Source organism: Brachybacterium paraconglomeratum, from assembly GCF_039541415.1.
GTDB classification, from domain to species: Bacteria; Actinomycetota; Actinomycetes; order Actinomycetales; family Dermabacteraceae; genus Brachybacterium; species Brachybacterium paraconglomeratum_A.
Genome location: NZ_BAABGE010000009.1, coordinates 113165 through 169936 on the forward strand (window position 1 = coordinate 113165; position 56772 = coordinate 169936).

The 56772-nt window shown below is 69.7% G+C and carries 51 protein-coding genes (2 of these 51 only partly in view); 29 read left to right on the forward strand and 22 right to left on the reverse strand.

Annotation, left to right across the window (positions count from 1 at the left end; translation table 11 throughout):
• From ABD893_RS14230 to ABD893_RS14255, 6 genes are all read left to right on the forward strand, one after another.
• Window positions 1–364 carry the final stretch of a galactokinase gene (locus ABD893_RS14230; protein WP_345081619.1) on the forward strand. Its footprint begins 887 nt before the window's first position, so 364 of the gene's 1251 nt are visible here — the last part of the coding sequence; its start codon lies beyond the left edge, outside the window; it ends in the stop codon at window positions 362–364.
• A 31-nt stretch (window positions 365–395) separates the two neighbouring features.
• Window positions 396–1190, forward strand: coding sequence for a hypothetical protein (locus ABD893_RS14235; protein WP_345081622.1), 795 nt, complete (start codon window positions 396–398; stop codon window positions 1188–1190).
• Between the two features lie 242 nt (window positions 1191–1432).
• The gene (locus ABD893_RS14240; RefSeq protein WP_345081625.1) at window positions 1433–2725 is read left to right on the forward strand and encodes a hypothetical protein; all 1293 of its coding nucleotides are present in this window, start codon (window positions 1433–1435) and stop codon (window positions 2723–2725) included.
• A gap of 83 nt (window positions 2726–2808) precedes the next feature.
• Complete coding sequence (locus ABD893_RS14245; protein ID WP_345081628.1) at window positions 2809–3291, forward strand: hypothetical protein; 483 nt, start codon at window positions 2809–2811, stop codon at window positions 3289–3291.
• Window positions 3292–3461: 170 nt separating this feature from the next.
• On the forward strand, window positions 3462–4568 hold the full coding sequence (locus ABD893_RS14250) for a hypothetical protein (RefSeq protein ID WP_345081631.1): 1107 nt from the start codon (window positions 3462–3464) through the stop codon (window positions 4566–4568).
• Window positions 4569–4709: 141 nt separating this feature from the next.
• Window positions 4710–5606, forward strand: a complete 897-nt coding sequence (locus ABD893_RS14255) for an aminotransferase class IV (protein ID WP_345081634.1) — start codon at window positions 4710–4712, stop codon at window positions 5604–5606.
• A gap of 316 nt (window positions 5607–5922) precedes the next feature.
• Here the strand turns inward: ABD893_RS14255 and ABD893_RS14260 are convergent, their stop codons facing one another.
• Complete coding sequence (locus ABD893_RS14260; protein ID WP_345081637.1) at window positions 5923–6879, reverse strand: sugar-binding transcriptional regulator; 957 nt, start codon at window positions 6877–6879, stop codon at window positions 5923–5925.
• 124 nt (window positions 6880–7003) lie between these two features.
• Between ABD893_RS14260 and ABD893_RS14265 the strand changes: the two genes are divergently transcribed.
• The 5 genes from ABD893_RS14265 (at window position 7004) to ABD893_RS14285 (ending at window position 10382) form a co-directional block, all read left to right on the forward strand.
• Window positions 7004–7609 (forward strand): PTS sugar transporter subunit IIA, encoded by a 606-nt coding sequence (locus ABD893_RS14265; protein ID WP_345081640.1) that lies wholly within the window; start codon window positions 7004–7006, stop codon window positions 7607–7609.
• On the forward strand, window positions 7606–8079 hold the full coding sequence (locus ABD893_RS14270) for an NUDIX domain-containing protein (RefSeq protein WP_345081643.1): 474 nt from the start codon (window positions 7606–7608) through the stop codon (window positions 8077–8079). The genes ABD893_RS14265 and ABD893_RS14270 overlap by 4 nt, the downstream gene beginning before the upstream one ends.
• Before the next feature lie 63 nt (window positions 8080–8142).
• Window positions 8143–8991: an aldo/keto reductase gene (locus ABD893_RS14275; RefSeq protein WP_345081646.1), complete on the forward strand. Its 849-nt coding sequence runs from the start codon at window positions 8143–8145 to the stop codon at window positions 8989–8991.
• Between the two features lie 11 nt (window positions 8992–9002).
• A complete protein-coding gene (locus ABD893_RS14280) occupies window positions 9003–9497 on the forward strand; it encodes a PTS sugar transporter subunit IIA (protein ID WP_345081649.1) in 495 nt (164 codons plus the stop codon).
• 27 nt (window positions 9498–9524) lie between these two features.
• Window positions 9525–10382 (forward strand): serine hydrolase, encoded by an 858-nt coding sequence (locus ABD893_RS14285; RefSeq protein ID WP_345081652.1) that lies wholly within the window; start codon window positions 9525–9527, stop codon window positions 10380–10382.
• Window positions 10383–10509: 127 nt separating this feature from the next.
• Here the strand turns inward: ABD893_RS14285 and ABD893_RS14290 are convergent, their stop codons facing one another.
• From ABD893_RS14290 to ABD893_RS14320, 7 genes are all read right to left on the reverse strand, one after another.
• Window positions 10510–11640, reverse strand: a complete 1131-nt coding sequence (locus ABD893_RS14290) for a C40 family peptidase (protein ID WP_345081655.1) — start codon at window positions 11638–11640, stop codon at window positions 10510–10512.
• A gap of 90 nt (window positions 11641–11730) precedes the next feature.
• Window positions 11731–12864 carry a dipeptide epimerase gene (locus tag ABD893_RS14295; protein ID WP_345081658.1) on the reverse strand — a complete coding sequence of 378 codons (1134 nt, stop codon included), beginning with the start codon at window positions 12862–12864 and terminating at the stop codon, window positions 11731–11733.
• A 14-nt stretch (window positions 12865–12878) separates the two neighbouring features.
• Complete coding sequence (locus tag ABD893_RS14300; RefSeq protein ID WP_345081660.1) at window positions 12879–14030, reverse strand: DUF819 family protein; 1152 nt, start codon at window positions 14028–14030, stop codon at window positions 12879–12881.
• A 177-nt stretch (window positions 14031–14207) separates the two neighbouring features.
• Window positions 14208–14528, reverse strand: a complete 321-nt coding sequence (locus ABD893_RS14305) for a DUF3870 domain-containing protein (protein ID WP_345081663.1) — start codon at window positions 14526–14528, stop codon at window positions 14208–14210.
• Between the two features lie 80 nt (window positions 14529–14608).
• Window positions 14609–15586, reverse strand: a complete 978-nt coding sequence (locus ABD893_RS14310) for a hypothetical protein (protein WP_345081666.1) — start codon at window positions 15584–15586, stop codon at window positions 14609–14611.
• Window positions 15587–15742: 156 nt separating this feature from the next.
• A complete protein-coding gene (locus tag ABD893_RS14315) occupies window positions 15743–17221 on the reverse strand; it encodes an NAD-dependent succinate-semialdehyde dehydrogenase (RefSeq protein WP_345081668.1) in 1479 nt (492 codons plus the stop codon).
• Between the two features lie 123 nt (window positions 17222–17344).
• The gene (locus ABD893_RS14320; protein WP_425548383.1) at window positions 17345–19306 is read right to left on the reverse strand and encodes a glycoside hydrolase family 15 protein; all 1962 of its coding nucleotides are present in this window, start codon (window positions 19304–19306) and stop codon (window positions 17345–17347) included.
• 51 nt (window positions 19307–19357) lie between these two features.
• On the opposite strand from ABD893_RS14320, the gene ABD893_RS14325 reads away from it, so the two are divergent.
• Entirely contained in the window at window positions 19358–20836 is a 1479-nt protein-coding gene (locus ABD893_RS14325; RefSeq protein ID WP_425548384.1) for a dihydrolipoyl dehydrogenase family protein, read from the forward strand.
• A gap of 16 nt (window positions 20837–20852) precedes the next feature.
• Here ABD893_RS14325 and ABD893_RS14330 read toward each other — a convergent pair whose 3' ends face one another.
• Entirely contained in the window at window positions 20853–22466 is a 1614-nt protein-coding gene (locus ABD893_RS14330) for a glycoside hydrolase family 53 protein (protein ID WP_345081674.1), read from the reverse strand.
• Window positions 22467–22503: 37 nt separating this feature from the next.
• Complete coding sequence (locus ABD893_RS14335; protein ID WP_345081677.1) at window positions 22504–24573, reverse strand: beta-galactosidase; 2070 nt, start codon at window positions 24571–24573, stop codon at window positions 22504–22506.
• 134 nt (window positions 24574–24707) lie between these two features.
• Between ABD893_RS14335 and ABD893_RS14340 the strand changes: the two genes are divergently transcribed.
• From ABD893_RS14340 to ABD893_RS14355, 4 genes are all read left to right on the forward strand, one after another.
• Window positions 24708–26045: an ABC transporter substrate-binding protein gene (locus ABD893_RS14340; RefSeq protein WP_345081680.1), complete on the forward strand. Its 1338-nt coding sequence runs from the start codon at window positions 24708–24710 to the stop codon at window positions 26043–26045.
• Entirely contained in the window at window positions 26042–26968 is a 927-nt protein-coding gene (locus tag ABD893_RS14345) for a carbohydrate ABC transporter permease (protein WP_345081683.1), read from the forward strand. The genes ABD893_RS14340 and ABD893_RS14345 overlap by 4 nt, the downstream gene beginning before the upstream one ends.
• Complete coding sequence (locus ABD893_RS14350) at window positions 26965–27909, forward strand: carbohydrate ABC transporter permease (protein ID WP_345081687.1); 945 nt, start codon at window positions 26965–26967, stop codon at window positions 27907–27909. The genes ABD893_RS14345 and ABD893_RS14350 overlap by 4 nt, the downstream gene beginning before the upstream one ends.
• Before the next feature lie 158 nt (window positions 27910–28067).
• Window positions 28068–29117, forward strand: a complete 1050-nt coding sequence (locus ABD893_RS14355) for a LacI family DNA-binding transcriptional regulator (RefSeq protein WP_345081690.1) — start codon at window positions 28068–28070, stop codon at window positions 29115–29117.
• 66 nt (window positions 29118–29183) lie between these two features.
• On the opposite strand, the gene ABD893_RS14360 is transcribed toward ABD893_RS14355, so the two are convergent.
• The 3 genes from ABD893_RS14360 to ABD893_RS14370 form a co-directional block, all read right to left on the reverse strand.
• Entirely contained in the window at window positions 29184–30719 is a 1536-nt protein-coding gene (locus ABD893_RS14360) for a S10 family peptidase (RefSeq protein ID WP_345081693.1), read from the reverse strand.
• A gap of 228 nt (window positions 30720–30947) precedes the next feature.
• Window positions 30948–31322, reverse strand: a complete 375-nt coding sequence (locus ABD893_RS14365) for a hypothetical protein (RefSeq protein ID WP_345081695.1) — start codon at window positions 31320–31322, stop codon at window positions 30948–30950.
• A 22-nt stretch (window positions 31323–31344) separates the two neighbouring features.
• Window positions 31345–33042: a sodium:solute symporter family protein gene (locus ABD893_RS14370; protein WP_345081698.1), complete on the reverse strand. Its 1698-nt coding sequence runs from the start codon at window positions 33040–33042 to the stop codon at window positions 31345–31347.
• A gap of 359 nt (window positions 33043–33401) precedes the next feature.
• On the opposite strand from ABD893_RS14370, the gene ABD893_RS14375 reads away from it, so the two are divergent.
• The 7 genes from ABD893_RS14375 to ABD893_RS14405 all read left to right on the forward strand — a co-directional run bounded on the left by ABD893_RS14375 (window position 33402) and on the right by ABD893_RS14405 (window position 43116).
• Window positions 33402–34736 (forward strand): ABC transporter substrate-binding protein, encoded by a 1335-nt coding sequence (locus ABD893_RS14375; protein ID WP_345081701.1) that lies wholly within the window; start codon window positions 33402–33404, stop codon window positions 34734–34736.
• A complete protein-coding gene (locus ABD893_RS14380) occupies window positions 34733–35617 on the forward strand; it encodes a carbohydrate ABC transporter permease (RefSeq protein WP_345081704.1) in 885 nt (294 codons plus the stop codon). The genes ABD893_RS14375 and ABD893_RS14380 overlap by 4 nt, the downstream gene beginning before the upstream one ends.
• Window positions 35614–36561 (forward strand): carbohydrate ABC transporter permease, encoded by a 948-nt coding sequence (locus ABD893_RS14385; RefSeq protein ID WP_345081707.1) that lies wholly within the window; start codon window positions 35614–35616, stop codon window positions 36559–36561. Before ABD893_RS14380 ends, ABD893_RS14385 begins: the two co-directional genes overlap by 4 nt.
• Before the next feature lie 503 nt (window positions 36562–37064).
• A complete protein-coding gene (locus ABD893_RS14390) occupies window positions 37065–38417 on the forward strand; it encodes a serpin family protein (protein ID WP_345081711.1) in 1353 nt (450 codons plus the stop codon).
• Window positions 38418–38673: 256 nt separating this feature from the next.
• On the forward strand, window positions 38674–40596 hold the full coding sequence (locus ABD893_RS14395; RefSeq protein ID WP_345081714.1) for a glycoside hydrolase family 35 protein: 1923 nt from the start codon (window positions 38674–38676) through the stop codon (window positions 40594–40596).
• A gap of 176 nt (window positions 40597–40772) precedes the next feature.
• Window positions 40773–41945: a Gfo/Idh/MocA family protein gene (locus tag ABD893_RS14400; protein ID WP_345081717.1), complete on the forward strand. Its 1173-nt coding sequence runs from the start codon at window positions 40773–40775 to the stop codon at window positions 41943–41945.
• 154 nt (window positions 41946–42099) lie between these two features.
• Window positions 42100–43116, forward strand: coding sequence for a GDSL-type esterase/lipase family protein (locus ABD893_RS14405; RefSeq protein WP_345081720.1), 1017 nt, complete (start codon window positions 42100–42102; stop codon window positions 43114–43116).
• Between the two features lie 6 nt (window positions 43117–43122).
• Here the strand turns inward: ABD893_RS14405 and uppS are convergent, their stop codons facing one another.
• From uppS to ABD893_RS14420, 3 genes are all read right to left on the reverse strand, one after another.
• Complete coding sequence (uppS, locus tag ABD893_RS14410) at window positions 43123–43830, reverse strand: polyprenyl diphosphate synthase (protein ID WP_345081722.1); 708 nt, start codon at window positions 43828–43830, stop codon at window positions 43123–43125.
• A 128-nt stretch (window positions 43831–43958) separates the two neighbouring features.
• Entirely contained in the window at window positions 43959–44231 is a 273-nt protein-coding gene (locus ABD893_RS14415; RefSeq protein ID WP_345081725.1) for a type B 50S ribosomal protein L31, read from the reverse strand.
• Between the two features lie 165 nt (window positions 44232–44396).
• Window positions 44397–45989, reverse strand: coding sequence for an FAD-dependent monooxygenase (locus ABD893_RS14420; RefSeq protein WP_345081728.1), 1593 nt, complete (start codon window positions 45987–45989; stop codon window positions 44397–44399).
• Between the two features lie 260 nt (window positions 45990–46249).
• On the opposite strand from ABD893_RS14420, the gene ABD893_RS14425 reads away from it, so the two are divergent.
• Genes ABD893_RS14425 through mmsB form a run of 3 tightly spaced genes read left to right on the forward strand, consistent with a single transcriptional unit; the run spans window position 46250 to window position 50183 of the window.
• Complete coding sequence (locus ABD893_RS14425) at window positions 46250–47365, forward strand: substrate-binding domain-containing protein (protein WP_345081731.1); 1116 nt, start codon at window positions 46250–46252, stop codon at window positions 47363–47365.
• Window positions 47366–47370: 5 nt separating this feature from the next.
• Window positions 47371–48948 carry an ATP-binding cassette domain-containing protein gene (locus ABD893_RS14430; RefSeq protein WP_345081734.1) on the forward strand — a complete coding sequence of 526 codons (1578 nt, stop codon included), beginning with the start codon at window positions 47371–47373 and terminating at the stop codon, window positions 48946–48948.
• Window positions 48945–50183: a multiple monosaccharide ABC transporter permease gene (gene mmsB, locus ABD893_RS14435; protein WP_345081737.1), complete on the forward strand. Its 1239-nt coding sequence runs from the start codon at window positions 48945–48947 to the stop codon at window positions 50181–50183. Before ABD893_RS14430 ends, mmsB begins: the two co-directional genes overlap by 4 nt.
• 194 nt (window positions 50184–50377) lie before the next feature.
• Here the strand turns inward: mmsB and ABD893_RS14440 are convergent, their stop codons facing one another.
• The 6 genes from ABD893_RS14440 to ABD893_RS14465 all read right to left on the reverse strand — a co-directional run bounded on the left by ABD893_RS14440 (window position 50378) and on the right by ABD893_RS14465 (window position 53925).
• Complete coding sequence (locus ABD893_RS14440; RefSeq protein ID WP_345081740.1) at window positions 50378–50623, reverse strand: hypothetical protein; 246 nt, start codon at window positions 50621–50623, stop codon at window positions 50378–50380.
• A gap of 538 nt (window positions 50624–51161) precedes the next feature.
• Window positions 51162–51413, reverse strand: coding sequence for a type B 50S ribosomal protein L31 (locus ABD893_RS14445; protein ID WP_345081744.1), 252 nt, complete (start codon window positions 51411–51413; stop codon window positions 51162–51164).
• A gap of 84 nt (window positions 51414–51497) precedes the next feature.
• The gene (gene rpsN, locus ABD893_RS14450; protein WP_345081747.1) at window positions 51498–51803 is read right to left on the reverse strand and encodes a 30S ribosomal protein S14; all 306 of its coding nucleotides are present in this window, start codon (window positions 51801–51803) and stop codon (window positions 51498–51500) included.
• Complete coding sequence (gene rpmG / locus ABD893_RS14455) at window positions 51803–51970, reverse strand: 50S ribosomal protein L33 (protein WP_345081750.1); 168 nt, start codon at window positions 51968–51970, stop codon at window positions 51803–51805. The genes rpsN and rpmG overlap by 1 nt, the downstream gene beginning before the upstream one ends.
• Before the next feature lie 323 nt (window positions 51971–52293).
• A complete protein-coding gene (locus ABD893_RS14460; RefSeq protein WP_345081753.1) occupies window positions 52294–53214 on the reverse strand; it encodes a PrsW family intramembrane metalloprotease in 921 nt (306 codons plus the stop codon).
• Window positions 53215–53358: 144 nt separating this feature from the next.
• Complete coding sequence (locus ABD893_RS14465; protein WP_345081756.1) at window positions 53359–53925, reverse strand: helix-turn-helix domain-containing protein; 567 nt, start codon at window positions 53923–53925, stop codon at window positions 53359–53361.
• 47 nt (window positions 53926–53972) lie between these two features.
• Here ABD893_RS14465 and ABD893_RS14470 point away from each other — a divergent pair, with 47 nt between their 5' ends.
• From ABD893_RS14470 to ABD893_RS14480, 3 genes are all read left to right on the forward strand, one after another.
• Window positions 53973–54983, forward strand: coding sequence for an NAD(P)/FAD-dependent oxidoreductase (locus ABD893_RS14470; RefSeq protein ID WP_345081758.1), 1011 nt, complete (start codon window positions 53973–53975; stop codon window positions 54981–54983).
• A gap of 27 nt (window positions 54984–55010) precedes the next feature.
• The gene (locus ABD893_RS14475) at window positions 55011–55796 is read left to right on the forward strand and encodes an NAD-dependent epimerase/dehydratase family protein (RefSeq protein ID WP_345081761.1); all 786 of its coding nucleotides are present in this window, start codon (window positions 55011–55013) and stop codon (window positions 55794–55796) included.
• A gap of 125 nt (window positions 55797–55921) precedes the next feature.
• Window positions 55922–56772, forward strand: partial view of a TolB family protein gene (locus ABD893_RS14480; protein WP_345081764.1) — the 5' portion only. 79 nt of this gene lie beyond the right edge of the window; the window shows 851 of its 930 coding nt (coding positions 1–851); the start codon lies at window positions 55922–55924; its stop codon lies beyond the right edge, outside the window.

A 56772-nucleotide genomic window follows, 5' to 3' on the forward strand; every position in this document is an offset into this window, starting at 1 on the left:
CCTGACTCAGTTCCTCACCGAATCCGAGCGGCTCATCCCCGCCGCCGCGATCGCGCTCGAGGAGGGGGACCTCGAGGAGTTCGGTCGCCTGGTCGACGAATCCCAGGCCTGCGCGGAGCAGGGCCTGCGCAACCAGGTGCCCGAGACCATCGCGCTGCAGAGGCTCGCGCGGGAGCTGGGCGCCCATGCCGCGAGCGCTTTCGGGGCGGGCTTCGGAGGCAGCGTCTGGGCGCTGGTCCCGACGGACGGTGCCGAGGAGTTCGGGCAGCGCTGGCTGGACGCCTACCGGGCCGCTCACTCCGAGCGCAGCGGCGCCACCGCCTCGGTCACCCGCCCCGGCGGGGCTGCCCGCAGGATTCGCTGAGCTGCCCGGGGCACCGTGACACACTGAGCGTGTGAGCACGCCTATGATTCCCTCCCTGCCCTGGCCCACCGACGCCGAGGTGCTGCCCCTGGCCTCCGTACGACCGGTCCTGGACCGACTGGCCTCGCTGGTCAACATCTACGAGCAGGATGCCGCCGCGATCCCCGGCCTCGCCGTGACCGAGGAGGAGGTCGCGGCCGATCCGCCGCCCGCCCTCGAACAGATCGCCGACGAGCTGGGTGGGGTGACCGTGCGTGGGCTGACGATGCTCACCCTCCAGATCGAGGACCGCACCGACGTGGGGCCGTACACCCTGCTCGGTGACTCGACCACCTTCTACCCGCTGTACGAGACCCCGGAAGCGGCCGTGGTGCTCGCCCTGGATCCCGACGGCACCCCCGGCGCCGTCTACGGGATCGGGGAGGACCTCGCTCTGCAGCTGGCCGCCCCCGATCTCGGCGCTTATCTGGTGCGCTTCGCCGACGCCCTCGAGGCCACCCTCGTCGCGCTCGCGGAGCGGGGCCCGGCCGCAGAGGACTCCGAGAGCGCCCGCACCGACGCCGCCGAGCAGCTGATGGACCAGCACCTGTTCGCCGAGCTGCTGGGCATGACCGAGCTTGCCGAGACCGTCGAGGTGCCCCTCCAGGACCCCGCCGCGTCAGGCCTCGCGAACCTGCCGGACGGCGCACTCGCCGTCGCGGACCTGCGCGAGGCACCCGTCGGCGCACGCGTGGACCTGATAGAGGTCGAGGTGTCCGGCGACCCTTTGGAGACGCACGTCGCCTGGAGCGAGCACGGCCGCGTGATCGCGGTGATGGGCGGCTGAGCCGCTGATCGAGATCGCTGGCTGTGGCTGTGGCTGTGGCTGTGGCTGTGGCTGTGGCTGGGCACTGGGCGCTGAGCGCGGGCATCTGGCCGTCGGCCGCTCCCTATCCGCCCGGTGACTCGCCGGTGAACACTCGGCGCCGCCGTGCCTGAGGGGTGCCTGATGGGGAGAACTCCCCATTCCCGCCGCCCGCCGCCGCTCCGTAGCGTCAGGTCCACGTGGCCACGAGCGGGGGAGATGACGTGAGCGGTTTCTGGGGGGCTGATACCGAGGCTCTGCGGCAGGTGGCCGGCGCTTTCGGCGGCGGCGGCGAACAGCTCGACGGTCTCGCCCTCCGACTCGGTGTCCTGATCGACTCCCTCGCCTGGAGCGGGCCGGATGCCGAAACCTTCCGTGCGGAGTGGAGCGGTCGGGTGCGACCGGGCCTGCTCGAGCGCGTCGCCCGGCTCCAGGAGCAGGGGAGAGAGCTGGAGCAGCATGCCGGGGAACAGGACGACGCCTCTGTCGCTGGAGCTGGTTCCGCTGGAGCTGGCCCTCCCGGGGCTGGCCCTTCTGAAGCGGACACCCCTGCTTCCTTCAGCGCCTCGGCCTCCGTCGATGTTCCCGCCGTTGATCTCTCTACCATGGGTGTCGTCGACCTCCAGCTGATGGCCGCGAGCACCCCGCTGTTCTCGAGTGCAGCACACGCGGCGCACGCAGTGAGCGCTGCCGGCCTCTCGGAAGCCATCGGGGAGAGCGGGCTCGCATTCCCCGAGTCGGGTATGGAGCTCAGCCCGCCGGAGACCGACTCCGCCCTCATCGTGGACGGGAACCATGAGCTCGCCCCCGGCGCCGACGACCAGCCTTTCGGCCTGGACGCGGACGGTGCGCCCCTCGACCTCGCCCCGGACACCGCATACGACGTGGGAGACCACGGCACCTACTACACCGACGGCGAGGGCCGCATCACCTATGTCGAGGCCACCGGCGGAGGTAAGGAGATGAACCCCAACCTCCGCGAGGTGTTCCCCGATGCGACGTACCACGTCAACGACTCGACCTTCTATCGCACCGATGAGCTGGGCCGGACCGAGCACATGTACGTCCCGGACGTCATCGTCGACCGCGAGATGTCCCGCAGCCAGTCCATCCAGTCGAAGATCGCCGAACGCTGGGACTTGGCGGGGGATGGCACTTCCGAGCCGGTCGAGTTCAACGCCGGTCACGTGCTGGCCCGCCAGCTCGGCGGGATCCGCGAGGAGATCAACTACACCCGGCAGTGGGACGAGGTGAACCAGGCCCGCAGCGGCCAGGACACGATCTACACCTATGAGTCGATGATGGCCGACGGCATCTCCGATGATGGCAGCTCCTACTCCTACGAGACCCTCGTAATCTGGGGAGAGGAGCAGCCCGAAGGAGTGGGTCCAGAACAGGGCAGCGAGCCCTGGGAGTATGTCCCCAGCGGCTATGACGTGAGCATCCACGAGAACGGTGAGCAGATCGTGGATCAGCACCTGCCCAACTATCCTGACGGGGCCCGCTTCCCCGGCTGATCTGCGCACCAGCGCCCAGGTCGCCAACTCCGACCGACCCTGCGAAATGACCCTGCGATCCGCCCCGTGTGGAGGGACCTCCGTTGACCCAGACCCCGCCCCTGCCCAGTGCTCCGATGGAGCGCCAGGGTGCTCTCATCCAGGACCTCGTCGGCGTGCTGCTGAGCTCGCTCGAGCTCACCGAGGACTGGGCCGCAGTGGGAGCAGCGTTCATCCCCCACGGGGAGGAGTGGGCCGGCCGCCTCGTGATCACCGAGCGCGACGGCACCACCGACGGAGGCGATGCCACCTTCGCGACCGACTCACAGATCACGCTGCTGCTGGATGCACTCCAGCAGGCCACCGCCGAGCAGGAGCAAGCCTTCGTCTCCCTCCAGCTGACGGCGAGCCGCAGCCCGCAGGAACCGGACCGCATCCGGCTCGACACGGACCTGAACTACGACCGGGATCCGGGCAGCTTCGACGGGCTCGGAGGGATCGATGCGGCCTACGCGCACCTGCTCGCCGCCCGTGTCGGCGAGGGCCGTCTGCCCACCTGGGTGAGGGAGCTGCTCGGCGGCTCCTGACACCCGTGCCAGCGGAGCCTGTTCACCTTCCGTGCAGCAGGCATCGATGCAGGCTGTGGCATGGGTAGTCCTCCCCATGGCCGTGGGGCCGAGGACTCATTACGGTAGGAACGACAAATGGGGGATCCGGCACGGCCGGTGATGGGGATGAGGAAGGGGACCGGCAGCCGATGAACGCATTCTGGGGCGCGGACACCGAGGCGCTGCGGACAATGGGGACGGTGTACTCGCGCCGAGCGGAAGCGCTCGCCGAGATCGAGACTCTGCTGACCTCGAGCATCGACAACATCGAATGGTTTGGTGAGGACGCCGATCGCTTCCGCGCCGACTGGTCGGGCTCAGTGCGTCCCTCCTTGCAGGACCAGGGGTTCGAGCTGCGCCAGCGGGCGCGCCGACTCGCCCAGCATGCCGACGAGCAGGAGGCGGCCTCCGCGCCGGATGGCCCCCTCGGTGGGATCGGAGGAGGCGGCGGCTCCGGAGGTGGCGGCTGGTCGAGCCCCGGTGAGTTCCTGCGTGATGTGCTCGGGGTGGTGGACGACGTGCTGCGCGGTGCGGGAGGTGGCCAGGACGGCCCCTTCGCGGAGCTGCTGCGCGAGGTGCTCAGCACCCCCGAAGGACGCGAGGCGTTCCTCGGCGCTTTCGTCGGCAATCTGCTCGGAGGCCTGCTCGCCGACATGGTCCGCAGCGCGCTCGGTATGGGCCTCGCACTCGAGAACCTGCTCACGGGGCTCGGCCTCGCCGGTGGCCTCGGCAACCTGATCGGCGAGTCCGGCCAGATCGCCCCGGGGGAGCTGCTGTCTGCTGACACCGCGCCCGTCGAGGGGGAGCAGACAGGCGCAGACTCCAGCGCCGCCGGTGACTCCAGCGGCGGTGACTCTGATGCGGGAGGCGGTGGCGGTGAAGCCGCAGGAGGCGCCGGTGGTGGATCAGACGCCAGCGACTCCGGCTCCGGCGGCGGTTCGGGGTCCGGTGGTGGCTCCGGGGGTGGCGGGGCAGGAGCTGAATCCGGTGGCGCTGCCGGTGCAGGCGCGGAGGGCTCGGCCGAGGGAACTGCCTCGGACACGCCCGCGGGAGGCCAGCCGATGGGCTTCCAGGGCGTGGAGCACGGCCCTGCGCAGAGTGCGGGCTCCGGATCTGCCGAACGCCTCGTGCACGAGGGAGACCAGGGGCCGCGCTCCCTGCTCGAACGGTTGCTGGAGATGCTCGGCGACGCCCTCGACTCCGGCAGCGGCAGCAGCAGCGGCGCAGCGATCGGCGACAGCATCGGGCACGCCTGACCCGGCGGCCGGCCCACCGACCCCCGGCCAGACCCGCCAGTCCCGGCCGTCGGTCCTGACCCGGCTCGACCTCCTGGGCAGGGGTCTACCCTGGACGGATCGCCTCCACCCCCGTGAGGCCCCCCGATCAGGAGCCGTGACATGACCACGACCAGCCCTTCCCCCGCTCCGGTCCTCGTCCTCGTCCCGGGTGCCACCGGCGCCCCGGCGGACGGCGGCGCCCGCTTCCACCTGGCCGACGCGACCGTCCCGCAGCTGTCGGTCACGGACCTCGTCGCCACTCGCGGCGATGGCGTCTTCGAGACCATCGGCGCTTTCGACGGCGTACCGGTCAACGTCGGCCCCCACCTGGCACGGCTCGCCCGCAGCGCCGCCCAGGTCGAGCTGCCCGAGCCCGATCTCGCCACTGTGGCCGAGGCGGTCGACGCCGCGATCGCCGCCCACGATCCGGTGGCCGAGCTCAGCGTGCGCGTGATGTACACCCGCGGCATCGAGGGTGACGGTGTCCCCACCTGCTGGATCCACGCCCGCATCTCCGACGACTGGACCCCGTACCGGTCCGGGATGAAGGTGGCGGCGCTGGATCGCGGCCTGTCCACCGCCTCCGCCGGGACCAGCCCCTGGCTGCTGCCCGGCGCGAAGACCCTCAGCTACGCCGTGAACATGGCGGCCGTGCGCGAGGCGAAGCGGCGCGGCGCGGTCGACGTTCTGTTCGTGGCCAGCGACGGCTATGTGCTCGAGGGGCCCACCTCCACGCTGCTGGTGCGCCGTGACGGGAAGTTCCTCACCACCCCGGTCAGCGCCGGCGTGCTGCCCGGGACCTGCGTGAAGAAGCTCTTCGACTGGCTGGGCGAGCACGAGGGCGCCGCGGTGAGCGAGCAGCTGATGACCGTGGAGGACGTGACCGGCTCCGACGGTGCCTGGCTGCTGTCCTCGACCCGGCTGGCCGCACCGATCACCCACCTCGACGAGGCTGCGCTTCCGGTGGACCACGAGCTCACCGCCCGCTTCCAGCAGGTGCTCAAGGGCCAGGCCTGAGCTGTCCGGGCCCGCGCTGCCGCCGCGGCCAGCTGCGCTGCCCGGGCCCAGCCCGGTTGCCTCCACGGCTAGCTGCGCTGCCCGGGCCCAGCCCGGTTGCCTCCGCGGCTAACTGCGCGGCCCCACCCCGGCCCGCGCTGCCCCGATCCTGCCCGCATTGCCGTGGATCGGGTGATTCTGAGCCAGAAGTGGGCCGATTCTGGCTCGGAATTGCCCAATCCGAGATGAGTGGCCGGTTCTGCGGTGAGCAGCCGGGTCCTGCGGCGAGCGGCGGGCCCTGCGGTGGGCGGACCGGTCCGGGGCGAGCACACCGTGCTCAGGCCAGGGCCAGCACCTCGCGGGCGAGGTCGACGTCGAACACTGCGGTGTCGATCGCCCCGCTGCGCAGCACCCCGAGCACGCCCGCGGCCTTCTCCGCTCCGGCGGCGACCCCCAGCACCTCGGGGATCCGCAGCAGCTCCGAGAAGGTCACCGCGAGCACCCGTTGATCCGTCGGCGCCCCCAGCGGCACCCCGTGCGCGTCGATGAAGCGCCCGCACACATCACCCACCGGCTGCTGGGCCTCGAAGGTCGCCCGCTCCGACTCGCTCAGCCGCATCAGCTCGAGCACATGCGGGGAGGAGTGCACCCCATAGGAGCCGATGCCCACGAGCGCGAGCTCCACCTGAGCGGCCGCCGCCAGCACCCTGCCGATGCTGGACTCGGCGCGCAGCGTCGCCACCGTGGTCGCTGATTCGAGCACCGCCGGGGCGTAGAGGGTCTGCGGCGTCGCCCCCAACCGGGAGGCGAGCACCTTCAGCACGGACTCCCCGGAATCGAACTGGTCCAGCGCGCTGTGCCCGCCCACCAGCGGCAGCACCGCCGGAGTGGGCCGCAGCTGGAGGGTCTCCAGCTGAGCGACCACGTTCTGGACGGTCCGCCCCCAGGACACCCCGATGCTGCGCACACCTGCCGCCCTCTCGGCGAGCATTGCGGCGCCTTCGCGGGCGACCGACTCCATCGCCGTGGCCCGTGGCGCGGAGACCACATGCACCGCACGCAGGGAGAACGCCGCCCGCAGCGCCGCCTCGAGAGTCTCATCGCGACGCGGCGGACCCTCCGGATCGTGGATCGTGATCTCCACGATCCCGCGGTCCCGCGCCTGGGTGAGGATCCGCGAGACGTTCGAGCGGGACAGCCCCAGCTCCTGCGCGACCTCGGTCTGCGAGCGGTTCTGCTCGTAATAGAGCCGCGCCGCCCGCACCACGACGGCGGAGTCACGAGGGGCAGGCATGGGCACTCCTGGGTATGGGGGACGGGCGGCGCGAGCGGGACGCGCCCAGCCGGATCAGCCCAGCGTACGCAGGTGGGCTGCGGGAAGGTGCCAGAATCAGGGGGTCGCCACTGAGGGAGGAACCATGAGCACAGAACCGAGTCCGCCTGCGGCCGAGGGGCCCGCCGCGCCCCTCGCCCTGACCGTGGTCCTGGCCCACCTGGACGTCTCCGACAGCGAGGATGCGCTCCGCTCCCTCGCGGGCCGGCTGCTGGATGCCGGGGCGGTCACCCCGGGCTTCCCCAAGGCGCTGCGCCTCCGGGAGCAGACCTACCCCACCGGCCTGCCCACCCCGATCCCCACCGCGATCCCGCATGCCGATCCGCAGCACGTGCTGGTACCGGGGCTCGCGGTCGCGACGCTCGCCCGCCCGGTCACCTTCGGAGAGATGGGCACCCGGGACAGCACCGTCGACGTGCGCCTGGTGGCGATGCCGCTGCTCACCGATGCTCGTGAGCATCTCGCCGCTCTGCAGCAGCTGATGGGCCTGCTCAGCGACGAGTCCGCTGTGCAGGATCTGCTGGATGCCCCCGACGAAGAGACGCTGCGCCGGCGTTTCGAAGAGCACCTGGCGAGCATTCTCCCGCCCGCAGATGGGCCTGCCGTCGGACCCGCTGTCGACCCCACCGACAGACCCACCGACGCGCCCTCCAGCGGGCCGCAGGCCGGGGCTCAGGGGGCTGGCGCATGAGCCCCAGAACTCCACGAGTGGCGGTGAAGGCGCTCATCGTCCGGGACCGGCAGGTGCTCATGAACCGATACGTCCATCCTGCCGGGCACGAAATGTTCGAGCTGCCCGGCGGTGGTCAGGACCACGGCGAGGACCAGCCCACCGCCCTGATCCGTGAGTGCCGGGAGGAGATCGGTGCGTGCGTCGAGGTGCATCAGGTGGCCTGCCTCTACGAGTTCATGACCGAGCGGAGCGTGCGCGACGGCTCTGCGATCGCCCCCTTCCATCAGGTCAACGTCGCCTACTGGTGCGGGCTGGCCGAGGCGGAGGAGCCCGGAGAGGGCACCGCGCCCGACGGTCGGCAGGCAGGCACTGCCTGGCTCCCGCTGGACCGTCTCGGCGAGTACGACGTGAAACCGCCTGCGCTCGCCCGCTGGCTCGAGTCGGACCCCAGCGACCGGCCGCTCTCACTCGGGGTCAGCAGGGCCTGAGCGGCTAGTCTGGAAGGGATCACCTCTACGGCGTCACGCCGTGCCCCCAGCGCAAGGAGCACCATGACCACCTCGCCCAGCATCGCCTTCCGTGACGGCCGCTCGATCCCGCAGCTCGGCTACGGCGTCTGGAAGGTCGAGAATGCAGTCGCCGCGGATGTTGTGGTCAAGGCCCTCGAGGCCGGCTACCGCCAGGTGGACACCGCCCGCGGCTACAACAACGAGGCCGGCGTGGGCCAGGCGCTGAAGACCGCCGGGCTCGCCCGCGACGAGGTGTTCGTGACCTCCAAGGTGCCCAACCAGGACCAGGGCCGCGAGGCGACCCTCGCCTCCTTCGACGCGACCATGGAGGACCTGGGCCTCGAAGAGCTCGACCTTTACCTGATCCACTGGCCCGCCCCGTCCAAGGGCCTCGCCGTGGAGACCTGGAAGGCACTCGTGGAGCTGCAGGAGCAGGGCCGGATCCGCTCGATCGGCACCTCGAACTTCCGCATCGAGGACCTCACCGTGCTCGAATCCGAGACCGGAGTGCTGCCGGTGCTCAACCAGATCGAGCTGCACCCGTACCTCAACCAGCCCGAGCTGCGCGAGTTCCATGCCAGCAAGGGCATCGTCACCCAGTCCTGGTCCCCGCTCGGACAGGGCGGTGGCGAGCTCGAGGACCCCGTCATCACCCAGATCGCCGACGCCCATGGCGCGACCCCGGCGCAGGTGCTGATCTCCTGGAACCTGGCCCTGGGCAACGTGGTGATCCCGAAGTCCGTCACCCCCGAGCGCATCGCCTCGAACTTCGCCTCGCTCGAGCTGACCCTCACCGAGGACGAGGTCGCGCAGATCAACGCGCTGCACAAGGGCGTCGCGGCCCGTCGCGGCCCGAACCCGGACGAGTTCGCAGGCCACCAGGGCGCCTGACGGAGTCGACCATGAGCGAGGACAGCACTGCTGGAGACGCGCTGAGCGGGGCGAGTGTTCTGCCCGGCGCCGCGATCGTCGGCCTCGAGGCGGAGGACGCCCCCGCTGCGCTGAGGGCGCTCACTGCCCGGCTGCGGGAGATCGGCGCGGTCACCGAGTCCTTCGGCGCGGCGGTGCTGCTGCGCGAGCAGCGACAGCCCACCGGCCTGCCCACCCTGGTGCCCGCGGCGATCCCGCACACCGATCCCGAGCACGTGCTCACCCCGGGCCTCGCCATCGCGATCCCGCGGGACCCGGTGGCGTTCGGTGAGATCGGCTCCTCCGGGGAGCGCACGATCTGGGCGGAGCTGATCGTGATGCTGGTGCTCTCGGACGCGCACAGCCAGCTCACCGCCCTGCAGGACCTGGTGGCGCGGCTGCAGGAGCCCGACGGCGTGCGCGAGCTGCTCGCCGCGACCGATGACGCGGACCTCGAACGCCGCGCCCGGGAGTGGCTCGCGGAGTGAGTCCACGGCGCACCATAGGGTCGAGGCATGACCCTGCCGACCGCCGCCGCCCCTGCACAGATCGCCGTCACCCATACCCTGCTCGATGCGCAGGGCCGGGTGCTCTCCTCCGACGGTCCAGGCCGACCTCACTATGCGGCGAGCACCATCAAGCTCCACGTGCTGCAGGCAGCGCTGCGGGCCGCCGCCGACGGAGCGCTGGACCTTGCTGCCGAGGTGCCTGCTACGCGCACCTTCACCGGGGTGGATGGTGCACGGTTCACGCTCGACGGGGACCACCTGGACCCGACTCATCCGGCAGACGGCACCCCGATCGCAGTACGGGACCTGCTGCTGCGCATGATCGACCGCTCCAGCAACGAGGCCACCAACCAGGTCACCGAGCTGATCGGGCTGCCAGCGGTGGCCGCCACGATCACTGCTCTCGGCCTGGTCTCGACCCGGATGCAGCGGCTGATCGGCGACGGGGCTGCGCTGGCGCAGGGCCTGACCAACGAGACCAGCGCGGCGGACCTCGCCGAGACGATGCGGGTCGTGGTGCGGGGCGGAGACTCGATCGGCCTTGACAGGCAGGACCTCGCCCTTGCCGAGCAAGGCGTCGGCCCTGCCGCGCCAGGCGTCACCAGGCAGGGCCTCGCTCTCGCCCGCGATGCCCTGCGCGCGCAGCAGATCCCCGTGATCGGGACCGTGCTGCGCGTGGGAGTCGAATGGGGGTCGAAGTCCGGCTGGGTCGACGGATTCCGGCATGACGTGGCCTACATCGGGGACCCCGAAGGCGCTGACCTGCGCATTCTGGCAGTGATGACCGCAGGGCTCCCGGCAGAGGTGGCGGACCAGCGGATCACGGCACTGGCACGTGAGCTGCTGGACAGCGCCCGGGGCTGAATGCCGCCACCGGGCACCGCAGGTGCGGGCCTCGTCGGGAACTGGCGACAGAGAGCACGCTCTGGTCATATTTCCGGGGCGTGCTCTCTGTCGCCCGTAGTCGACGGCATCCCCGCCGGGCCCGGCCTCAACCTGCCAAGGGTGCCCGCCGGGCCCCGGCGTACTCACCGATCGGGTCGTACTCGGTCAGCGACATGATCTCCACGCTGCGGGAGAAGTTCGGGGACTGCAGGATCAGGTCGTCCCCGAGATAGACGGCGACGTGGCGGATCGAGTCGCCGCCCGGCTCGGTCGCGAAGAACACCAGGTCGCCGCGCTGCAGGTCCTCACGCTCGACCGGTGCGAGACCGGAGGTGCGCATCTGCGCCTCGGCATCGCGGTGGATCGCGATCCCGTGATGATGCAGCAGCGTGTACGTGAAGCCGGAGCAGTCGAAGCCGTAGGCGCTCACCCCCGCCCACAGATAGCGCAGGCCCAGGAACCGCTCGCCGGTGGCGATGATGTCCTCGGCAGTGGGCCGCGGCGGGGTCTCGCCGGGCTCCCTCACGATGACATCCGCGGCCGGCAGGTAGGCAGGCGGCCCGCCGGGGACAGCGACCTTCACCGCCTTCCCGGTACGGCCGAGCACCGGCAGGATGGTGTCGAAGGAGACGTCGATCCCGGGATGGTTGCCGGCCGGGGTTCCGGTGAGGGTGCTGGTCAGTGCCGTGACCGTGGCGGTCGGGGCGGAAACGGAGGCGCGCAGGAAGCCGTCGTCGGCCACCAGCTGCACCGTCGGCATCCAGCCGGGATAGCCGCGCGGGTCGCGCGGGGTGCCCTGGGCGGTGACCACCACGTGGGCCCAGTCGCCGTCGATCTGGTCGACGATCACCTCGCTGCCGAGGACGGCCTGGGTCTCGAGCCGGCCGAGGAACCACTCGCGGGAGTCGTCGCTCGGCGTGTTCTCGTTCCAGGCATCGAGATCCACGGGGTTCGTCAGCGAGGGGTCGTCGATGCCGGGTCGGTGCGTCGCCGGTTCCACCCACAGGGTGGCTGCGGTGACGGCCACGTGCGCGACACCGCCGGGCTCGAGTCCAGTGCCGGGTTCGAGTCCGGGGCCGACGGCGGGCGCTGCCGCAGGCCTGCCGGCAGGGGCATCCGCCAGGGCGGCGGGGGCGAGGCCTGCCAGACCGGCGACGGCGAGGCTTGCGGTGCCGGTCGCGGCCAGGCGCAGGCCGTCGCGTCGGCTCAGGCGAGAGGTGGAGGGGTGCGTGGTCATGAGATCTCCTTCAAAGGTGACGGGACATTGCTGCGTAGGACCCGCAGGTCGGTGTCGCGCACTGGGCGCTCGAGAGGAGTCGAGAGCTGCTTACCGATCACCCCCGGCGCGGTCCACGTCGGCCGGAAGCGGCTCCAGCCCGAGGCCCGGTCCGCCGGTGAGCCGCAGCCATGCACCGTCTTGGCGATAGCCGCCGGCGGGGACATCCGAGGCGAACCAGGCGGGCGGATCCAGGTCGATCATCGTGATCGCGGGATGGGCGATGGCCAGGTGCGCGGCGGCCGTGATCGAGATCCGCGGCTCCATCATCGCGCCGAGCATGCACTCGACCCCAGCGGCGTGGGCGACCTCCGCGATCTCGAGTGCCCCGCGCAGCCCGCCGGTCTTGGCGAGCTTGATGTTCAGCAGGTCGCAGGCACCGGAGTCGACCAGACGGCGGGCGTCGTCGGCGGTCCACACCGCCTCGTCGGCCATGATCGGCAGCTCCACGGCAGCGGTGACCCGCGCCAGCCCCTCGATGTTCGCCGCCGCGACGGGCTGCTCGACCAGGTCGATCGGCAGGCCGTCGGCCGTGAAGCCGGTGATGATCTCGATCGCCTGCTCGGGAGTCCAGCCCTGGTTCGCATCCAGCCGCAGGCGGGCGTGGGGGGCCGCCTCGACCACGGCGGCGAGCCGCTCGCGGTCCAGGGCGATGTCATGGCCGAGCTTGATCTTCAGGATCTGCTCGCCTGCGCCGATCGCTTCCCGGGCGTGCTGGGCCATCACCTCCGGATCTTCCAGAGAGATGGTCATATCGTTCATCAGCCCGTCGTCCAGTCGGCCGCCGAGCAGCTCGACCAGCGGGCGTCCCGCATCCCTGGCCCAGGCATCGTGCAGCGCGACCTCCATCGCAGCCTTCGCGCTGGTGGCGCCCTCGAGCGCCGCGGCGACGCGGGCGCTGAGCCCGGTCACGGAGTCTGTGACGCCTTCGACGGCGGCGCGGAGCGGACCGTCCAGGGCGCGGGAGATGGTGTCGGCTGATTCGCCGGTGACGGCGACGGTCTCCGCCGCTGAGCCCTGGCCGATCGTGCCGCCGGCCAGCTCCACTTCGGCGACCACATAGTCCACGGACTCGGTGCGGCGGGCGGCGGTGATGAAGGGCCGCAGCAGCGGTGCCCGGTGGCGGTGGGAGCGCACTGCCACCACGGTGAGCGGGTTCGCTCCGGGCGCGAGCTGATCGGTCATGGTGCGCACCCCTCTCACAGGTAGGACATGAGTTGTGCGGCGGCGAGGCCCACGAAGGTGCCCGCGAACGAACCGATCAGCGCGTAGAGCACACCGACTGGGACCAGCTGCTTGTTGAACGCGGCCGCGACCACAGGGGCCGAGGCGATGCCGCCCACGTTCGCGGTCGAGGCGACCGCGAGGGAGAACAGCTCGGTCTTGGTGAGCTTCGCGTAGAGGATCATCACGGCGGCATGGAAGATGAGCACGATCGCGCCCATCAGCAGGTAGATCGGGGCCTGGGTGATCGCGGAGAAGTCCGAGCCGGAGGCGATCTGGCCGATCACCACGAACAGCATCAGGGTCGCGACCTCGCTCGAACCGGCGGTCCTGCCCAGCGGGGTGACCGCGACGACCAGCCCCAGCAGGGAGACGATCAGGATCGACCAGGTGGTGCCGTTGATGACCGCGCCGTACTCGGGCAGCAGGCCACCGATCCAGATCGACAGGATCGACACGAAGATGCCGCCGAACACGACGATGGCGAGCGAAGAGACGGTCACGGGACGCTTCTCGTCCTCGAGCGTGCCCGCATGGGAGCCGAGGTAGGTGGTGTTCGCCTTGGTCCACTTGTTGAACTTCGGGGAGACCGCGACCGAGGCGAACATCAGCATCAGCCACACCGAGTAGCCGATGGTGTCGGTGATCAGGGCGTAGCCGAAGATGTTCTCGGGGGCCTGCAGGATGTCCTGCACCGCGACCATGTTCGCGCTGCCACCGGTCCAGGAGGCGAGCAGGGCGCCGAACACCTTCCACGCCTCGGTGTGCACGGCGTTCTGGAAGATCGCGTAGACGATCACCATGCCCGCCGAGAGCGACGCGGAGGCGACGAAGAAGGTCAGCAGCAGCTTCGGGCCGAGCTTGATGATCTTGCGGATGTCGCAGCCGAACAGGAACAGGAAGATCATCGCCGGCAGGAGCACGTCCTTGACCTGCGCGATGGGGGCACGGGTGGCCTCGTCCTGGCCGAACACGCCCAGGGTGTTGAGGGTCGCGCACAGCAGGTACATGAAGACCATGCCCGGCACGTATTTGAAGACTTTCCAGCCGGTCGTGCGTTCGAGCACGATCAGCGCGCAGGACAGCGCCAGCAGGACGCCGAGCATGAGCAGGCCGTCGGTGATCACAGGGAACTCCAGGGTCGAAGGGGAGGCGGTCGCTGTCCAGGGACAAAAAAATCGGAAGCACCGGGGATCGGCGCCTGGGGGCAGGCGCGATCTCGGTGCTTCCGACGGGATCCGGTTCGGTGAGGTTCCGGGCGGGCGGCAGCGGGTATTGAGTTGTCGAGCTAACAGATCATGCAGTCACCCGACGGGGTCGGCCGACAAGTCGCGGTACTTCGCGGCGGCGCTGCGCACTGCGGCGGCGAGCGCCCTCTGCGAGGACCCGTGGTACCTGTCGGTGATCGATTCCACCAGGGCGTCATCCGCGAGGAGCGAACGTCCCACCAGCAGTTCGCGGACGAACTCGACGGTGAGCCTCAACGTGGCGGTGCAGTCCGCATTCTGGATGACGTGGGTCTCAGTATCGACCACGAGGCCGATGAAGAAAAGTCCCCACTGCGAGGTGATGGGATTGTTGGTCGGCGATTTCGCCTCACCCGTGAGGTAGATCGTGGAGGACATGAGGGGATCCTATGCGGCGCGACCCCAGGCCAGAGCATCGTGATCGAGCTTCGGTCGGGGGCTGCGAGGCACCGGAGGGATCAGAGCAGGTGGGCCGGGCCGGAGAGCTCGGCGGCCTCCTCAGCGGCGCCGCGGCGCTCGGCGCGCTTGCCGTCCAGCTCCTGCTGGTGGTCCTGTGTCGAGGACTGGGCGCTCATGGTGGCAGCGGCCGGGGTCAGCTCGGCGAACTGACCGCCGGCCTCGCCACGGACCCGGTTGTCAGAGCCGGTGGGCGCCGGGGCGTTGCCCGAGCCGGCCAGGTCGCCGCGGATGATGTTGTCGGAGACGTCCACTCCGTCGGTGCTGTCCCAGATGGTGAGGTCGCCGCCGAGGTAGTTGGCGTCCTCGCAGTCGATGAGAGCGCCGCCGGTGCCGATCTGCACGCCGGCGTTGCCGGTGTAGGTCGCGACGCCGTCGACCTCGCTGCCGCACAGCGCGGTGCCTTCGACAGCGCTGGTGACGGTGAGATCGCGGGAGACAGTCGAGTCGATGATGTCCGTGTACCGGGAGTTCTCACTGGTCAGGTGCCCGCCGACGGTCACCGTCTGCAGATGTACGAGCCCCTGGGCCACGGTGACGCGGCCATCGATCGCGGTGTCATAGGAGTAGAGGAAGGGCTCCGCATCCTCGCCCGCCCGGCCCACGTAGCTGCCACCCACGGCGGAGGCATCGAGGTAGACGCCGTACCCGCCCTGGGAGACGACGTTCCCGCCGATCGTGGCGCCGGTGGCGTCGAAGTAGGCGTCGCCCTGGACCACCACGCGCTCGGTGACCGAGGTATCGGTGACCAAGAGATCGCCGCCTGCCTGGACGCGGACTTCGCCCTCGATGGTCACGTCGGTCAGGACGCAGGAGGTGTCCTCGGCGACGACGAGGTCGCCGGGGACGGTCACCCCCGAGGCGTCTCCGTCGCAGTAGGTGGTCAGGGCAGCGCTCGCGCTGCCGGCGCCGAGCGCGAGGCCGGCGGAGGCGAGGGCCAGGGTGGACAGGGCAACTGCGGATCGGGAGATGGTGCGCACGTTGAGCTCTTTGTGCCGCCGCGCCCGGCTCTGGACGTCGGCGAGGGTCGTGGATGGGACCTTCCGGCACGACCGTAGCGACTCACGGGGACGGGGGCAATCGATTGCTGGGATCTCTGCCGTCGACCTTCGACGAGCGGACCGACCTCCCGCCGCTCACAGCGGTAGACGCAGGTACGTGGTCTCGAGGAACTCGGCGAGGCCCTCGTGGGAGCCCTCACGGCCCAGCCCGGATTCCTTGACCCCGCCGAAGGGTGCCGACGGATCCGAGGCGACCCCGAGGTTCACCGCGACCATCCCCGATTCGAGCCGGCCGGCCACCGCGGTGATCTCGCGCAGATCCTCCCCGATGACGTAGGCCATCAGCCCGAACTCGGTGTCATTCGCTGCGGCGATCATCTCTTCGACATCATCGAGCACGGTCAGCGGGGCCAGCGGGCCGAAGATCTCCTCGCGATGGACCCGCGCCTCGCGCGGGACGTCCGCGAGCACGGTCGCCGGATAGAAGAAGCCCGGCCCCTCACCCCGGGTGCCCCCGGTGAGCACCCGCGCCCCGCGGTCGACCGCGTCGGCGGTGAGCTCCTCGATCTTCGCGATCCCGGCCTCGTCGATCAGTGGGCCCAGGGTGGTGCCCGGCGCCGCCCCCGGGCCGAGGACCAGCTGCTCCGTGCGCTCGACCAGCTTCTCGGTGAACTCCTCGGCCACCGAGGAGTGGACGTAGAAGCGGTTCGCGGCGGTGCAGGCCTCACCGTTGTTGCGGAACTTCGCGAGCATCGCCGCCTCCACCGCGGTGTCGACATCTGCCGAGGGCAGCACCAGAAACGGGGCGTTGCCGCCGAGCTCCATGGAGGTCTTCAGCACGTGCTCGGCGGACTGCGCGATCAGGGTGCGGCCCACCCCGGTGGAGCCCGTGAAGGACACCTTCCGCAGCCGAGGGTCAGCCATCAGCGCGGAGGACAGGCCCTTCGAATCGCTGGTCACCACGCAGTTCACGACCCCCGAGGGCACGCCCGCCTCAGCGAGGATTGCCATCAGCGCGAGCGAGGTCAGCGGCGTCTTCTGTGCAGGCTTGAGCACCACGGTGCAGCCTGCCGCGAGCGCCGGAGCGATCTTCCGGGTGCCCATCGACAGCGGGAAGTTCCACGGGGTGATCAGCAGCGTGGGGCCCACGGGCCGGGCGACCGTCACGATCGCGTGGTCCGCGGCGGGGGCGTGACGGAAGCGGCCGGGCAGGCGCACCGCCTCCTCGCTGAACCAGCGCAGGAACTCCGCGCCGTAGGTGACCTCGCCATAGGCCTCCGCGAGCGGCTTGCCCATCTCGAGGGTCATCAGCGCCGCCAGATCGTCTGCCCGCTCATGGCACAGCTCGTAGGCGCGGCGCAGGATCTCCGAGCGTTCCCGCGGGGTGGTCGCGGCCCAGTCCTCCTGGGCGGCGTGCGCGGCATCGAGCGCCTGCATTCCGATCGTCGCGGAATCCGCATCGACGACCTGCGTGAGGGCCCGTCCGGTCGCCGGGTCGATCACCTCGAGGGAGGGGGTGCCGCCGAGGAAGCCACCGCCCACGAACGAGCTGCGCGGTGTGCGCTCGAGCAGCTCGGTGATGCGGGCGGGGGTGAGAGCGGGCTGTTCGGTCATGGGGTGCTCCTCCTGTGGTCGACGAGGTTCGCTCCCAGTCTGCACCCGTTCACGAGGAACGGGCAGGCACCGGTCAGCGGCCAGCAGCTCGTCCCGGCGCGGTGCGCGGGGGCGGCTCGGGCGTCAGCCGCGAGCAGCACCCAGGGCATCCACGGCGCGGATCAGGCCCAGATGGCTGAAGGCCTGGGGGAAGTTCCCCGCCATGCGCCGAGCCCCGGTGTCGTACTCCTCGGCCAGCAGGTGCAGGTCGTTCCCGCAGGCGAGCAGCGTCTCGAGCAGGGCCTCGGCGTCGGCCGTGCGGCCGGAGGCGGCGTACTGCTCGACCAGCCAGAAGCAGCACACCAGGAACGGGTGCTCATCGCCGGGCAGGCCGTCCTGGCCCTGGGTGCGGTAGCGCAGGATCAGCCCGTTCTCGACGTGGAGGTCCTGCTCGATCCGCGCGACGGTGGCGAGCATGCGGGGATCATCCGCCGGCAGGAATCCGGTGTGCGGGATCTGCAGCAGGGAGGCGTCGACCTCGGTGGAGCCGTAGGTCTGGGTGAACGCGCCGTCGGGGCCGACGCCGCGGGTCAGCACCTCCTCGCGCACCTGCTCCCGCAGCCGCTCCCAGAGCGCCAGCTCCTCGGCGCTCGCCGGCAGCCCATGGCTGCGCACGGCATCGATCGCCCGGTCGAACACCGCCCAGACCATCACCCGACCGTGGGTGAAGAAGGCCGGCTCTCCGCGCATCTCCCAGATGCCCTGATCGGGCTCCTCCAACCGGTCGATGGTGAAGCGCACCAGTGCCTTCTGCAGCGGCCAGGACCACTGCGTCTCCTCGACGCCGGCATCCCGCATCATCGCCAGGGCGATCATCACCTCGCCCACCACATCGGCCTGGAACTGACCGGCCGCGCCGTTGCCGATCCGCACCGGCACGGAGTCCTCGTAGCCGGGCAGGTGCGTCAGCTCCTGCTCGAGCAGGTTCCGATCCCCGGTGATCGAGTACATGATCTGCAGCCGCTCGGGATCTCCGGCGATCGCCCGCAGCAGCCATTCCCGCCACCCGGCGGCGGCGTCCACGTGCCCATGGGTCAGCAGCGCCTCGAGCGAGAGCGCTGCATCGCGCAACCAGCAGAAGCGGTAGTCCCAGTTGCGCACCCCACCGAAGTCCTCCGGCAGGCTGGTGGTGGCCGCGGCGACGATCCCGCCGGTGCGGCGATGAGTCAGAGCCTTCAGCACCAGCAGAGAACGGGCCACCGGCTGCGCATGCTCCTCATCGACCCGCACCTGTCCCAGCCAGCCTGTCCACTCCGCGATGGTGCGCTCGAGCTCTCTGCGGGTGCCCCGCACCGGGGGCACCTCGAGCCAGGAAGGGAACCAGGTGAGGACCCATGCGGTCTCCTCCCCGGCGGCCAGACGGTGGCGTCCCTGATGCGAGCGGTTCTCTCCGGCGGTCAGCGCAGGACCGTGCAGCGCGATCCCGTCACCGCCCGCGATCGCGATCAGCACCTTCTCACCGGCAGTGTCCACGCCCCGGCGCACCCAGGGCGTGGCCAGCCCGTATTCGAAGCGGATCTTCAGCTCCTGGACCACCTCGACCTCGCCGCCGGTGCAGCGCACCATGCGGACCAGATCGGCGTGGTTTTCGGTATCACCGCTCAGGGACCCCGCGGAGCCGGAGGCCTCGCCCGCGTCATCAAGTTCGTCGTCGCGCTCCGGGTCTCCCTGGTCGCCGCTCTGGCCGCTGTCCTGGTCGGCCTCTCCACTGCCCGGCATCCCAGCGGCGGGGCTCGCGGCCTCGGGGGTGGAGGCGTCGCCACCGGCGATCGGCATGAACTCGGTGACGGTCGCGGTCCCGGTGGGGGAGCGCCACTGGGTCTCCAGCACCATCGTGCCGGGGAGGTAGCGACGGGAGAGGACCTCGCCGTCGGCGATCCGCAGCGACCAGTGCCCGTGCTCCTCCGTTCCCAGCAGCGAGCAGAAGACAGCATCGGAATCGAAACGTGGCAGGCACAGCCAGTCGATGTCCCCCTCGCGCGTCACGAGCGCGGTGGCGCGCTGGTCCGAGAGCAGGGCGTGGTCTTCGATGAGGGGTGCAGCCATGGCGCCAGTCCACCACGGGACAGGCGGTGCGGGGAGGTCTACGGTGGATTCATGACTTCTGCGCCGCGCTCCGACAGTCCACTCTCCTTCGACGTCCTGGTGGTCGGCTGGGGCAAGGGTGGCAAGACCCTCGCCGCCGCGCTCGGGGCCGCGGGCCGACGGGTCGCGATGATCGAGCAGTTCGAGGACATGCACGGCGGCACCTGCATCAACATCGGCTGCGTGCCCACCAAGACCCTGATCCACGATGCCGAGCAGCGCCGGGAGGACGAGGACCCGCAGCAGTTCTGGGGCCGCGCCGTCTCCCGCCGCGACACCGTGGTGGGAAAGATGCGCGAGGTCAACCATGCGATGCTCGCCGATCTCGATGCCCTCACCCTGATCGACGGCCGGGCCCGCTTCACCGGTGAGCGCACGCTCGAGGTCACCGGCGGGGAGGACACGCTCACGGTGACCGCGCCGGTCATCATCGTGAACACCGGTGCCACCCCGGTGCGCCCGGACCTGCCCGGTCTCGACTCTGCACGCGTGCATGACTCGACCTCGCTGCAGCACGTGGAGCCTTTCCCCGCCCGCCTCGTGATCATCGGCGCCGGACCGATCGGACTCGAGTTCGCCTCGATGTTCGCGGGCTACGGGGCCGAGGTGACAGTGCTGAACCGTCGCGAGCGGCTGCTGCCCGGAGAGGACGCGGACGTCGCCGGCGAGGTCGCCGCCGTGCTCGAGGGAGACGGGATCACCGTGCTGAACTCCGCCTCGGCGCAGGCGATCGAGGATGGCCCGTCCGGCGCCACCGTGGTGGCCGACGGCGGGGGACACGAGCAGCGGTTCGAGGCCGACGCGGTGCTGCTCGCGACCGGCCGACGCCCCGCCACCGATGGGCTGGGGCTCGAGGCCGCGGGGATAGAGACCGACCAGCGCGGCGCGATCAACGTCGACGAGCACCTGCGCACCAGCGCCGAGGGCGTGTTCGCGATCGGGGACGTGCACGGCGGTGAGCAGCAGACCTACCTGTCCCTCGACGACTTCCGCGTGGTGCTCTCCCAGCTGACCGGCGAGGGGAACCGCAGCACCTCCTGGAACAGCACTTCCGGGAGCAGTGCGCCCTGGAACAGCACCTCCGGGAGCAGCGCGTCCGGCCGCACCACCACCGACCGCATCGCGGTGCCGACCACCACTTTTCTCACCCCGCCGCTCGCGGCCGTCGGCCTCACCGAGACCGAGGCTCTCGCCGAGGGGCGGAAGATCCTGGTGGCGAGCCAGCAGGTCGCGACCATCAAGGCGATGCCGCGCCCGAAGGCGGTGGCCGATCCACGAGGCCTGGTCAAGATCGTGGTCGACGCGGAGACCGATCAGATCCTCGGCGCGCGACTGTTCCACGTCGACGCCCAGGAGGTCATCAACCTTCTCGCGCTCGCGATGCGCACCGGCACCACCGCGACCCAGCTCAAGAACGGGATCTGGACCCACCCATCCTCGACCGAGGCGCTCAACGAGACGCTCGGGAAGCTGGCACCGCTGCTGGGCTGAGCGCAGCCAGGACTGCTCAGACCAGCTCGGAGAGCACCTCCGGCAGCATTCGGCCCTCGTAGTCGAACATCGCCTGATTCTCCCAGGCGTTACCCGAGGCCGGGTCGTGAAGATCCCAGCCAGCACCGTCAACGGCTGTCCATGCCGGTTCCCAGTAGACGGCGCCACGCCCGCGTCCCCCTGCGGCGGAGATGGTCACATCCTGCACCGCGCGGAAGAAGGCTGCCTGCCCCGTCGGGGTCGCCGGATACCCCGCAGGAAGGTCGGTCTCTGCGGTGACGATGTTCGGATACGGCACGCGCGAGTCATCCTCGAGGGTGAAGGGATAGGCGACTTCCACGACGACCACGTCCCGCGCGTAACGCTCGGAGAGCGTGGCCACGGCTTCCTGCAGGTCCCCGAGAGTGCCGTGCCAGTAGGGGTAATAGGACAGCCCGATGAGGTCGAAGGGCACCCCGCGGGACGCGGCCTCATCGAACCACCAGGTCAGGCCGTCGATGCCATCGTGGATGTTGGTCAGATGGAGCATTACCTCGGCGTGGGGGAACACCTCGGTCACCGCGCGGCTGCCCGCAGTGAGGAAGTGTGCGAGGTTCTCCCACTGGGTGCCTGCTACGCCATCGGACTCGTCCACGTCCCAGGTCTGGCCGAGCGGCCAGAGCATCCCCGGATTGATCTCGTTGCCGACCTGCACCATGGCGACCTCGACTCCTGCTTCCCGCAGCATTGTGAGCGTCGTGCGGGTGTGCTCGGAGACGGCTGCCGCGAGGCCATCGGCGTCGAGGCCAGACCAGGCCGCGGGCACGTGCTGTGCGCCGGGGTCGGTCCATTCATCCGAATAGTGGAAGTCGACGAGCACCGCCATTCCGGCATCGCGGATCCGGCACGCCATCGCCACCGTGTGTTCGGGCGTGCAGTAGCCGTCGGCCGGGTCGACCCATACGCGCAGGCGCCCCAGGGTTGCGCCGTGCTCGGCGAACACCTCGACGGGGTCCACCGAAGCGGAGCCATCAGCCGTGAAGTACATGGCCCCGTGCTCTTCGTTCTTCGGTATGCCCGAGAGGTCGACACCGCGCACGGTGCGTGCGGCGGTGCCGAGTTCGAGCTCGAGATCGTCGAACTGTGCCCAGGCACCGTTGCGGCCCGTGACGGACAGGGTCACTTCGAGCACTCCCCGCGCGTCCGCGTCGGAGAGGGCGAGGTCGAGCCAGGCACCGCCGGCCCCTGTGACGGGGACACGCACCGTGTGCGCACGCCCACGGGAGCGAAGCTGGACAGTGGCAGCGGTACCATCGCCACCGGCACGGACCCGAGCCCGCAGCATGCGCTCGCCGCCGCGGCCGACGACGACCTTCTGGGTGACCGCGACAGAATCGCCCGCGGCGGGCTCGAGGTGGAGTACATCCGGACGGCCGCCCACGGCCACGACGCGAGCGGCCGCAGGGTCACCCTGGACGGGCCAGCGCGCGAGCCCGTCCCCGAAGCCGGGGTTGACGAGCTCTCCGCGGGCCGGCGCCGCCTGCGCGGGTGCACCGAGGGCGAGGCCGCCCGTCGCACCGACGGCGAGGCCGGTCAAGCCTCGGCGTGAGATCAGCGGGCGGGCCGGAGGGGTCTCATGGGTGGACATCATCGTGCTCCCTGTCGTCGGAACTGCGGTGGGACCGCCGTCAGTCGGCGGCGGCCGTGGAGGCCGAGGGGATGCGCGCGGTGGCGACGCCTCCGGCCGGGATCGTGAGTCGGTGGCCCCCTGCGGGGACGGTCACGACCTGTGCCATGTGGTTGACGGCGATCAGGTGGCGGGTGCCGTCCTCGCCCGTGCGCTCGAGCAGCTCGACGTCCTCGGGGAGATCCCGTGGAGCGAGGCCGGCGGCGGCGTACGGCTCGCTGAACAGGGCAGAGAGGTCCTCCACGTCCAGATCGGAGGCCACGTACCAGGCGGTGCCGGCGCCGTAGGAGTGCCGGGTCGCGGCGATGCCGTTGGGGAGTGGACCATCTGCGTAGCTGCCGATCTCCTCGGCGCCGCGCAGCTGCAGGTCCTCGCACCACAGACGCGAGCGCAGGGGACGGCCGCCGAGCACCAGACGCGCCTCCTGGCCCTCGCGCAGGGGACAGAACTCGTGCACCTCGACGCCGAGCACCGGGGCGAGCGCAGCGTTCAACCCGCCCTCTCGCACCCCGTCCTCCGCGTCGACGATGCCGGAGAACGGTCCGACCACGAGGTTCCCGCCGTCGCGCACATAGGCGTCGAGGTTCGCTGCCGCGGCATCGGTGAGCAGGTACGACGCTGGGGCGAGCACCAGGCGGTACCCGCTCAGGTCATCCTCCGGGTGGGCGAAGTCGGCTGTGAGATGGTCGCGCCAGAGCCGCTCGTACCAGGCCTGGATCTGAGCGCGATGGCTCAGATCGTCCGCCGGCCGCCACGGGAGGTCCTGCGCCCAGTGGGACTCCCAGTCCCAGAGGATCGCGACGTCGGCCTCCACGCGTGCCCCGCGCAGGTCGGCGAGTCCGTCCAGCGTGGCGCCGAGGTCGCTGACCTCGCCCCAGATCCGCGAACCCGTGCCGGCATGCGGGACCATCGCCGAGTGGAACTTCTCGGCGCCCTTGCGGGAGGCGCGCCACTGGAAGAACATCACCGCATCCGCCCCTCGACCCACATGGACGAGCGAGTTGCGGGCCATCTCCCCGGGCTGCTTGGCGATATTGCGGCCCTGCCAGTTCACTCCCGAGGTCGAGTGCTCCATGAGCATCCAGGGGCGCCCCCGGGCGATCGAGCGGGTGAGGTCCGCGTCGAGGGCGAGCTCGACGAAGTTCCGCTCATCGGCGGCGATCAGGTAGTGGTCGTTGGACACCACATCGACCTCGTCGGCCCACTCCCACAGATCGATGTTCGGGCAGGTGTGTGCCATGAAGTTCGTGGTCACCGGAATATGGGGCGTGAGCTCGCGCAGCACGTCGCGCTCGGCGCGGAAGCAGTCCAGGATCTGCGCGGAGCTGAAGCGCCGCCAGTCCAGCTCGAGCGAGGGATTCTGCACCGAGGGGGTGGGCAGCGGGGCGTGGATCTCCTCGGGGACGCCGAACACCTGACCCCAGAAGGCGGTCCCCCACGCGGCGTTGACAGCCTCGAGCGAGCCATGGCGCTGCAGCACCCAGTGCCGGAACGCCTCCTGCGCGAAGCTCGAGAAGCTCTCCCCGACGGGAGCGCCGTACTCGTTGTGCACGTGCCAGAGCGCGAGGGCGGGATGGTCGCCGTAGCGCTCGGCCAGAGCACGGGTGATCCCGGTGGCCGCCACTCGATAGGCCGGCGCTGACGGGCAGGCCATGCCCCGTGAGCCGGGGCCCAGAGCCCGACCTTCGCGATCGACCACCCGTGCCTCGGGATGGGTCCGGAAGAACCAGGCCGGAGGGGCAGCGGTGGGTGTGCCGAGGTCGATCCGGATCCCGGCTTCGTGCAGCAGCGCGAAGATCTCGTCGAGCAATTCCCAGTGGAACTCTCCCTGGCGCGGCTCGATGCTCGCCCACGAGAACATCCCGATGCTCACCAGGTTCACCCCGGCCTCCTGCATCAGGCGCACATCCTCGACCCAGGTCTCCCGGGTCCACTGCTCGGGGTTGTAATCACCGCCGTAGGCGAGACCGTCCAGGCCCAGCGGCCACGAAGGGCGGGCCTGCGGGTGTGCGCCGACGGGGGAGCCTGAGACGCCCTCAGAGCTTGCGGACTGGAATCGATGACGGGTCATGGTGCAGGACTTTTGCACGTAACTGCCCGGCGTTGCAACTCCCCGGCTAGCTATTGACTGTAAACGATCACAGTTCTACGATGCCGACCAGCGACGCTCACTCCGAGCGGCCCGCTCATCGCAAGGAGGCGAGCATGACCCGTGCCGATCACCCCTGGCCGTCCCGGCATCCCTCGCGCCGACGGCTCCTGAAGACTGTCGGCGCTCTCGGCGCGGCCGGGCTGGGAGCAGCAGGCCTCGCCGGCTGCGGCCCCGACGCGGATTCCTGCCCCGTGGAACTGACCTTCTGGAGCTGGGCACCGGGCATCGAGGACGTGGTCGCACTCTGGAACCAGCAGAACCCCGACGTACAGGTCCTCGTCAGCAGGCAGGATGCGGGAGATGCAGCGGTGACCAAGCTGCTCACCGCGGTGCGTGCCGGCAACGGCGCCCCCGACCTGGTGCAGGCCGAGTATCAGACCATCACCTCGCTGGTCGCCGCCGATGCGATCGCGGACATCTCCGCAGAGCTGGACCCGCAGACCCCCGATCACTTCTCCGAAGGGATCTGGTCCGCCATCGGGGTCGGCGACGGAGCGGTCTATGCCATACCTCAGGACACCGGCCCGCTGCAGCTGTACTACCGCGAAGACATCTTCGACGAGCTCGGGCTGGCCGCTCCGACCACCTGGGAGGAGTACGCCGAAGCGGCGAGAGCGGTGCACGAGGCCGACCCCTCGATGTATCTGGGCACCTTCTCCTCCACCGATCCTGGCCTGTTCGTGGGGCTGGCCCAGCAGGCCGGGGCGTCCTGGTGGGGCATCGAGGGAGAGAGCTGGAAGGTTCAGATCGACGCAGAACCCACCCGCCGGGTCGCCGAGTACTGGGGCGGGCTGGTCGAGGAGGGCGTCATCTCCGCAGAGCCGATGTACACGCCGCAGTGGAATGCCGCGCTGAACGCCGGCACCCAGATCGGCTGGGTCTCCGCGGCCTGGGCGCCCGGGGTGCTCGAGGGCAATGCGGGCTCCACCGCCGGGAAGTGGCGGATGGCCACGATCCCCCAGTGGAACGCGGGAGAGAACGACACGGGGAACTGGGGCGGCTCGACCACTGCGGTCGTCGTCGGCGGTGAGCACCAGACCGCAGCGGTCCGCTTCGCAGAATGGATGAATACCTCGCCCGAGGGCGTGCTCGCCCTGGCTCAGCTCAGCGGGATCTTCCCGGCAGATCTGCCGAACGCGGAGGCATCGCTCGCCGAACCGCCTGCCTTCTTCCCCGAACAGCCCGACTTCTACGAGCTCTCGACCCAGAACGCCGAAGGTGTGCAGCCCTTCGTCTTCGGCCCCAACGTCAACGTCGCCTATTCGATCTTCAACGATGCCTTCGCCAAGGCCACCCAGGCTGGAACTGTCGCGGCCTTCGGCGAAGCGGTCGCCGCCGTGCATACGGGAACGGTCGCCGACCTCGAGAACCAGGGGTACCACCTCGCATGAGCACCACCGTCTCGTCCCTGCGCCGACGCACCGACCGCTTCGGCTATCTCTTCGTCGCGCCCGCTGCGCTCTGCTTCATCGCGTTCCTCGCCATCCCGATCCTGTACGCGCTCTACGTCAGCTTCCGCCGGGAGCAGGTCGTCGGCCTCGGGCTCGGTGAGGGCGGCCGCACCGAGGTGTGGGCCGGCCTGCGCAACTATGCCGATGTTCTCGCGGACAGCGAGTTCCTGGCCAGTGCCGGCCGGGTGCTCGTCTATGGCCTTGTGCTGGTGCCGGTCATGCTCGGTCTTGCCCTGCTCTTCGCGCTGCTGCTGGACTCGAAGTCGGCCCGGATGCGCCGCATCGCGCGGATAGCGATCTTCCTGCCGTATGCCGTGCCGGCGGTGATCTCCTCCCTGCTGTGGGGCTTCCTCTATCTGCCCGGCACCAGCCCGTTCCACTACCTGGCCGAGGCCGTCGGCGGGAGCCTGCCTGACGTCCTCTCCCCGGAGCTCGTGCTGCTAGCGATCGCGAACATCGGAATCTGGGGCGGCACCGGATTCAACATGGTCGTCCTCTACACCTCGCTGCGGTCCGTCCCCGGCGAGCTGTACGAAGCGGCAACGCTGGACGGCTGCTCCGAGCTGCAGACCGCGCTACGGGTCAAGGTCCCGATGATCCTGCCCTCGCTGATCATGACCTGTGTCTTCTCGATCATCGCGACCCTGCAGGTGTTCGCTGAGCCGATGCTGCTGCGGCCGCTGACGAACTCGATCTCCACGACCTGGTCGCCCCTGATGCGGATCTACCGCGACGCCTTCGTCGAGAACGACATCTACACCGCGTCGGCCGGCTCCGTGCTGGTGGCGCTCGCGACCTTCGTCATCTCCTTCGGCTTCCTGCGCCTGGTGCGCGGTCAGGCCTTTGCCCAGGAAGCACGGTGAGCACCGTCATGACCACCTCCACCACGACCTCAGCCCCTCCCACCCGCCCGGCAACCCAGCCCTCGGAGGGCTCCAGCAGCGGCTCCCGCTCCTCCCGCAGAGGCGCCGGAGCGGAGAGCCCATCCATCCTCGCCACCGGCGTTCTGGTGCTCGGTGCCCTCTACTGCCTGATCCCCATCGTCTGGGTGCTGTTCGCGGCGTCCAAGAGCGCGGACGAGCTGTTCTCCACCTTCACCTTCGCCCCCTCCACGCATCTGTTTCAGAACCTGCAGGATCTGTTCGCCTATCGCGACGGGCTGTTCCTGCGCTGGGCCGGGAACACCGCGCTGTACGCGATCGGCGGCGCGCTGGTCTCGACGCTGGTCTCCGCAGCGGCCGGGTACGGGCTGGCAATGTTCGACTTCCGCGGCAAGAAGCTCTTCTTCAACCTCATCCTCGCCGGGGTGCTGGTACCCGCCGTGATCCTCGCGGTCCCCCAGTACCTGCTGTTCGCCCAGGCGGGGCTCGCGAACACCTACTGGGCGGTGTTCCTGCCCAGCATCCTGAACCCGTACGGGATCTACCTCGCCCGCATCTATGCCGGTGCCTCGATCCCACGGGAGATGATCGAGGCCGCCCGCACCGACGGAGCAGGCGAGCTGCGGATCTTCACCCGCTTCGCGGTGCCGATGATGATGCCGGGCCTGGTCACGGTGTTCCTATTCCAGTTCGTCGGGATCTGGAACAACTACATGCTTCCCTACATCATGCTCGGCGACGATTCGCTGTTCCCCATCACCGTGGGTCTGTCGACCCTCATGAATCAGGGAGCCTCGCAGCCTGCGATGTACACCACCGTGATCACCGGCGCGCTGGTCTCGATCCTGCCGCTGATCGCCCTGTTCCTGCTGCTGCAGCGCTACTGGCAGTCCGATCTCACCGGCGGTGCCGTCAAGGGATGAGCCGGACCGGCCCCGCGGTGCACGGAGCCGGCCCGATGCGCTCGCGGTTCTCGCGGTTCTCGTAGTTCCTGCGGCGCGCGGGCCCGCACCAGTCGGCGATACTGGCCTGCAGATCCCCGCGCCGCTGGCGGAGACGCTGTGGAGAAGGAGGACGTGACGTGACCGGTGCACGTTCGGAGAACCCGACGCGACGACCCACGATCTCGGACGTCGCGCGTCGCGCCGGGGTCTCGACGGGAACGGTCTCGAGGTATCTCAACGGCGGCCACTGGGTTTCCGCGGAGTCCTCCAGGGCAGTCACCCGGGCGATTCGAGAGACGGGATACGTCGCCAACTCGACCGCCCGCCAGCTGCGCACCGGGCGCAGTGGCACCGTGGCGTTCATCGTCGATGAACCGCCCGCCCGCTTCTTCGAGGATCCGAACTTCGAAGCCCTGGTGAGAGAGGTGGGCCAGGCACTGGCTGCTCGGGACCAGACCATGGTGCTGCTGCTGGCCGGAGATGAGGACAGTGCGCAGCGGGCGGAGACCTTCCTGCGCACCAGCGGTGTGGACGGCGCGGTCACGGCCTCCGCGCAGCCCGAGCACCATCTGTTCGAGCGGATCCAGGCGGCGAACATCCCGCTGGTGAACGTGGGCAGCCCGGCCGGGCTCGAGGACCGCATCGCGTTCGTGGCCGCCGACGACCGCGAGGGCGCCCGCCTCATGGCCGAGCATCTCCTCTCCCGGGGCGCACGGGAGATCGCCGTGATCGCCGGCCCCGAGCACACCCCGGGCGGAACCCTTCGCCCCGGGGCTTTCGTCGAAGCCGTCGAGTCCGCGGCGGTGCCGGGCGCGGACGCCCGCGTGGTCGCTATGGAGCACGGTGACTATTCCTCCGCCAGCGGGCAGGAGGCGACCGCAGCAGTCCTCGCCGCGCATCCCGGTATCGATGCGCTCTTCGCCGCCAACGACCGCATGGCCCGGGGCGCGATCGAGGCGCTCCGGACGGCAGGCCGCTCGGTCCCCGGAGACGTCCTGGTCGGAGGTTTCGACGACTCCGCCGGCTCCGCGACCGATGAGCCCCGCTTGACCACAGTGCGCCAGGACTTCCGGCGGATCGCGGAAGAGCTCGTCGACGCGCTCGGCAAGCAGATCGACGGCGGAGTGCGCACGAACGTCATCGTGCCCGTCCAGCTCATCGTGCGGGACTCCACCACCCGCGGCTGACGAAGGCCCGCCGCGGCTGGCGAAGTCCCGGGACCCGGTCGTCGGCCCCACGAGCTCGCCGCGAGCTCACTCTGCTGCGTCGGTCTCCACGTCAGTGCCTGCGGGCTCCGCGCCGGTGACGAACTCGCTGAGGTGCTGCGAGAGGGCGAGCCTGCTGGGCTCGTGGCAGTACATCATGTGCCCCGCCTCGTAGTACTCGATGCGGATCCGCTCGCTGTAGTCCTCGCGCGGGATCGCGAGCTGGGCGAGCACGGTCTCGCTGGCGTGGAACGGGGTCGCGGCGTCGTGATAGCCGTGGGAGACCAGCACCTTGGTGTGCGGGGACTTCCGCAGCAGCCGGGAGAGGTCCGAGGCGACCTCGACCGAGCGGTTCTCGAAATCCTTGTAGCTCCACGGATGGACACGGCCGGACATGATCTCGTAGATCACGTCGGAGGAGAACTCGAGCTCGCTGCGAAGATACTGGTTGATCGCCGCGGTGTACGACGGGGCGAGCTGATCGATCGACGGATCGGTCTCCATCCTCGCGGAGTTCCCGTTCCCGGCCGGGGCGGTGAAGCGACCGTCGATGCGACCCGTGACCAGGCCCTGATCGCGCAGCAGCTCGGCGAGGAAGGCCAGATGCTCCACGCGCAGGTCCGCGCGCTCCACCCAGTCCGGGTCCACCCCGATCAGTGCGCCGATGCGGGCCGCGGCTTCCTGCGTCTGCTCAGGTGCCAGGCGCAGACCGGCCGCGAGCAGCGCCGGGTACTCCTGCTCGGCGAAGGCCTCCGCCTCGTCGACCACGTCCTGCAGCAGCCGGCCCTCATGCTTGCCGTGCGCATGGGCGATCGCGGCATAGGTGGGCAGGTAATGGATGTACGGGCTGTCGTTGCCCTCGGAGAACACGATCGTGCCGAAGTCGAGCACCGGGGAGATCAGCGCGATCCCGGCGACCGCCACGTAGTAGCGGTCCATCAGGTGCGCGGCGACCGCGGAGGCGCGGGTGGTGCCGTAGGACTCCCCGGCCAGGTGGATCGGGGAGGTCCAGCGCTGATTGCGGCTCAGCCAGTCGATGATGAACGCGGCGATGAGATCGCGGTCGGCGGTGAGCCCGTGATGGCGATCCGGCTTCTGCCCGGGTGCGGGACGGGAGTAGCCGGTGGTCATCGCATCGACCACCACGAGATCGGCGTCGCGCAGGATCGTCTCGTGGTTGTCCAGCAGTCGGTGCGGGGGAGCGGTCGGGGAGCCGGCATCCCCGGAATCCACGCGGCGCGGCCCCAGCAGGCCCAGATGCAGCCAGACCGTCGAGGCGCCCGGACCGCCGTTGAACGCGAACATCACCGGACGCGGCCCCGCACCCTCGACGCCCTGGGCGACATACGAGACGGAGAACAGCTCCGCGTAGGCGGCGCCGCGCCCGTACTCCTCGCCCTCGGGCTCCTCCATGAGCACCACCGTTCCGGCGGTGGCCGTGTAGTCGAGCGCACGGTCCGGGAGGCTCAGCGAGTGCAGCGTGGTGACCAGGTGGTCCTCGCGCGTTTCGGGCGCGGAACCGGCTGAGGCGCCGGCGCCCCCGTTCTGCTCGGTCACGGCGGGGGTGGTGGACTCGGCGTTCACGCAGGCTCCTTCGGATCGGTGGCGTCGCCGTCGATGCTACGCGGGGCAGTGCGGCGTGAGGGTCAGGCTCACCCCGCCCGCCCGCCCGCGCCATCAGCGGGTACCTCATCGCAGCGAGCAAGGCGTCTTCCCGCGGCGAGCGGGGCAAACAGGGCGGAATAGCACCGGCTATCGCCCAACTTTGCCCCGCTGGCTGGAGGGCTCTGCCCCGCTGGCCGGCTGGGTGCGTCAGTCGAGCGCTGCGATGTCGCGGGGCTCTTCGGCGCCGTCCTCGTTCTCGCGCACGATCATTCGGATCGGGTCCAGCTTCGTCCAGACGATGAAGAGGATCCCGACGATGACCATCGAGAGCCCCGCCCAGAGGTTGGCGTTGACCCCGCCGGTCTTCGCGGCCTCGACCGGGGTGAAGGCGAACAGGCCCATCGCCAGCAGCACCAGGCCGAACAGGCCCAGCAGGGTGCCGATGAAGTTGCGGATGTCGAAGGCGCCGGCGGTGCGTACCGCCGCGCCCTCGGGGACATCGGGGGCGTCGGGAGCATCTGGGGAGCCGGGGGCACCGGATCCGTTGTGCGCGGCCGAGCTCTGATCCTTGTGAGTGTTCATGGGTTCTCTCCTCTGCCCGCGCTCAGGCGAAGACGATGTTCAGGATGATGACCAGGACCAGGGCGATGCCGGCCATGGGGGCGGGACGGCGCCAGAAGGGCATGTCCTTCTCGTCGGGGTCCACGAGGTCAGCCTTCGGGGTCTCCGAGTAGACCAGGCCCTTCAGCTCGTGCGCGGGCTTCGGGGCGGTGAACTGGGTGACGATCACGGAGACCACGATGTCGACGACAAAAGCCGTCGCGGCGCTCACGAAGGCGAGGCCCTGACCGGGCAGCTCGAAGACGCCGAAGAAGGTCGAGGCGCTCCACAGGGCGACGGCGGCGAGGGTGCCGGAGACCAGACCGGCCCAGCCTGCCGTGGGGGTCATCCGCTTCCAGAACATGCCCAGGATGAACGTCGCGAACAGGGGGGCGTTGAAGAACCCGAAGAGGGTCTGCAGGTAGTCCATGAGGTTCGAGAACTGTCCCGCGATCAGCGCGGTGAAGATTGCGATGACGCAGGCTGCGGCGGTCGCGATGCGACCCACCTTCATGTAGTGGCCGTCGGGCGCATCCTTCTTCACGTACTGCTGGTAGAGGTCGTAGCTGACCACGGTGTTGAAGGCGGAGATGTTCGCGGCCATTCCGGCCATGAACGCGGCCAGCAGGCCGGCGATCGCGACGCCGAGCAGGCCGTTGGGCAGCACCTCCCGCATCAGCAGCAGCAGGGCGTCGTTGTAGGTGACGCCGGTGGCAGCCGCGCCTGCGGCGTCGCCGGCGACGTCCAGCTGCTTGAACTCGGTGAGCTCGCCGACCAGGACCGCGGCGAGCATGCCGGGGATGATCACGATGAAGGGGATGAACATCTTGGGGAAGGCGCCGATGATCGGGGTCATCCGGGCGGCGGTGATCGACTTCGACGCCATCGCCCGCTGCACCTCCACGAAGTTCGTGGTCCAGTAGCCGAAGGAGAGCACGAAGCCGAGGCCGAACACGATGCCCACGACGGACAGCACGGGGCTCTCGAAGCCGGAGAGGGCCTGGCCGGGCCAGGAATGCAGCTGCTCCTCGCCGAGCATGCCGTCACCGGCGATGCGCTCCTTCATCCCGTTCCAGCCGCCCACGCGGTGCAGGCCGATCAGGGTCAGCGGGAGCAGCGCCGCGACGATCACGAAGAACTGCAGCACCTCGTTGTAGATCGCGGCGGAGAGCCCGCCCACGGTGATGTAGAACAGCACGAACGCGGCGGCGAGCACGAGGCCCACCCACATCGGCCAGCCCAGCAGGCGGTTCACGACGGTGGCCAGCAGGGAGAGGTTCACGCCGGCGATCAGCAGCTGCGCGACCGCGAAGCTGATCGAGTTCACCAGGTGTGCCCCGGTGCCGAAGCGCATGCGCATGAACTCGGGGACCGAGCGCACCTTGGAGCCGTAGTAGAAGGGCATCATCACCACGCCCAGGAACAGCATCGCGGGCACCGCACCGACCCAGAAGTAGTGCATGGTCGGCATGCCGTACTGGGCGCCGGTGGCGGACATCCCCATGATCTCGACAGCGCCGAGGTTGGCGGAGATGAAGGCCAGGCCGGTGACCCAGGCCGGCAGCGAGCGGCCGGAGAGGAAGAACTCGATGGAGGTGGAGACGCCGCGTTTGGCGTACCAGCCCACTCCGAGCACGAAGGCGAAGTACAACGCGATGATCGCGTAGTCGATCCATTGGGCGTCGAGGCGGAGGTCGACCATGAGGCAGTTCCTTGGGGACGGGCGGGGCGGTGCACAGACGGCGTGCACAGGGGACTCGCGAGAAGGCGAGGCGGCATTCTTCGAGATGCCGCGCCGAGACGTTACCACCGGGTCACCGATATCGTGATGCCAGATGCCGCGAACGCCTGACAGGGACGCTTTCGGGTGGTATATGCCGCATCGCGCACCTCGGGGGAGCGGTGCTCAGCGGACGGGACGCCTTCGGCAAGGGCTTCCGTAGTGGGCCCGACGCTGGTACGGTCCCGTTTAGTGAACGTTCACGGTCGATCCTCGGTGGTCTGCCGGAATGACGAGCACGCTCTGATGCCATTCAATGAAGAACAGAGACAGGGAGAGCAATGAAGCCACGTCTTTCACGTCGAGCAGCGCTGGCGGGAGGTGGGGCTGCACTGGCCACGGGTCTGGCCGCCTGCGCACCGCCGAACCCCGGCAATGTCAACGCCGAAGCCGCGATCCCACCCGCCGACGGTCCGGTGACCATCAGCTACTGGGCCTGGCTCAAGGACCTGCAGAAGGTAGCCGACATCTTCAACGAGTCCCAGGACCGGATCCGGGTCGACACCACCTGGATCCCCGGCGGCAACTCGGGCGGCTACGCCAAGATCCTCTCCGCGGTCGCCGCTGGCGGCGGTCCCGACATCGCCCAGGTCGAGCTGCGGCAGGTGCCCGAGTTCGCCCTCGCCGGCGCGCTCGTGGACCTCAACCGCTACGGGTTCGCCGATCAGGCGGACACCTTCGACCCCGGCGCGATCGCCCAGGTCAAGGTCGGCGACTCCTACTGGGCCGTCCCGCAGGACACCGGCCCCGTGGCCACCTTCTACAACCGCGAGGTCCTCGAAGGAGAGCTCGGGCTGAGGGCCCCGGCCACCTGGGACGAGTTCCGCGAGACGGCGGCCGCCGTCTCCGAGGCCGGCAAGCAGCTCATCAGCCTCGACCCCTCCGACGGGTCCCACCCGATCGCCTGGGCCATGCAGTCCGGCGCCGTCTGGTTCCGCCCCGAAGGCGACGGCTGGATCATCGACATGCTGGGAGAGGACTCGTTGCGGGTCGCAGACTTCTGGGACGAGATCCTCGCTGCGAAGACCATCGGCACCGGATACGGCTCCTACACGACCCCCTGGTACGCAGCCGCCGGCGAGGGCAAGGTGCTCGCCTCCATCAGCGGCTCCTGGTCCGACGCACTGAACGAGACCGTCCCCGGCGGGGCGGGCAAGTGGGCCGTCGCCCCCATGCCGCGCTGGGAGGAGGGCTACGCCTCCGGCGGCCATGGCGGCTCGTCGGCCGCGGTGCTGTCCACCAGTAAGCATCCCGTCGAGGCGCTCGAGTTCCTGAACTGGATGTGCACCGACCCGGCAGGGATCGATGCCATGATCGAGTTCTCCGGCATCGGCTGGTCGCCCGCCAAGGACTACATCGGCAAGATCCGCCAGCAGCCCTCGGAGTTCTTCTCCGGACAGAACTACAACGAGGAGGTCATCGTCCCGATGGCCGAGGGGCAGAACCTCGACTGGACCTGGGCGCCGATGATGCAGCGTGCGCAGGCCATCATCGGTGACGGCTTCACGCAGGCCGTTTCCGGCGAGCAGACCCTCGTGGACATGCTCGAGAACTCGCAGAAGGAGATCGTGAAGATCATGCGGGACATGGGACTGGACGCGGAGGTGGCGCGATGAGAAGCAGATCGGCCCCCTGGGTGCTGCTGGCACCCTTCCTGATCGTCTTCATCGGCACGATGATCGTGCCGATCATCATGGCGATCGGCTACAGCTTCACCACCGTCACCCGTTCCGGCCTGCTCGGCGAGGACGGGCTGACGAACTCCTTCGCCTGGTTCGACAACTACGTCGCCGCCCTGACGAACGCGAACTTCGTGGCGTCGATCGGTCGCATGATCCTGTTCGGCATCGTGCAGGTCACCGTCATGATCATCGCCGCCACGCTGCTCGCGCTGCTGCTCGAGAGCGCCTCGGCGAAGTGGCCCGGCTTCTTCCGCGCCACCTACTTCCTGCCCTACGGCATCCCCGGCGTCATCGCCACGATCCTGTGGTCCTTCCTCTATATCCCGGGCCTGTCCCCGATCGTGGACGTCCTCGGGGCAGTGGGCATCAACGTCGACTTCCTCGGCCCGGACATGGTGCTGTGGTCCATCGCGAACATCGTGACCTGGACCTACACGGGCTACAACATGCTCATCATCATCGCTCAGCTGAAGTCGATCCCCGGCGAGCTGTACGAAGCCGCGAAGATCGACGGCGCGAACTCGTTCCGTGTCGCGACCTCGATCCAGCTGCCGCTGATCCGCCCGGCCCTGATGCTGACGATCATCTTCTCGATCATCGGCACGCTGCAGCTGTTCGCCGAACCGCGGCTGCTGCAGACGATGAGCGCGGGCATCACCTCGGAGTACACCCCGAACATGTCCGCTTACGCCTTCGCATTCCAGTACAACGACATCGGCATGGCGGCGGCGCAGTCCGTGATCATCGCACTTGCCGCCTTCCTGCTCTCGGCCATCGCCCTGGGAGTCTCGAACTGGACGGAGAAGCGCTCATGAGCACCACCGACGCCACCGAGACGACCACTGCTCGACGTAAGCCTCTCGGCAATGCTGCGAAAGCAGCTCTGGGAGACGGCCGCGCCGGTTCCCGGGACGCCGGTCGCAAGCCGACCACCACGATCATCGTCACCGCGATCCTCGCTATCGTCGCGCTGTACTTCCTGGTCCCGGTGTACTGGGTCGTCATCAACGCCACGAAGTCCACCGAGGACCTCTTCGCCACCAGCGGCTTCTGGTTCGGCGAGAACTTCCAGCTGTGGGAGAACATCAGGGCCGTGTTCGATGCCAACGGCGGGATCTTCCCGCGCTGGGGCCTGAACTCGCTGCTGTACTCCGGGGTCGGCTCCGTGCTGGCCACCTACTTCTCGGTCGCCGCCGGGTATGCCCTGGCCAAGTACCGTTTCCGGGGCCGGAAGCTCGTGTACGGAATGGTCCTGGGCGGTGTGCTGGTTCCCGGCACCGCCGTGGCTCTGCCGCTGTTCTTCCTGTTCTCCTCGATCGGCATCACCAACACCGTCTGGGCAGTGCTGATCCCGTCGCTGGTGAGCCCGTTCGGCCTGTTCCTGGCCTCGATCTACGCCAACGCCGCAGTGCCCGACGAGCTGCTCGAGGCGGGCCGGATCGACGGCGTGGGGGAGCTGGGGCTGTTCCACCGCATCGCGCTGCCGCAGCTCACCCCCGCCATCGTGACCGTCCTGCTGTTCCAGTTCGTCGCGATCTGGAACAACTACATGCTCCCGCTGGTCATGCTGGCCGACGAGAAGCTCTACCCGATCACTCTGGGCCTGGACAACTGGCGGGCGCAGACGGATCGCCTGCCGGAGTTCTACCAGCTCACCACCACCGGCGCCCTGCTGTCGGTGATCCCGCTGGCGATCCTCATCCTGGTCCTGCAGCGCTTCTGGCGCGGCGGCCTCACGGAGGGGTCGGTCAAGGGCTGACATCCGGCACTGCGCGGCGGCGCTGCGCCGGGACCGGGCTCGCGCCATCTCATGCCGCGGCGCCCGGTCCCGCGCGCTGCTCGTCCCGCCCCGCGCTGCTGGACCCAACCCGCGCGGCTCGTTCGGCCCCGCGCTGCTGGACCCAACCCGCGCGGCTCGTTCGGCCCCGCGTTGCTCGACCCGCCGCGTACTGCTCGTTCGGCCGCGCGTTGCTCGACCCAACCCGTGCTGCTCGTTCGGCCGCGCGTTACTCGACCCAACCCGTGCTGCTCGTCGAGTACGGGCTACAGAGAGCACGCTCTGGCTATATAGCCAGAGCGTGCTCTCACGCACCAGTACTCGACGACTGCCGCCGGCGACTGCGCCCGGCGACTGCGTCCGGCGACTGCCTCCGGCGACAGCGCCCGGCGGCTGGATCCAGCGACTGCGCCCGGCGCCCGTCGGGCCGCAGTGCACCGGACCGATGCCTTGCGCTGGGCCTCGTCACCTCGTTCCATAGGGACATGGCCACTATCCCTCCCTCCCCACGCACCGAGCTGAAGCATTCCCTCGTACGCCGTCGCACGGTGCTGGCGGGCGCATCCGCGCTGCCGCTGGCAGCTGTCAACCTTGCCGCCTGCACCCCGAAGGACGCCTTCCGTGCGGAGCCGAATCTCAGCGCAGAGCTGCCACGTGCCGAGCCGGGCCCCGCCGAAGGCGCCGGGTCGAGGGCAGCTCCCTTCACCGCGAGGATGCTCGGCGCGATCGACCGCGCGGAGGTCAATGCTGTCTGCTCGCCGCTGTCCGCGCAGGTCGCGCTCATCATGGCCGGGATGGGCGCAGCCGGGAGCACCCGTGCCCAGATGGAAGAGGTCCTCGGCGGGAGCATGGAGGAGCTCGCCGAGGACGCGAACACGCTCTCGCAGCTGCTGGCGACTGTCGGCGATGCGGAGCGCAAGCTCGACGATGACGAAGCGCCCGAGCCGGCCCGCGCCTCGCTCGTGAACGGCACCTGGCTCCAGGAAGGGTTCGAGGTCCAGCAGGCCTACCTCGAGGACCTCGCGACCTGGTTCGGCAGCGGGCTCTTCGAAGCGGACTTCACCGATGACGCCACGCGCGAGGGAGCACGGGAAGGGATCAACGACTGGGTTGCGGAGTCCACGAACGACTTGATCGAGGAGCTCCTCCCCGAGGGCATCCTGACCGCTGACACCCGATTGGTCCTGGTCAACGCACTGCATCTGAAGGCCGCCTGGCCGGAGGAGCTCACGAAGGGCGGCGGCACCTTCACCACCGCAGGCGGTGAGGAGCGCAGCACCGAGATGCTCCACGGCAGCACCTCCACCTGGTACGAGGACGAGACCTGCCGCGCCACGACCCTCGGCACCTACGGAGAGGACCTCGCCCTGGCTCTCGTGCAGCCCGTCGGAGAGCTGGCGGAAGTGCTCGATGTGTGGGCGGAGGCTGCCCCTGAGCCGGGCTCCGGTCTCGCCGCCCTGCTCAGCGGCCTCGAAGCCTCCCAGGCCGCCACCCAGCTCACCGTTCCCGCCTTTGACATCGCCTGGGAGTCCTCGCTCAAGGGCACGCTCGAGAGCCTGGGCATGACCGACGCCTTCGGCAGCGGCGCCGACTTCTCGGGCATCACCGGCGCGCCGGACCTGGTGATCGACGAGGTGGTGCAGAAGGCCGTGATCACGATCGACGAGCAGGGGATGGAGGCCGCCGCAGCCACCGCGGTGATCATGACCGAGACCTCGGCCCAGATGCCCGACCAGGAGCTCGTGCTGGACTCTCCGTTCCTGTTCATCGCCTACGAGCGCACGTCCCTCGCCCCGCTGGTGGTCGGCTGGATCGGGGATCCCACCCAGACCCGTTGACGGACGACCCCGCCCGGCGCCCCAGGCCAGCGTGACAATCCGGGGGAATAGCTCGATCTATCGCCCCACTTTGCCCCGCTGGCGGGAGGTGCCCCCGTGCCCCCGTGCCCCCGTGCCCCCGTGCCCGCGTGCCCGCGTGCCGACGTGCTCACGCGGCGGGGTGCGTTCCCGGGGGCGGGGCGCGTGGCGAGGTGTCCCGGCGCGGCGTCGCCTGACACACTGGTGCAATACGTTTCACACGAGAGGACTCTCATCGATGACCGCCCTGCTCCAGTCCACACCCGACGGCTTCCTCCGCGCCGGGGCACCGCACCTGGTGATCTCCGGTGCGCTCCACTACTTTCGCGTCCGCCCCGAGCAGTGGCGTGACCGGCTGCGCCGCCTGGTCGCGATGGGCTGCAACACGGTGGAGACCTATGTGGCCTGGAATGTGCACCAGCCGGCCCGCGACGCCACCACCTTCGAGGGCTTCGCAGATCTGGGCCGCTTCCTCGACATCGCCGCGGAGGAGGGTCTGGACGCGATCGTGCGCCCCGGCCCCTATATCTGCGCCGAATGGGAGAACGGCGGCTTCCCCGGCTGGATCCTTGCCGACCGCAACCTGCGCCTGCGCAACCGCAACGCCCCGTACCTGAAGCTGGTCGACGCCTGGTTCGATCAGCTGATCCCGGTGATCGCCCAGCGGCAGGCCGCCCGCGGCGGCAACGTGGTGATGGTGCAGGTGGAGAACGAGTACGGCAGCTTCGGCGATGACAAGGTGTACCTCGCGCACCTCCGCGACGGCTTGATCGCCCGCGGCATCGAGGAGCTGCTCGTGACCTCCGACGGGCCGGAGCGGAGGTGGCTGACCGGCGGCACGATCGATGGTGCGCTGGCGACCGTGAACTTCGGCTCCCGCGCCCTCGAGGTGCTCGCGATGGCGGAGGAGGAACTGCCCGCCCAGCCGCAGATGTGCATGGAGTTCTGGAACGGCTGGTTCGACCACTGGGGCGAGGAGCACCACGAACGCACCGGCGGGGACGCCGCAGGGGAGCTCGCCGACATGCTCGAGCACGGCATGAGCGTGAACTTCTACATGGCCCATGGCGGCACCAACTTCGGCATGCAGGCCGGCGCCAACCACTCCGGCTACCTCCAGCCCACCACCACCAGCTATGACTACGACGCCCCGATCGCCGAGAACGGTGCACTCACCGACAAGTTCCGCGCCTTCCGCAAGGTCATCGCGACGCATCGCGAGCTGCCCCCGCTCGAGGAGCACCTCGCACAGCTCGAGCTCGTCGCACAGCCCGCGACCCTGCCCGCCGGCGAGGTGAGGATCGAGAAGGTCGCCTCGTTGCGCGACACCGAGCGCTTCACCCGCACGGCCCCGGTGCACCCCGCCCCGCCCGCCTTCGAGGACATCGGGCTCGAGCGGGGCCTGATGCGTCTCTCCCGCGAGATCGAGATCGCGGCAGTCGAGGGGGAGGGCCGCACCGAGATTTCCCCGCTGGAGCTCTACGACCTGCACGATCGTGCCTGGGTCTATGTGGACGGGATCTACATCGGGGCGACCGGCGTGGTCGGCAACGAGGAGAGTCAGATCGATCCGGCCACGATCGAGCTGACCCCCTTCCTCGAGCGGCTGCTGCCCGAGGGTGGGCACCGCACTGTGCACGTCGAGATCCTGGTGGAGAACCTGGGCCGCGTGAACTTCGGCCCGAAGCTCGGCGAACGCAAGGGCATCCTCGGCGGCGTATGGCAGAGCATCCGCTTCCTCAACGGCTGGGAGGCCGACGCCTGGCCGCTCGAGGAGATGGGGGAGGAGCTCGCCGCGCTGCTCGAGTCCGCTCCCGCGCTCGCCGAGACCATCCCCGCATCCGCATCCGCATCCGCATCCGCACCAGCCGCCGCTGCGGCAGCCAGTACCGACGCCCTGCCGGTCCTCGTCGGTGCTTCCTTCGAGGCCGACGCCCCCACGGATGCCTTTCTCGACGTCTCCGGCGCTGGCCACGGGGTGGCCTACGTGAACGGCTTCTGCGTGGGCCGCTACTGGAACATCGGCCCGCAGCTCACCCTCTACGTCCCCGCTCCGCTGGTGCGCGCGGGCCGCAATGAGGTGCTGCTGCTGGATCTCGAGAAGCGGCCGAAGCAGCTCGCGCTCGCCGCGGAGCACGTGTTCGGGCGCACCGATGGCTGATCTGCGCTCGCTCGCACACGCAGCAGCAGACCCGGCCAGGTGGCCTGGTGAAGCACGTCGTGAGTGATCTCGTGCCTCGTATTTGTCAGCTCCCCAAAGATGGGCACTGCGCTCCGTCCACGAAGGTGTGACGATGGAGCGGTGCTGTCCCAGCTCCTCTTGAAAGCGGTCCCCTCATGAACGACCTCCGGATCGGCGTGATCGGCTTCGGTTCCCGCCACTACCTGGCCGTGCACGCCCATAAGCCGGGGGAGGGCTCGGCGATCACCGTCGTGGCCGATCCGAGCGAGCGCGGCACGGCGAACGCCCGCGAGGCTCTCGGCGAAGACATCGCGACCGTGGACACCGTGGATCAGCTGCTGGCCGAGCACGAGGTCGATGCGGTCATGATCCTGACCCCCGACTTCGCGCACGCCTCGGTCGCGCTGACCACCCTCGAGGCCGGGGTCCCCACCTTCTGCGAGAAGCCGATGGCGATCAGCGTCGAGGACACCGACGCGATGCTCGCGATGGCCAAGGAGAAGCGGGCCCGGCTGTATATCGGCCACAACATGCGCCACATGCCGGTGGTGCGGCAGATGAAGGACATCGTCGATTCCGGCCGCATCGGCCGGGTGCGCGCGATCTGGTGCCGTCACTTCGTGGGCGCCGGCGGTGACTTCTACTTCAAGGACTGGCATGCCGAGCGCGCGAAGTCGATGAGCCTGCTGCTGCAGAAGGGCGCCCACGACATCGATGTGATCCACTGGTTGGCTGGCGGCTACACGCGCCGGGTCTCCGGCATCGGCGACCTCGCCGTCTACGGGGACATCACCGATCGGCGCGACAACTCCGACCGGCTGATGCGCGACTGGTACGACGCCGACATCTGGCCACCCACCGCCCAGAAGGAGCTGAACCCCGTCATCGACGTCGAGGACATCTCGATGCTCCACATGACGCTGGACAACGGCGTGCTCGCCTCCTACCAGCAGTGCCACTTCACCCCCGACTACTTCCGCAACTACACGGTGATCGGGGACGCGGGCCGGATCGAGAACATGGGTGATGGCAGCGGGGATCAGATCCACATCTGGGAATCGCGACGCTCGGGTCCCGGTCGGCCCGACGCCGTCGAGGTGATCGCTCGGGCCGACGGCGGGCACGGCGGCGCCGATCCCAGCCTCGTCGCCGAGTTCCTGCGCTTCGCCCGCTCCGGCGGCGCCACCGAGGTCTCGGCCATCGCCGCGCGCGAGGCCGTGGCCACCGGGGTGTACGGGGCGACGTCGATACGCAGCGGCGGGATGCCGCTGGACGTCCCGCCGGTGTCACAGGAGCTGCGCGACTACTTCGACGGCGGGCAGGTCTGAGCGGCACGTCCCTGCCTTCGCCGCTGCCCAGGCCCCTGCCGACGCCACCCGCGCAGCCCATCGCGTCGGCAGTGGTGTGGGCGCGGCGGCTTGTAGCATCGCTGACTGATCCCACCCCGCCGCCCGCGGTATCGATGCCGTGCAAGGAGCCCCGATGACCAGCGCCGTCCCCACCGCTCGCCGCGTGATGCCGACGGACCTGCCCGAGGCCTGGCACGGCGCCGCCACCTGGTCCACGACGCCGGACGGGCAACAGCCCTGGCGGGTGACCCCAGCGCATCTCGAGCGGATCATGAACGCCGACGTCGACGAGCTGGCACGGATCCCGAACGGGGTGCGCCTGGAGATCGACACCGACGCGAGCGCCCTCGAGGTCGAGCTGACCACCACGGAGGCGCATGCCGGTTCGGCACGTCGCCTGGACGTCGTGGTGGACGGTGAGCTGGTGGCAACCCGGGAGGCCGGCGGGAGCGTGAGCACCTGGATCGACCTGCCGAGCAGGCCGGCCCGAGTCGAGCTGTGGCTGCCGCATGCGGCGCCGACTGTTCTCCACGAGGTGATGCTGCACGGGGCGACGCAGCTCGCGCCCGCCGGTCCGCGCGGCCCCCGCTGGGCCGTCCACGGCAGCTCCATCACCCAGTGCAACCAGGCCGATACTCCTACCGGTACCTGGCCCGCACTGGTCGCCGCGCAGAACTCCTTCGAGCTGACGGCGCTGGGCGTGGCGGGGCAGTGCCACCTGGACCCGCCGCTGGCCGAGACGATCGGCCGCTCCCGTCCCGACCTGGTCACCCTGTGCCTCGGCGCGAACATCTACGGCGGAGACACCTTCTCCGAGCGCAGCCTGCCGCCGGCCGTGATCGGATTCGTCGACCATGTGCGCCGCCTGACCGACGCGCCGATCGTGGTGATGAGCTCGATTGCCGCCGGACCGCACCGCGAGGATCAGCCCAACGCCGTGGGCCTCACCCAGAGACAGATCCGCGAGCTGGTCCACCGCAGCGTCGAGGTGCTGCAGCGCCACGATCCGCTGATCACCCTGATCGACGGCACTGAGATCCTCGGCTTCGACGAGATGGAGCTGCTCGGCGACCTGCTGCACCCGACGCCCGAGGGCTACCGGGTGATGGCCGGGCGACTCGCGCCACTGCTGGCGGGCGTGCTCGGCTGACCAGCGCTATCGCGGCTGTCGCGCTCGCGAATAGTGAGCCAGTGCTGCCTCGAGGTCCGCTTCCGCGAGATCGGGCCATGCGCACTGCGCCACGTGGAGCTCGGCACCGGTGCTCTGCCAGGGAAAGAAACCGGAGATCCGGGCATCCCCGCCAGTTCTGATGACCAGGTCGATCACCTTGTTCGGACCGCCGGCGAGATGCTGCGAGATGGACTCCACCGAGAACTGCGCGGCGCTGACGTCCGGGGCATCGGTCACCGCCTGGCGCAGCGCGCCGAGTATGTCGGCGTGAGCGTCGTACCCGATCGCCAGGGTCAGGTGTCCCGGACGGCCGCGGGTCTCGTCGATCGTCCTCTCCAACGAAGCGCGCGTCGAGGCAGGCAGCAGCTCGAGGTCTCCGCTGACGTGCAGCTGCCATCGCTCGGCATCGTGGATGCGATCGGCGATCACGGTCTCGATCAGGTGGAACAGGAATCCCACCTCGAGCGTGCTCCGCTTGCGGATGTTGTCCGCGGAGAGCACGTAGACGCTGGCATGGTCGATGCCCCGGACGCTCAGCCATTGCAGCACCGTCGTGAGGTGTTCGGCGCCGACCTGGTGACCGGTGCTGACGTCGGCGTATCCGCGGGCCCTGGCCCAGCGGCGGTTGCCGTCCATGATGAGGCCGACATGGCGCGGCAGCTCTGCCGCCACGCTCTGCTCGCTCATCGTCATGGAGGCAGAGTACGGCCCCTCACGTGGGACGAGGCGGGATCCGGAAGGCCCCGTGGGGTGGGGCCAGTTGCGCACCGTGCCGGGCCGAGGTCACTCTGCGGTCCTCGGCCCGGCGCTGGCGGGCATGCTCAGGCCGTAGCGCCCTGGGCGGTGACGACCTTGCCCGCGTAGCGGCGGCGGAAGCGCTCGATGCGGCCGGCGGTGTCGACCACGCCGCCGCGACCGGTCCAGAACGGGTGCGAGGCCGCGGAGACCTCGACGTCGATGACCGGGTACTCGCGGCCGTCCTCCCAGGTCACGGTGTGCTCGGAGGTGCGAGTCGAGTTTGTGAGGAAGGTGGTCCCGGCGCTCCGGTCACGGAAGATGACGGGGCGGTAGTCGGGGTGGATGTTCTTCTGCATGAGGATCTCCTCCGTTGATGACTGAAAGTTCAACGGTGAGGCGGGGTGGAGTATTCCCACTCCGGTGAGTTTTTCTCGGGCCCGCGCACACGGCGATGACTCTCGTGCACGGCATCGACTCTCGCGCACGACGTCGACTCTCGCGCACGGCGACGAAGAGCATCGTCAGCGGATCATGCGGTACGCCGCGAGCGTCGCGTCGACGTCAGCCGTGGCCACTGCGCCGGCGTGCACGGGCCAGGAGGCGGCGACATAGCCGTCTGGCCGGACCAGGTACAGGTGGTCGACGCGCAGCCGCGTGCGCGAGTCCGGAGGGAAGGCGAGCGGTCCCTCGATCCAGCCCGGCACGGAGGCGGGGCGGGCAGCCTCGACCCCGTAGGTGTGCAGCTGCCAGGCCATCGCGCGTAGGGCCGAAGCATTCGCCGCCGTCGGCGGCAGTCGGAGACCCACGGCCCGGTCGCGCGCCCAGCGCGGCGGCACCTGCCCTTTCTGCACCACGCGATACCGGATCCGAAACTGCCCGAGCAACCCCGCGGCGTACGGGCCGAACCGGGTGCGCAGCAGCCGCGGCGCGAGGACGGCGAGCACATCCCGGCCCCGTCGGCGCAGGAAGGCGGTGCGCCGGCCCGTCCGACCGATCGCCCCGAAGGCGCGATCCGTCGCCCGGATCAGGGTGAGCGCGACCGGTCGTCGTTCCTGCTCGTAGCGGTCCAGCGCCCCCTCGTCGAGGTGCCCGTCGGCGACATCCGCCAGAAGGTTGGCCAGGTGATGGGCGTCCTGCAGGCCGGTGTTCATGCCCTGGCCGCCCACGGGGGAGTGCACGTGGGCGGCGTCGCCGGCGAGGAGCACCGGTCCGGCGCGGAATGCGGTGGCGACCCGGTGATGGACCCGGTAGGCGGAGAACCACTCGACCTTCTCGTAACGGATGCCGAGGTCCTCCCGGGCTCCGGCCAGGGCCTGCTCCTGCTCGGGATGGGTGTCGCCGTGCAGCCAGATCAGTCGGGCGTGGCCGTCCGGTCCCAGGGGGAAGAGGAGTGCGAAGCGCTCCTGGCCGAGGTGCACCGACAGTGCATCGGACGGGGCGCCGGCGACGCCGCGCAGGTCAGCGACGCAGAAGGTGGCATCGTCGGTCACGCCCTCGAAGCCGAGGCCCAGCTGGTGGCGCACCGGGGAGCTCGCCCCATCAGCCCCGATCATCCACCGGGCGCGGATCCGCAGCGGGCCGGCCGGGCCCTCGACCAGCGTCTCGATGAGTCCTTCCGCCGGTATCTCGGCCAGCCCTTCGCGCAGCCGCTCAGCGTCGGGGGCGTCCTCCGTGGCCGACACCTCGAAGGAGATCAGCCGGTGCTCGAACAGCACCGGCCGTCCCTCTGCGATGAGCGTCTCGCTCAGCAGCGTCTCGGTGCGGCTCTGCTCGAAGATCTGGGCGCCGGGGAACGGCGTCCACCCCTGCTGCTGGTCGGCGAAGTCGATGCCGGCCGGGGAGCGTCCGCCGCGGAGACGGAGTCCGAGAGCGCTCTGGCCGCCGTCCAGCACAGACTGGGCAAGTCCCAGCTGGTCGAGGATCTCCATGCTGCGGGCCTGGACCACGATCGCCCGTGATTCCCGTGTGGGGCCCTGCTTCTGGTCGATGACCAGCGCAGAGACGCCGCGCCGGGCAAGGACCAGTCCCGCCATCAGGCCGGTGGGCCCGGCTCCGACGACGAGTACGTCGGTCTCTCGCAACGGTGGTGGCGGCGGTCGTTCCGGTGTGCTCATCACGGTGGCACCTCGTCTCGCGGCGGCCCGGAGGCGGGCCATGATCCCACGATAGACCCGGCGTGTGGGGTGCGCAGGCGACGTGATGTGGAACGCCCTCGTGGGATTTGATCCTGCCGCGACCGTCGCTCTAAGTTAATCAGGCTCACTAACAAAGTGCCGGCACCTGTCCCGCCGTCGTGCGGGCGTCGTGCGCGGCCCCTCCCGCACTGACCGCGCGTCGTCGCGCGTGCCCGTGTTCGACGATGAGGAGACGACAGATGAAGAGACGAGACGTCCTGAGGACTGGTGCAGCCGCCGCCCTGTCCACGGTGCTGCTCGGCGCCTGTGTGGCAGAGCGCCCGACCCAGTCACGAAGCATCGACCCAGGTAGCGCCGTCATCGGCATCTCGATGCCCACCAAAGCGCTCGAGCGCTGGAACCGCGACGGCGCACACCTGGTCGAGGCTCTCCAGGCCCTCGGCTACGAGACCACGCTGCAGTACGCGGACAACAAGACCGATCAGCAGATCAGCCAGATCCAGAACATGGTCACCTCCGCGGTGGACATCCTGGTGATCGCACCGATCGACGGCACCGTGCTGGCGCCGGTGGTGCAGAGCGCGAAAGAGCGCGGCATTCCCGTCATCGCCTATGACCGTCTGATCGAGGGCGCCGAGGGAGTGGACTACTACGTCTCCTTCGACAACTTCCGGGTGGGGGAGCTGCAGGGCCAGTTCCTGGTCGAGCAGCTCGGCCTCGAGTCCGAGGCAGGTCCCTTCGCGATCGAGCTGTTCGGAGGTTCGCCGGATGATCCCAATGCCGCCGGGTTCTTCGGTGGCGCCTGGAGCGTGCTGTCCCCCTACTTCGAGGACGGCACGCTGGTCTCTCCGTCCGGCAAGGTGCCGGCCGACGCGAGCGGCTGGCAGCAGATCGGGATCCTCGGCTGGGAGTCCGCGAAGGCCCAGTCGGAGATGCAGACCCGCCTGAACTCCTTCTACTCCGACGGCACCACCCTGAATGCGGTGCTGTCCCCGAACGACTCCCTGGCACTGGGCATCGAGCAGGCGCTGGATGCGCGCGGCTTCGAGCCCGGCAAGAACTGGCCGCTGGTGACCGGGCAGGACGCCGACAAGGCGAACGTCATCAACATGCTTGCCGAGAAGCAGTCGATGACGGTCTGGAAGGACACCCGCGACCTCGGAGACCGGGCCGCCACGATGGTGGACCAGATCGCGAAGGGACAGGACGTCGAGATCACCGAGGGCGCCGAGTTCGACAACGGCGTCACCGCGGTCCCCACCTTCATGCTCGATCCGCTGGTCGTCACCGCCGACGCGGTCCCCGAGCTGCTGGTCGACTCCGGCTTCTACACCGCCGCGGACCTGGGGCTCTGAGCGCCATGACCCAGAGCGACACCACCACCGCGGCAGAGCGGCCCACGCCGATCCTGTCGATGCGCGGCATCGGCAAGCGCTTCGGCCCGGTCACCGCGCTGCGGCGCGTCGACCTCGAGGTCCTCCCCGGCGAGGTCCACGCGATCTGCGGCGAGAACGGCGCTGGGAAGTCCACGCTCATGAAGGTGCTGTCCGGGGTGTACCCGCACGGCTCCTACGAGGGCGAGATCGTCTTCCAGGGCCAGACCAGCCAGTTCCGCAGCATCCGCGACTCCGAGGAAGCCGGCATCGGGATCATCCATCAGGAGCTCGCGCTGTGCGGGAACCTGTCGATCCTCGAGAACCTCTACCTCGGCCGTCAGCCCACCGAGCACGGCATCATCCAGTGGCGCGCCATGCGCGGCGAGGCCCTTCGCCTGCTGGCGAAGGTCGGACTCCAGGAGAACCCCGACACCCTCATCGGCGAGCTGGGAGTGGGCAAGCAGCAGCTGGTCGAGATCGCCAAGGCACTCTCCAAGCGCGTCAAGCTCCTCATCCTCGACGAGCCCACCGCGGCCCTGAACGATGACGACTCCGCGCAGCTGCTCGAACTGATCCGCCAGCTGCGCGCCGAGGGTGTGAGCTGCGTGATCATCTCCCACAAGCTCAACGAGATCACCGACATCGCGGACACCACCACGATCATCCGTGACGGCGAGACCATCGACACCCTCGACATGCACGGCGAGGAGCCGGTGGGCGAGAACCAGATCATCCGCGCCATGGTGGGCCGCGATCTCGACGAGCGGTATCCCGAGCGGGTGCCGCAGATCGGCGAGGAGCTGCTGCGGTTCGAGGGCTGGACCGTCGCGCATCCCACCATCCCGGACCGCCTCAGCTCCGACCACGTGGACCTCACCCTGAATGCCGGGGAGATCGTGGGCATCGCCGGGCTGATGGGCGCCGGTCGCACCGAGCTCGCGATGAGCGTCTTCGGCCATCAGTACGGCAAGCACCTCTCGGGCCGCGTGCTCAAGGAGGGTCGCGAGATCGACACCTCCACGGTGCGCCGGGCGATCGATGCCGGGCTCGCCTATGTCACCGAGGACCGCAAGGATGCCGGGCTGAACCTGATCCAGACCATCCGGGAGAACATCTCCGCGGCGGCGCTGGGCAAGCTCACCCGCTTCGGGGTCGTCAACAAGGGTGAGGAGGTCCTGGTCGCCCAGAAGTTCCAGCGCGACATCCGGATCAAGTCCCCGAGCGTCGAGTCGATCGTCGGCAACCTCTCCGGCGGCAACCAGCAGAAGGTGTCGCTGGCGAAGTGGATCTACACCGACCCTGACGTGCTGATCCTGGACGAGCCCACCCGCGGCATCGACGTCGGCGCGAAGTACGAGATCTACCAGAACATCCATGAGCTCGCAGCGGCCGGCAAGGGGGTCATCGTCATCTCCTCGGAGATGCCGGAGCTCATCGGCCTCTGCGACCGCATCTATGCCATCAATGAAGGACGTGTCACCGGCGAGCTGCCGCGTGACCAGGTCGATCAGGAGTCGCTGATGCGCCTGATGACCCTTGAGAAGGAAGAGGTGGGCGCATGAGCGCCGTGCAGACCGTGCCGGAGACCGCGAGCGGACCCTCCTCGAACGAACCGCGCAAGAAGAAGCGTCGACTGGACCTGCGACAGTCCGGCCTGATCCTGGCGCTGATCGCGATCATCGCCCTGTTCCAGGTGCTCACCGGGGGCCGCCTGCTGGTGCCCGACAACCTCGCCTCCCTGGTGCAGCAGAACGCGTACGTGATGATCCTGGCGATCGGCATGATGCTGGTGATCATCGCCGGGCACATCGACCTCTCCGTGGGCTCGACGGTCGCGATGGTCGGTGGCGTGCTGGGCATCGCAATGGCGAGCTGGGGCCTGCCCTGGCCGCTCGCGATCGCCCTCGCGCTGCTGGTCGGCCTGCTGGTCGGCGCCTGGCAGGGCTTCTGGGTCGCCTATGTCGGCATCCCCGCCTTCATCGTCACGCTGGCCGGCATGCTGATCTTCCGCGGCATCGCGCAGGTGCTGGTCGGCGAGACCATCTCCGGCTTCGCCGGACCGTTCATCGAGATCGGCAACGGGGCGATCCCGAACGTCCTGGGCTTCACCAACACCCCGGCCATCGGCTACCTCGACGGGATCACCCTGCTGATCGCCGCGCTCGGCGCCGCCGGCCTGATCCTCTCCGGGCTGCGCCGTCGCGGGGAGATGCGCAAGCACGGCCTCGCGGTCGAGCCGGCCAAGGTCTACTGGGCCAAGGCCGCTGCGGGCATCGTGGTGCTGGGCTTCTTCGCCTACCTGATGGCGAAGTCCACCGGCGGCTTCCCGATCGTGCTCGCGATCGTCGGTGTCCTGATGCTGGCCTTCACCTTCGTGCTCCAGAACACCCGCTTCGGGCGCGACATCTACGCGATCGGCGGCAACTATCGCGCGGCGGAGCTCTCCGGCGTCAACGCCAAGGGCACCACCTTCGGGATCTTCGTGCTGGCGGGGCTCCTGGCCGCCGTCGCAGGCATCGTGGTCACCGCCCGTGCCGGCGCCGCCGTGGCGAGTGCCGGTCAGTCCTATGAGCTCGACGCGATCGCCGCCTGCTTCATCGGTGGCGCCGCAGTCACCGGTGGCGTCGGCAAGATCTCGGGCGCCATGATCGGTGCGCTGATCATGGGCGTGCTGAACATCGGCCTCTCGATCCTCGCCGTGGATCCCTCCTGGCAGATGACCATCAAGGGCCTGGTGCTGCTGGCGGCCGTCGCCTTCGACCTGGTGTCCAAGAAGCGCGGCGCCGCGGCGGCCTGAACCGGTCCGCCGGGTCCGGGCGTCCTGCCCCACCACGAACGAGCCGTAGGTCCTCGCCCTCCTCTCTGCAGAGGGGGAGCGGACCTACGGCTCGTCTCTTGGAGCGGAGCTTCTCTGTGCTGAGCTCCTCAGCGCGGAGCTCACGCCCGCACTCAGCCCGCGCGCCTCAGGTCGTGCGGCTCAGCCCGCGCGCCTCAGGCGGCGGCGCCGGCCAGCTCTCGCTGGGGGTGACGCTCCTGCTGGCGTGCCAGATGGGCGGCGGAGGACAGGTCCACCTCCACGACGGGGTAGACGTTGCCGTCCTCCCAGGTGGTGGTGTGCTCCGAGGTGCGGGTGGAGCGGGTGAGATAGCGCAGGCCCGCGCTCTGGTCGCGGAAGACGACGAGATGCGACTGGGGGGACTGCACGTGATGCTCGTGATTCTTGGTCTGATACTGCATGGGAACTGCTCCTTCGGTGTCGGCCCTGGGCCGACGGGATGTCTGGGTCCGGCAGAGTGCCGGGATGCGCATGCTGCGCGGGGCGCGAGGTCTCCGCTGGGGCGGATGGTCGCTGGCCGAGCTCCGCTGGGGCGGGGCCGTGGCCGGTGGCGCGCACCGGTCGCGATGCTCCACGGGAGGCCGCCGAGTCGGCGGGATGGAGGCGGCGCGAGGGCGCAGGCCCTGCGAGGTGGGCTCGGGATGCGCTGCCGTCATGGCAGTGCGCGAGCCGCGGGGTTCGCAGTGGTCGAGCGGGCGGATTTCACGCCCTGGTGGCGGGTTCTCCGCCGGGTGACGAGTCATCGTCGGTCCGATTCACAGGCTCGACCACCCATGAACTCGTCGGACGCTATCAGGGATCAACCGAGAAGCCCAGTGTTTTATTCCCAGGGCCGACGGGATCACCTGTGGTGACGGGAGTCGGGTCCCTCGACCAGCAGCACAGTCCGGGCGGGCGGCGTCGCCGCCGCTCACCCGGACCGCAGCGTGGAGCCGAGGGTCAGGCGCCAGCCTGCCCGTAGCGGCGGCGGAACTTCTCCACCCGACCGGCGGTGTCCAGCACTGTGGCCTTGCCGGTATAGAAGGGGTGCGAGGCCGAGGAGACCTCGACGTCGATCACCGGGTACTCCATGCCGTCCTCCCAGGTCACCGACTTGTCGGAGCTGCGGGTGGAGCGGGTCAGGAAGGAGAAGTCGGCGCTCGCGTCACGGAAGACGACGGGCTGGTAGGTGGGATGGATGGAGGACTTCATAGTCGATTCCTTTCCGGTCTGCTCCTGGCGATGTCTCGCCGGAGCAGCGGGGAGGGGTGAGCCTGGCGCGGTGAGGCGCCGCGGTCACCAGCTGGATTTTGTGATGCCGGGCAGCTCGCCGCGGTGCGCCATCTCGCGGAAGCGCACCCGGGAGAGCCCGAAGGAGCGCAGGTGCCCGCGGGGTCGCCCATCGATCGCATCGCGATTGCGCAGCCGCGTCGGGCTCGCATCCCGGGGGAGGCGCTGCAGCGATCGCTGGGCGATCACTTTCTCGCTCGCGGGAGTCGAGGGGTCTTTGAGCGCGGCCTTCAGGGCGCGGCGCTGCTCGGCGTGGCGGGCCACCACCTCGCGGCGGCGACGGTCGGCGGCGATCTTCGAGGTCTTGGCCATCAGCGCTCCTCCCGGAACGGGACGACGGCTCCCGCTCGCGGGTCGAACTTGCGGGCGGTGAGCCGATCCGGGGTGTTCCGGCGGTTCTTGGTGGTCATGTAGGTGAAGCCGGTCCCTGCGGTGGAGCGCAGCTTCACGGTGGTGCGGGCTTCGTTCTTGCTGGCCATGGGAAAGGTTCCTTTCAGATCTTCTCGCCGCGGGCGCGGATCTCGCCGACGACCGACTCGATCCCGCGGTGAGGGGAGTGGGGTAGGTGCCCGCCGACGTGGCCGACATCCCCAGGTCTATCCACTTTCAACTAATTGGGAGGGGCGGATATTCCCTGCCCGTCGCAGTGCTCTCCGCGATCGACCCGATCCTGCGGGGCTCGCTCCTGGGAGGCCTTCGGGCGCTGCCTGCTCACCGCGCAGGAGTGGGAGGCCGGGCTCGAGCCTTGGCTCGGGGTCGAGGGCCGCCTTGCACTGTGGCTGGGAAGTCGCAGCGCGGCAACCTAAGGGCGGGCGCTGACCGGTTCCGGGCTGCCTGCGTCGAGGGCCGATGCGCTGCGCCGCACGAACGCGCGATGCGCGAGGATCGTCAACGTCACCAGCGCGGCCACGCTGACCAGCCCGATCAGCAGATGGAGGATCCCACTGGTGGTCGCGTCCCAGGCGGTGTGGAGGACGATCGCGCCGGCGTAGGAGACGACCAGGGCGAGCACCCCGCGCCCCTTATGCGTGGTCTCCACCAGATACCAGAGCGCCGCGCAGATCGCGCCGGTCCAGGCCACGTGACCGGCCGGCACCAGGATCCCGCGCAGCACCAGCGTTGCATCCAGAGCGCCCAGCCCGCCGTTCTTGGACAGCAGGGCGTTGAAGCCGTAGCCCATGGTCTCGAGCACCGCGAAGCCGGTGGCGGAGGCGATCCCGATGACGATCCCACCGCCGCGGGTCACACGGTGAGCGAGCGCCAGCACGATCAGCGGCACCACCAGCTTCGCGCTCTCCTCGATGATGCCGACCAGCAGTACCGACGCCTTGCCGAGCGCGATCCCGGCGATGGCCTCCTCAAGACCGGCGGCGCAGATCCCGAACAGTCCGCCGAGGACGGCAGTGACCAGCACGATGCGGGTAGGGACCAGCGAGCCCACCTTGCTGGACTGCGCGAACAGCAGCACCGTGAGCGGGATCGTCGCCGCACCCACCAGCAGCACGGTCGGCACCATGGTGGGGTTCCGGGTCAGCAGCATGATCACGAAGGTCACGATGTACGCGATGATCCCCCCGCCCAGCGCGAGCAGCCACGAGAACCGCAGGTACCAGGGGTACGCGTTCAGGGCCGACGGGGCGGTGCGGAGAGACGGGGCCAGCGGGGCTGCCGGGCGCGGTGCGGCAACAGTGGGCCGGGGTGCGGAAGCGGGTTGTGTGGACATCGCCAGATCCTTCGTCCAGGAACGGGCGGCTCACGCTCACCCGCGGTGAGGCGTCGTCATCTCGGCGGCGTCGAGGTCAGTATGCGCCTGGAATCCTGTCCTGTATGCCCGATGCTGTGTGAAGCGGGGAACATATCGAAAGGCTCAGGGGGCCTCGTCGCCTCGGTGTCCCTTCCGCGCCTCGGGGTCCACGATCATCAGCACGTCTACCGGCCCGCCCTCGGCGCCGAAGGCGTGGGGCAGCATCGTGTCGAACTCCGCGGACTGGTTCGTGCCCACCCGGTAGCGGCGCTCGCCGAGCAGCAGGGTGAGCGTCCCGGAGAGCACCACCAGCCACTCGTGGCCAGGGTGGGCGCGCATCCGGTTCTGCGCGGGCGGCGGGCCGGTCACACGCTGGCGCAGGATCACGGAATCGGGGGAGTGGCGGATCCGCCAGCGCAGGACATCCTGCCCGTGATCAGTGCTCGGATGCGAGACCACCTCCTCGCTCTGCACCTCGACCAGCTCATCCAGCCCCGTGTCGAGCGCCCGGGCGAGGGTGACCAGCTGATCGAGCGCGAGGCGACGCTGACCGTTCTCGATCCGGGAGAGGGTGGAGGGGCTGAGGTGGGCGCGGGTGGCCAGATCGCCGAGCGAGAGCCCCTGGGCGAGACGCAGAGCACGCAGTCTTTGTCGCACCAGGCCATCCACACCCTCTGAAGTTTGCGTCATGCGCAAGATGCTATGCAGGAGTGGCAAGGCGTGTCTAGCTTTACGGCATGAACACCCCTGAAGCACTCCAGTCCTCCTTTCTGCCCGCCGACCTCCCCGCTGATCTCGTCGATGCCATCGTGATCGGTGGCGGCGCCGCCGGCCTGAGCGGTGCGCTGATGCTCGCCCGCTCCCGCCGCAGTGTCGTCGTGATCGACTCCGGCACGCCCCGCAACGCTCCCGCCGAGGGGATCCACGGCCTGCTCGGCAACGAAGGCACCCCGCCTGCGGAGTACCTCGCGCGGGGTCGCGCCGAAGTGCAGCAGTACGGCGGCATCATCGTCGCGGGCGAGGTGACCGCGTCGCGCAGCGCCGAGCCGTCGGCCGACGGGGACCTGCGCTTCACCGTCACCCTCACCGACGGCCAGGAGCTGACCGCGCGCTGCCTGCTGGTCGCCACCGGGCTCCGCGACGAGCTGCCCGAGATCCCCGGCCTTGCCGCGCACTGGGGCCGCGGCCTCGTGCACTGCCCCTTCTGTCACGGCTGGGAGGTGCGCGACGAGCCGATCGGCATCATCGCCACCCGCCCCGCCTCGATCCACCAGGCCCTCATGTTCCGCCAGCTCAGCGACGACATCACCGTCTTCACCCACGGCTTCGAGCCCGATCAGGACGCCAGGGAGCTCTGCGCCGCACGGGGCATCCGCCTGGTCGAGACCGGCATCCAGGAGATCGTCGCCGCAGCCGACGGCGGGATCGCCGGGGTGCGCCTCATCGACGGCGAGCTGGTCTCGCGCACAGTGCTGGTTGCGGCGACCGTGATGCACCCTCGCCTGGACGGGCTGGAGGAACTGGGCCTCACCGTCGAGGAGGTCCCCGGAGGAATGGGGGAGAAGGTCTCGACCGGTTTCGCCGGCACCACTGAGGTGCCGGGGGTCTGGGTGGCGGGCAATGCCGCAGATCCCAGCGCCCAGGTGGGCGCCTCCGCGGCGGGCGGGGCACTCTCCGGCGGGCATCTGAACGGGATGCTGGTGATGGCGGACGCCGCGGAGGCCCGGGCTGCGCGAATCTCTGCGTGAGCGGAGGGTCTCTGCGAGGATGCCGTCATGCGCATCACACTGATCGGCGGCAAGGGCGGCGTGGGCAGCTCCTTGGTGACCGCCTGGCGTGACGAGCGTGAGCTGACCGTGTTCGACCGCAGCGCCGCCCCGGTCCACGGGGTGCGGGAGGTGATCGGCGAGGCCGACGACGCGGAGCTGCTGGCGGAGGCTGTCGAGGGGGCTGACGCGGTGGTGCATCTGGCCGCCCTGCTCCCATGCGGCAGCGAGGCCGAGCAGCTGCCCGGGACCGCGCAGGCGGTCACGGTCAACGTCGGCTCCGTGCTGTTGGCGCTGCGCCTCGCTCGCCGGGCCGGGGCACGCTCCTTCGTGCACATCAGCAGCCTGTCCGTCTTCGACCGCTACAGCCTCGAGCCGATCCCGGCCGGCACCGCGCCCGACGCGATCGAGCTGTACGGCGTGACGAAACGACTGGCCGAGCAGGCGCTGCGGATGGCCGTCGAGGGCGCACCGCCCACCCCCGAGGAGGGCCCGATCACGGTCACCTCTCTGCGGCTCGCCTTCCCGACCACCGCGGAGAAGTGGCCGCGCTGGCACAACCCGGTGCTGCCGGAGGAACCGGCCGAGCTCAAGCGTCTTGGCGACGGGTCTGTGCATTCCGCGCTGCACCCGGAGGATCTCGCGGCGGCGGTGATGGCGGCGCTGCGCCGGGAGCGCGGCGGGCCGTACGAGGCGATCGCGGTCACCTCGGCGCCTCATGCCATCGCCGACGACTCCGCGCAACGACTGCTGGACTGGCATCCGCAGTGGACCCTCGAGGCCGACGGCAGCTGAGCGGTTCTGCACGTCGCACGAGGTGCCGTGCCTCGGTCACGCTGTGCCGATGCCGGGTGCCGGAGCTGGACCAGGGAAGATGGAAGCCCCCGCACTCGCGAGGGACGTCAACGACTAGGACTCCCATGCCACGCACCCTCGCCCCCGGACAGCGCTCACGGATCCACGTGCTCGACGTCGAGACCGGGGAGGACCAGATCCTTCACGAGTCCGAGGCGGTGCTGTACGAGGCGCCGAACTGGACGCTGGACGGCGCCGCGCTGATCCTCAACGGCGACGGCCACCTGTTCCGCCTGGACCTGGACGACGGTGGGGCCCTGGACGACGGTGGGGACCTGGACCTCCCGGGCCGGGCCGGCGGTGCGCCGCAGCGGATCCCGCTCGACGGCATGGCCCCGCTGAACAACGACCACGTGCTCGATCCGGACGGAGAGCACGTGTTCGTCTCCGCCGACGACAGCCACATCCACCGAGCCCTGCTCACCGGCGGCCCCGCCGAGCAGATCACCCTCGAGGACGGGCTCCTGCACTACCTGCATGGCGTCAGCCCTGACGGTGCCACGCTCGCCTACACCGGCGTCCAGCGACGCTCCGACGGGTCCTGGGTGCCGCCGAACCTTTTCACGATCCGCGCTGAGGGCGGCGAGAGCACCCAGCTCACCAAGGACGAGTTCCCCGACGACGGCCCGGAGTACTCCCCGGACGGGGCCTGGATCTACTTCAACTCCGAGCGATCCCGCACCGTGGCCGGGCACGCCCAGCTCTTCCGCATGCGCCCCGACGGCACCGGGAGGGAGCAGCTCACCGATGATGAGCGCGTGAACTGGTTCCCGCACCTCTCCCCGGACGGTGCTCGCCTCGCCTACGTCAGCTTCCCGCCCGGCACCGAAGGGCACCCGGCGGATCGCGAGGTGATCCTGCGCCTGGGCGCAGCCGACGGCACCGGCATCCGCGATCTGACCGCCGTGTTCGGTGG

What these genes read in the sequence shown, in the direction of transcription:
- ABD893_RS14380 (WP_345081704.1), top strand. Translation starts at nt 34,733, where the DNA reads ATGAGAAGCAGATCGGCCCCCTGGGTGCTGCTGGCACCCTTCCTGATC.
- uppS (WP_345081722.1), bottom strand. Translation starts at nt 43,830, where the DNA reads ATGACGATGAGCGAGCAGAGCGTGGCGGCAGAGCTGCCGCGCCATGTC.
- ABD893_RS14260 (WP_345081637.1), bottom strand. Translation starts at nt 6,879, where the DNA reads ATGCCTGCCCCTCGTGACTCCGCCGTCGTGGTGCGGGCGGCGCGGCTC.
- rpmG (WP_345081750.1), bottom strand. Translation starts at nt 51,970, where the DNA reads ATGGCCAGCAAGAACGAAGCCCGCACCACCGTGAAGCTGCGCTCCACC.
- ABD893_RS14430 (WP_345081734.1), top strand. Translation starts at nt 47,371, where the DNA reads ATGACCCAGAGCGACACCACCACCGCGGCAGAGCGGCCCACGCCGATC.
- ABD893_RS14395 (WP_345081714.1), top strand. Translation starts at nt 38,674, where the DNA reads ATGACCGCCCTGCTCCAGTCCACACCCGACGGCTTCCTCCGCGCCGGG.
- rpsN (WP_345081747.1), bottom strand. Translation starts at nt 51,803, where the DNA reads ATGGCCAAGACCTCGAAGATCGCCGCCGACCGTCGCCGCCGCGAGGTG.
- ABD893_RS14315 (WP_345081668.1), bottom strand. Translation starts at nt 17,221, where the DNA reads ATGACCGAACAGCCCGCTCTCACCCCCGCCCGCATCACCGAGCTGCTC.
- ABD893_RS14370 (WP_345081698.1), bottom strand. Translation starts at nt 33,042, where the DNA reads ATGGTCGACCTCCGCCTCGACGCCCAATGGATCGACTACGCGATCATC.
- ABD893_RS14270 (WP_345081643.1), top strand. Translation starts at nt 7,606, where the DNA reads ATGAGCCCCAGAACTCCACGAGTGGCGGTGAAGGCGCTCATCGTCCGG.
- ABD893_RS14475 (WP_345081761.1), top strand. Translation starts at nt 55,011, where the DNA reads ATGCGCATCACACTGATCGGCGGCAAGGGCGGCGTGGGCAGCTCCTTG.
- ABD893_RS14390 (WP_345081711.1), top strand. Translation starts at nt 37,065, where the DNA reads ATGGCCACTATCCCTCCCTCCCCACGCACCGAGCTGAAGCATTCCCTC.
- ABD893_RS14375 (WP_345081701.1), top strand. Translation starts at nt 33,402, where the DNA reads ATGAAGCCACGTCTTTCACGTCGAGCAGCGCTGGCGGGAGGTGGGGCT.
- ABD893_RS14460 (WP_345081753.1), bottom strand. Translation starts at nt 53,214, where the DNA reads ATGTCCACACAACCCGCTTCCGCACCCCGGCCCACTGTTGCCGCACCG.
- ABD893_RS14420 (WP_345081728.1), bottom strand. Translation starts at nt 45,989, where the DNA reads ATGAGCACACCGGAACGACCGCCGCCACCACCGTTGCGAGAGACCGAC.
- mmsB (WP_345081737.1), top strand. Translation starts at nt 48,945, where the DNA reads ATGAGCGCCGTGCAGACCGTGCCGGAGACCGCGAGCGGACCCTCCTCG.
- ABD893_RS14405 (WP_345081720.1), top strand. Translation starts at nt 42,100, where the DNA reads ATGACCAGCGCCGTCCCCACCGCTCGCCGCGTGATGCCGACGGACCTG.
- ABD893_RS14465 (WP_345081756.1), bottom strand. Translation starts at nt 53,925, where the DNA reads ATGACGCAAACTTCAGAGGGTGTGGATGGCCTGGTGCGACAAAGACTG.
- ABD893_RS14250 (WP_345081631.1), top strand. Translation starts at nt 3,462, where the DNA reads ATGAACGCATTCTGGGGCGCGGACACCGAGGCGCTGCGGACAATGGGG.
- ABD893_RS14330 (WP_345081674.1), bottom strand. Translation starts at nt 22,466, where the DNA reads ATGATGTCCACCCATGAGACCCCTCCGGCCCGCCCGCTGATCTCACGC.
- ABD893_RS14470 (WP_345081758.1), top strand. Translation starts at nt 53,973, where the DNA reads ATGAACACCCCTGAAGCACTCCAGTCCTCCTTTCTGCCCGCCGACCTC.
- ABD893_RS14325 (WP_425548384.1), top strand. Translation starts at nt 19,358, where the DNA reads ATGACTTCTGCGCCGCGCTCCGACAGTCCACTCTCCTTCGACGTCCTG.
- ABD893_RS14320 (WP_425548383.1), bottom strand. Translation starts at nt 19,306, where the DNA reads ATGGCTGCACCCCTCATCGAAGACCACGCCCTGCTCTCGGACCAGCGC.
- ABD893_RS14340 (WP_345081680.1), top strand. Translation starts at nt 24,708, where the DNA reads ATGACCCGTGCCGATCACCCCTGGCCGTCCCGGCATCCCTCGCGCCGA.
- ABD893_RS14445 (WP_345081744.1), bottom strand. Translation starts at nt 51,413, where the DNA reads ATGAAGTCCTCCATCCATCCCACCTACCAGCCCGTCGTCTTCCGTGAC.
- ABD893_RS14275 (WP_345081646.1), top strand. Translation starts at nt 8,143, where the DNA reads ATGACCACCTCGCCCAGCATCGCCTTCCGTGACGGCCGCTCGATCCCG.
- ABD893_RS14425 (WP_345081731.1), top strand. Translation starts at nt 46,250, where the DNA reads ATGAAGAGACGAGACGTCCTGAGGACTGGTGCAGCCGCCGCCCTGTCC.
- ABD893_RS14285 (WP_345081652.1), top strand. Translation starts at nt 9,525, where the DNA reads ATGACCCTGCCGACCGCCGCCGCCCCTGCACAGATCGCCGTCACCCAT.
- ABD893_RS14335 (WP_345081677.1), bottom strand. Translation starts at nt 24,573, where the DNA reads ATGACCCGTCATCGATTCCAGTCCGCAAGCTCTGAGGGCGTCTCAGGC.
- ABD893_RS14290 (WP_345081655.1), bottom strand. Translation starts at nt 11,640, where the DNA reads ATGACCACGCACCCCTCCACCTCTCGCCTGAGCCGACGCGACGGCCTG.
- ABD893_RS14415 (WP_345081725.1), bottom strand. Translation starts at nt 44,231, where the DNA reads ATGCAGAAGAACATCCACCCCGACTACCGCCCCGTCATCTTCCGTGAC.
- ABD893_RS14305 (WP_345081663.1), bottom strand. Translation starts at nt 14,528, where the DNA reads ATGTCCTCCACGATCTACCTCACGGGTGAGGCGAAATCGCCGACCAAC.
- ABD893_RS14295 (WP_345081658.1), bottom strand. Translation starts at nt 12,864, where the DNA reads ATGACCGATCAGCTCGCGCCCGGAGCGAACCCGCTCACCGTGGTGGCA.
- ABD893_RS14280 (WP_345081649.1), top strand. Translation starts at nt 9,003, where the DNA reads ATGAGCGAGGACAGCACTGCTGGAGACGCGCTGAGCGGGGCGAGTGTT.
- ABD893_RS14440 (WP_345081740.1), bottom strand. Translation starts at nt 50,623, where the DNA reads ATGCAGTATCAGACCAAGAATCACGAGCATCACGTGCAGTCCCCCCAG.
- ABD893_RS14400 (WP_345081717.1), top strand. Translation starts at nt 40,773, where the DNA reads ATGAACGACCTCCGGATCGGCGTGATCGGCTTCGGTTCCCGCCACTAC.
- ABD893_RS14345 (WP_345081683.1), top strand. Translation starts at nt 26,042, where the DNA reads ATGAGCACCACCGTCTCGTCCCTGCGCCGACGCACCGACCGCTTCGGC.
- ABD893_RS14385 (WP_345081707.1), top strand. Translation starts at nt 35,614, where the DNA reads ATGAGCACCACCGACGCCACCGAGACGACCACTGCTCGACGTAAGCCT.
- ABD893_RS14265 (WP_345081640.1), top strand. Translation starts at nt 7,004, where the DNA reads ATGAGCACAGAACCGAGTCCGCCTGCGGCCGAGGGGCCCGCCGCGCCC.
- ABD893_RS14365 (WP_345081695.1), bottom strand. Translation starts at nt 31,322, where the DNA reads ATGAACACTCACAAGGATCAGAGCTCGGCCGCGCACAACGGATCCGGT.
- ABD893_RS14255 (WP_345081634.1), top strand. Translation starts at nt 4,710, where the DNA reads ATGACCACGACCAGCCCTTCCCCCGCTCCGGTCCTCGTCCTCGTCCCG.